This window comes from Streptomyces sp. NPDC015125, assembly GCF_043080045.1.
Lineage (GTDB): Bacteria > Actinomycetota > Actinomycetes > Streptomycetales > Streptomycetaceae > Streptomyces.
The window spans coordinates 278,409-336,079 of sequence record NZ_JBIBVF010000001.1; the positions used below are offsets into that span (position 1 = coordinate 278,409).

Annotated in this window: 45 protein-coding genes and 1 riboswitch (2 of these 46 cut by a window edge); of the genes, 22 read left to right on the forward strand and 23 right to left on the reverse strand. The window is 71.2% G+C overall.

Annotation, left to right across the window (positions count from 1 at the left end; all coding sequences use genetic code 11):
- The 8 genes from ACF088_RS01190 to ACF088_RS01225 all read right to left on the reverse strand — a co-directional run.
- Window positions 1-131 carry the 5' end (the start) of an ABC transporter ATP-binding protein gene (locus ACF088_RS01190; RefSeq protein ID WP_392373280.1) on the reverse strand. It extends 1,018 nt beyond the left edge of the window, so only the first 131 of its 1,149 coding nucleotides appear in the window; its start codon is at window positions 129-131; the stop codon falls past the left edge of the window.
- Window positions 128-1,234 (reverse strand): ABC transporter ATP-binding protein, encoded by a 1,107-nt coding sequence (locus tag ACF088_RS01195; RefSeq protein WP_392373282.1) that lies wholly within the window; start codon window positions 1,232-1,234, stop codon window positions 128-130. Before ACF088_RS01195 ends, ACF088_RS01190 begins: the two co-directional genes overlap by 4 nt.
- Complete coding sequence (locus ACF088_RS01200; protein WP_392373283.1) at window positions 1,231-2,241, reverse strand: ABC transporter permease; 1,011 nt, start codon at window positions 2,239-2,241, stop codon at window positions 1,231-1,233. The genes ACF088_RS01195 and ACF088_RS01200 overlap by 4 nt, the downstream gene beginning before the upstream one ends.
- 80 nt (window positions 2,242-2,321) lie before the next feature.
- A complete protein-coding gene (locus ACF088_RS01205; protein ID WP_392373284.1) occupies window positions 2,322-4,073 on the reverse strand; it encodes an ABC transporter substrate-binding protein in 1,752 nt (583 codons plus the stop codon).
- Between the two features lie 117 nt (window positions 4,074-4,190).
- A complete protein-coding gene (locus tag ACF088_RS01210) occupies window positions 4,191-5,189 on the reverse strand; it encodes an ABC transporter permease (protein WP_392373286.1) in 999 nt (332 codons plus the stop codon).
- A 409-nt stretch (window positions 5,190-5,598) separates the two neighbouring features.
- Entirely contained in the window at window positions 5,599-6,399 is an 801-nt protein-coding gene (locus tag ACF088_RS01215) for an enhanced serine sensitivity protein SseB C-terminal domain-containing protein (RefSeq protein ID WP_392373288.1), read from the reverse strand.
- Window positions 6,400-6,461: 62 nt separating this feature from the next.
- Complete coding sequence (locus tag ACF088_RS01220; protein ID WP_392373290.1) at window positions 6,462-7,259, reverse strand: enhanced serine sensitivity protein SseB; 798 nt, start codon at window positions 7,257-7,259, stop codon at window positions 6,462-6,464.
- A gap of 92 nt (window positions 7,260-7,351) precedes the next feature.
- Window positions 7,352-8,038: an AAA family ATPase gene (locus ACF088_RS01225; protein ID WP_392373961.1), complete on the reverse strand. Its 687-nt coding sequence runs from the start codon at window positions 8,036-8,038 to the stop codon at window positions 7,352-7,354.
- A gap of 274 nt (window positions 8,039-8,312) precedes the next feature.
- A riboswitch (glycine riboswitch) is annotated at window positions 8,313-8,408 on the forward strand.
- Between the two features lie 152 nt (window positions 8,409-8,560).
- Here ACF088_RS01225 and gcvT point away from each other — a divergent pair.
- The 4 genes from gcvT to ACF088_RS01245 all read left to right on the forward strand — a co-directional run bounded on the left by gcvT (window position 8,561) and on the right by ACF088_RS01245 (window position 13,410).
- The gene (gcvT, locus tag ACF088_RS01230) at window positions 8,561-9,688 is read left to right on the forward strand and encodes a glycine cleavage system aminomethyltransferase GcvT (protein ID WP_392373291.1); all 1,128 of its coding nucleotides are present in this window, start codon (window positions 8,561-8,563) and stop codon (window positions 9,686-9,688) included.
- A 129-nt stretch (window positions 9,689-9,817) separates the two neighbouring features.
- Complete coding sequence (gene gcvH, locus ACF088_RS01235; protein ID WP_392373292.1) at window positions 9,818-10,195, forward strand: glycine cleavage system protein GcvH; 378 nt, start codon at window positions 9,818-9,820, stop codon at window positions 10,193-10,195.
- A 94-nt stretch (window positions 10,196-10,289) separates the two neighbouring features.
- Window positions 10,290-11,549: a serine hydroxymethyltransferase gene (gene glyA / locus ACF088_RS01240; protein ID WP_392373294.1), complete on the forward strand. Its 1,260-nt coding sequence runs from the start codon at window positions 10,290-10,292 to the stop codon at window positions 11,547-11,549.
- A 475-nt stretch (window positions 11,550-12,024) separates the two neighbouring features.
- Window positions 12,025-13,410, forward strand: a complete 1,386-nt coding sequence (locus ACF088_RS01245; protein WP_392373296.1) for an L-serine ammonia-lyase — start codon at window positions 12,025-12,027, stop codon at window positions 13,408-13,410.
- A gap of 780 nt (window positions 13,411-14,190) precedes the next feature.
- Here ACF088_RS01245 and ACF088_RS01250 read toward each other — a convergent pair.
- The 4 genes from ACF088_RS01250 to ACF088_RS01265 form a co-directional block, all read right to left on the reverse strand.
- The gene (locus tag ACF088_RS01250) at window positions 14,191-14,499 is read right to left on the reverse strand and encodes a hypothetical protein (RefSeq protein WP_392373298.1); all 309 of its coding nucleotides are present in this window, start codon (window positions 14,497-14,499) and stop codon (window positions 14,191-14,193) included.
- A 164-nt stretch (window positions 14,500-14,663) separates the two neighbouring features.
- Window positions 14,664-15,473, reverse strand: coding sequence for a phosphatase PAP2 family protein (locus ACF088_RS01255; protein ID WP_392373299.1), 810 nt, complete (start codon window positions 15,471-15,473; stop codon window positions 14,664-14,666).
- Window positions 15,470-16,075 (reverse strand): phosphatase PAP2 family protein, encoded by a 606-nt coding sequence (locus tag ACF088_RS01260; protein ID WP_392373301.1) that lies wholly within the window; start codon window positions 16,073-16,075, stop codon window positions 15,470-15,472. Before ACF088_RS01260 ends, ACF088_RS01255 begins: the two co-directional genes overlap by 4 nt.
- A 124-nt stretch (window positions 16,076-16,199) precedes the next feature.
- Entirely contained in the window at window positions 16,200-16,895 is a 696-nt protein-coding gene (locus tag ACF088_RS01265) for a DedA family protein (RefSeq protein WP_392373303.1), read from the reverse strand.
- 114 nt (window positions 16,896-17,009) lie between these two features.
- Between ACF088_RS01265 and ACF088_RS01270 the strand changes: the two genes are divergently transcribed.
- Complete coding sequence (locus ACF088_RS01270) at window positions 17,010-17,441, forward strand: BlaI/MecI/CopY family transcriptional regulator (RefSeq protein WP_392373305.1); 432 nt, start codon at window positions 17,010-17,012, stop codon at window positions 17,439-17,441.
- Window positions 17,438-18,406: a M56 family metallopeptidase gene (locus tag ACF088_RS01275; protein WP_392373308.1), complete on the forward strand. Its 969-nt coding sequence runs from the start codon at window positions 17,438-17,440 to the stop codon at window positions 18,404-18,406. The genes ACF088_RS01270 and ACF088_RS01275 overlap by 4 nt, the downstream gene beginning before the upstream one ends.
- A 285-nt stretch (window positions 18,407-18,691) precedes the next feature.
- On the opposite strand, the gene ACF088_RS01280 is transcribed toward ACF088_RS01275, so the two are convergent.
- Complete coding sequence (locus tag ACF088_RS01280; RefSeq protein WP_392373309.1) at window positions 18,692-20,284, reverse strand: ATP-binding protein; 1,593 nt, start codon at window positions 20,282-20,284, stop codon at window positions 18,692-18,694.
- Between the two features lies 1 nt (window position 20,285).
- Window positions 20,286-21,053 (reverse strand): response regulator transcription factor, encoded by a 768-nt coding sequence (locus tag ACF088_RS01285; RefSeq protein ID WP_392373310.1) that lies wholly within the window; start codon window positions 21,051-21,053, stop codon window positions 20,286-20,288.
- 235 nt (window positions 21,054-21,288) lie between these two features.
- On the opposite strand from ACF088_RS01285, the gene ACF088_RS01290 reads away from it, so the two are divergent.
- The 5 genes from ACF088_RS01290 to dgt all read left to right on the forward strand — a co-directional run bounded on the left by ACF088_RS01290 (window position 21,289) and on the right by dgt (window position 26,395).
- The gene (locus ACF088_RS01290; RefSeq protein WP_392373311.1) at window positions 21,289-22,509 is read left to right on the forward strand and encodes a glycosyltransferase family 4 protein; all 1,221 of its coding nucleotides are present in this window, start codon (window positions 21,289-21,291) and stop codon (window positions 22,507-22,509) included.
- A 370-nt stretch (window positions 22,510-22,879) separates the two neighbouring features.
- Window positions 22,880-23,434: a GH25 family lysozyme gene (locus ACF088_RS01295; RefSeq protein WP_392373312.1), complete on the forward strand. Its 555-nt coding sequence runs from the start codon at window positions 22,880-22,882 to the stop codon at window positions 23,432-23,434.
- Between the two features lie 154 nt (window positions 23,435-23,588).
- Window positions 23,589-24,419, forward strand: coding sequence for an ammonia-dependent NAD(+) synthetase (gene nadE, locus ACF088_RS01300; protein ID WP_392373314.1), 831 nt, complete (start codon window positions 23,589-23,591; stop codon window positions 24,417-24,419).
- Between the two features lie 181 nt (window positions 24,420-24,600).
- Window positions 24,601-24,954: a hypothetical protein gene (locus tag ACF088_RS01305; protein WP_392373315.1), complete on the forward strand. Its 354-nt coding sequence runs from the start codon at window positions 24,601-24,603 to the stop codon at window positions 24,952-24,954.
- Between the two features lie 115 nt (window positions 24,955-25,069).
- Window positions 25,070-26,395, forward strand: coding sequence for a dGTP triphosphohydrolase (gene dgt, locus ACF088_RS01310; protein WP_392373316.1), 1,326 nt, complete (start codon window positions 25,070-25,072; stop codon window positions 26,393-26,395).
- Window positions 26,396-26,484: 89 nt separating this feature from the next.
- Here dgt and ACF088_RS01315 read toward each other — a convergent pair whose 3' ends face one another.
- From ACF088_RS01315 to ACF088_RS01345, 7 genes are all read right to left on the reverse strand, one after another.
- Window positions 26,485-27,366 carry a cytochrome c biogenesis CcdA family protein gene (locus ACF088_RS01315; protein WP_392373317.1) on the reverse strand — a complete coding sequence of 294 codons (882 nt, stop codon included), beginning with the start codon at window positions 27,364-27,366 and terminating at the stop codon, window positions 26,485-26,487.
- Window positions 27,363-28,166, reverse strand: coding sequence for a DsbA family protein (locus ACF088_RS01320; protein WP_392373318.1), 804 nt, complete (start codon window positions 28,164-28,166; stop codon window positions 27,363-27,365). The genes ACF088_RS01315 and ACF088_RS01320 overlap by 4 nt, the downstream gene beginning before the upstream one ends.
- A 58-nt stretch (window positions 28,167-28,224) precedes the next feature.
- Window positions 28,225-28,773, reverse strand: coding sequence for a hypothetical protein (locus tag ACF088_RS01325; protein WP_392373319.1), 549 nt, complete (start codon window positions 28,771-28,773; stop codon window positions 28,225-28,227).
- Between the two features lie 205 nt (window positions 28,774-28,978).
- Window positions 28,979-29,521, reverse strand: a complete 543-nt coding sequence (locus ACF088_RS01330; RefSeq protein WP_392373320.1) for an ATP-binding protein — start codon at window positions 29,519-29,521, stop codon at window positions 28,979-28,981.
- Window positions 29,522-29,797: 276 nt separating this feature from the next.
- Window positions 29,798-30,565: an enoyl-CoA hydratase/isomerase family protein gene (locus ACF088_RS01335; RefSeq protein ID WP_392373321.1), complete on the reverse strand. Its 768-nt coding sequence runs from the start codon at window positions 30,563-30,565 to the stop codon at window positions 29,798-29,800.
- 144 nt (window positions 30,566-30,709) lie between these two features.
- Window positions 30,710-31,948 (reverse strand): Ig-like domain-containing protein, encoded by a 1,239-nt coding sequence (locus tag ACF088_RS01340; RefSeq protein ID WP_392373322.1) that lies wholly within the window; start codon window positions 31,946-31,948, stop codon window positions 30,710-30,712.
- Window positions 31,949-32,199: 251 nt separating this feature from the next.
- Window positions 32,200-33,531 (reverse strand): Ig-like domain-containing protein, encoded by a 1,332-nt coding sequence (locus ACF088_RS01345; protein WP_392373323.1) that lies wholly within the window; start codon window positions 33,529-33,531, stop codon window positions 32,200-32,202.
- Window positions 33,532-33,778: 247 nt separating this feature from the next.
- Between ACF088_RS01345 and glgX the strand changes: the two genes are divergently transcribed.
- From glgX to ACF088_RS01365, 4 genes are all read left to right on the forward strand, one after another.
- Window positions 33,779-36,034, forward strand: a complete 2,256-nt coding sequence (gene glgX, locus ACF088_RS01350; RefSeq protein WP_392373324.1) for a glycogen debranching protein GlgX — start codon at window positions 33,779-33,781, stop codon at window positions 36,032-36,034.
- A gap of 124 nt (window positions 36,035-36,158) precedes the next feature.
- Entirely contained in the window at window positions 36,159-38,156 is a 1,998-nt protein-coding gene (locus ACF088_RS01355; RefSeq protein WP_392373325.1) for an ABC transporter ATP-binding protein, read from the forward strand.
- On the forward strand, window positions 38,153-40,072 hold the full coding sequence (locus ACF088_RS01360; RefSeq protein ID WP_392373326.1) for an ABC transporter ATP-binding protein: 1,920 nt from the start codon (window positions 38,153-38,155) through the stop codon (window positions 40,070-40,072). Before ACF088_RS01355 ends, ACF088_RS01360 begins: the two co-directional genes overlap by 4 nt.
- A gap of 542 nt (window positions 40,073-40,614) precedes the next feature.
- A complete protein-coding gene (locus ACF088_RS01365; RefSeq protein ID WP_392373327.1) occupies window positions 40,615-41,703 on the forward strand; it encodes a branched-chain amino acid aminotransferase in 1,089 nt (362 codons plus the stop codon).
- A 69-nt stretch (window positions 41,704-41,772) separates the two neighbouring features.
- Here ACF088_RS01365 and ACF088_RS01370 read toward each other — a convergent pair whose 3' ends face one another.
- Window positions 41,773-42,489, reverse strand: a complete 717-nt coding sequence (locus tag ACF088_RS01370) for an alpha/beta hydrolase (protein ID WP_392373328.1) — start codon at window positions 42,487-42,489, stop codon at window positions 41,773-41,775.
- 404 nt (window positions 42,490-42,893) lie between these two features.
- Here ACF088_RS01370 and ACF088_RS01375 point away from each other — a divergent pair, with 404 nt between their 5' ends.
- The 7 genes from ACF088_RS01375 (at window position 42,894) to glgB (ending at window position 57,253) form a co-directional block, all read left to right on the forward strand.
- Window positions 42,894-43,580: a DUF4328 domain-containing protein gene (locus ACF088_RS01375; RefSeq protein WP_392373329.1), complete on the forward strand. Its 687-nt coding sequence runs from the start codon at window positions 42,894-42,896 to the stop codon at window positions 43,578-43,580.
- 490 nt (window positions 43,581-44,070) lie between these two features.
- Complete coding sequence (locus ACF088_RS01380; protein WP_392373330.1) at window positions 44,071-46,350, forward strand: M4 family metallopeptidase; 2,280 nt, start codon at window positions 44,071-44,073, stop codon at window positions 46,348-46,350.
- 300 nt (window positions 46,351-46,650) lie between these two features.
- The gene (locus ACF088_RS01385; RefSeq protein WP_392373962.1) at window positions 46,651-48,270 is read left to right on the forward strand and encodes a M4 family metallopeptidase; all 1,620 of its coding nucleotides are present in this window, start codon (window positions 46,651-46,653) and stop codon (window positions 48,268-48,270) included.
- Window positions 48,271-49,051: 781 nt separating this feature from the next.
- A complete protein-coding gene (locus ACF088_RS01390) occupies window positions 49,052-51,055 on the forward strand; it encodes a maltotransferase domain-containing protein (RefSeq protein WP_392373331.1) in 2,004 nt (667 codons plus the stop codon).
- The gene (gene treS / locus ACF088_RS01395) at window positions 51,052-52,770 is read left to right on the forward strand and encodes a maltose alpha-D-glucosyltransferase (RefSeq protein ID WP_392373332.1); all 1,719 of its coding nucleotides are present in this window, start codon (window positions 51,052-51,054) and stop codon (window positions 52,768-52,770) included. Before ACF088_RS01390 ends, treS begins: the two co-directional genes overlap by 4 nt.
- Window positions 52,771-53,127: 357 nt before the next feature.
- Window positions 53,128-54,645, forward strand: a complete 1,518-nt coding sequence (locus ACF088_RS01400) for a maltokinase (RefSeq protein ID WP_392373333.1) — start codon at window positions 53,128-53,130, stop codon at window positions 54,643-54,645.
- A 139-nt stretch (window positions 54,646-54,784) separates the two neighbouring features.
- On the forward strand, window positions 54,785-57,253 hold the full coding sequence (glgB, locus tag ACF088_RS01405; RefSeq protein ID WP_392373334.1) for a 1,4-alpha-glucan branching enzyme: 2,469 nt from the start codon (window positions 54,785-54,787) through the stop codon (window positions 57,251-57,253).
- A gap of 190 nt (window positions 57,254-57,443) precedes the next feature.
- Here the strand turns inward: glgB and ACF088_RS01410 are convergent, their stop codons facing one another.
- A protein-coding gene (locus tag ACF088_RS01410; protein ID WP_392373335.1) for a cation:dicarboxylate symporter family transporter crosses the window boundary here: on the reverse strand, window positions 57,444-57,671 show its end. Its footprint extends 1,179 nt past the window's final position; the window shows 228 of its 1,407 coding nt (coding positions 1,180-1,407); its start codon lies off the right edge, out of view — the gene reads right to left on this strand; it ends in the stop codon at window positions 57,444-57,446.

The window sequence follows — 57,671 nt, forward strand, 5'->3', positions numbered from 1 at the left end:
TGCCGGACCAGACCGCGGACCCTGAGCAGCGGCTCGACGTCGGAGGAGGTCTCCGCGGCAGGTTCCGCGGGAGTCTCCGCCGTCTTCTGGAGCGGAATCTTCTTGTTCTGGTCGTCAGTCGTCTCGGTCACAGCTTCGGCGCAATCTCTTCGGTCCAGATACGCTCCCGCTCCTCCTGCGACATATGGCAGGCGGAGAAGTGCCCGCCGCCGGCCTCGCGCAGTTCGGGGCGGACCGTACGGGTGAGGTTGTCCTTGGGGACATCCGCGTACGGGCAACGGGGGTTGAAGGCGCAGCCGGACGGGACGTTGATCAGGCTGGGCGGGGAACCCTTCACCGGGATCAGCCGGTCCGTCTGGTCACGGTCGATGCGCGGCATGGAGCCGAGCAGCCCCCAGGTGTAGGGGTGCCGGGGCTCGTAGAAGACCTTCTCGGCCGGGCCGCGCTCGATGCACCGTCCGCCGTACATCACCAGCAGGTCGTCGGCGAGCTCGGCGACCACACCGAGGTCGTGGGTGATGATGATGACCGCCGAGCCGAACTCCTTCTGCAGATCGCGGATCAGGTCCAGGATCTGCGCCTGGACGGTGACGTCCAGGGCGGTGGTCGGCTCGTCCGCGATCAGCAGCTCCGGGTTGTTCACCAGCGCCATCGCGATCATGGCGCGCTGGCGCATACCGCCGGAGAACTGGTGCGGATGGTCGTCCACCCGCTTGTCGGGCTGCGGGATGCCGACCCGGTCGAGCATCTCGATCGCCCGCTTGCGCGCGGTCTTCTTGTCCACGTCGTTGTGGACGCGGTAGGCCTCCACGATCTGGGCGCCGACCGAGTAGAAGGGATGCAGCGCGGACAGCGGGTCCTGGAAGATCATCGCCATCTCGCGGCCGCGCAGCCGGCGCACCTCGTCCGGATCGGCGGAGACCAGTTCCTTGCCGTCCAGCCAGATCTCGCCGGACATGTTCAGCTTGCTGCGCTGCTGGCGCGAGGCGCGGTGCAGGCCCATCACGGCGAGGGAGGTGACGGACTTGCCGGAGCCGGACTCGCCGACGATGCCGAGCGTCTTGCCCTTCTCCAGGGTGAAGTTCAGGCCGTCGACCGACTTCACGATCCCGTCGTCGGTATTGAAGTGGACCTTCAGGTCCCGCACTTCGAGGAAGGCGGAGGGGGGCCGGGAGCCGGCCGCGGTGGGTTCGCCCACGGCGGCCTCGGTCTTGTCCTCGGAGGAGTCGGTCACGAGAGCCTCACCCGCGGGTCGACGGCGGCGTACAGAACGTCCACCACCAGGTTGCATATGACGATGAAGAACGCGGCGAGCAGGGTGACGCCGAGGATGTTCGGGAGGTCGTTGGCGTTGATCGCCTCGACGGCGAAGGCACCGACTCCCTTGAGCGAGAAGACCTGTTCGGTGATCAGCGCACCGCCGAGCAGCAGGCCCAGGTCCATGCCGAAGACCGTGATGATCGGGGTGAGCGCGGCCCGCAGGCCGTGCCGGACGACCACCTTGCGCTCGCGCAGACCCTTGGCGCGGGCCGTACGGATGTAGTCCTCGCTCAGCGTCTCCAGCATGCCCGCCCGGGTGAGCCGGGCGTAGAGCGCGGAGTAGAGGAAGGCCAGGGTGACCCAGGGCAGGACCAGGGTCCGGGCCCATCCGAAGGGATCGTCCGTCAGATAGATGTAGTCGCTGCGCTCGAAGATCGGCCACTGGTAGGTGAACAGCGCCAGTGCCAGGGCTCCCGTGAAGAACATCGGGAGGGAGACGCCGGCCAGCGCGACGCCCATGGCCATCCGGTCGAAGAGCGAGCCGGGACGCAGCGCGGAGAGCACGCCGGTGGCGACACCGGAGACGACCCACAGCACGGCCGCACCGGCGGCCAGCGAGAGCGTCACCGGAAGCCGGTTCTGGATCTCCGGCCAGACCTCGATATGGGTTTTGAAGGAGTAACCGAAGCACGGCACATGGCACTTGGCCGCTTCCGGACCGAATTTGTAGTCGACGCCGACGAAAATGCCCTTGAGGAAGTCCCAGTACTGCTCGTACACGGGCTTGTCCAGGCCGAGATTCTTCTTGACCGCGGCGATGTCCGCGGGCGTGGGGGCCTTTCCGATGTACTGCTGGGCAAGCTGGTCGGTGCTCTGCCCGGCCAGCTTCGGCAGCAGGAAGAAGATGCCGAAAGTGACCGCGCTGACGATCAGCAGCAGAACCACTGCGCTGATCAACCTGCGGATGATGTACGAGAACACGGGGATGCGGCGTCGGCGCCGCGAGCCGGTTTTACCGCCGGCCCGCGGACACCAATGCCTTCACCTGCCTTCCAGGGCTGCTACTTCTTGACGCCGATGTTGAGGTAGTCGTACTGACCGCTGAAGGCCGAGGTGGACACCAGGTTGGTGGCCTTGGGCGAGCGGTACATCAGAACCTTGAAGTAGGTGAGCGGGACCAGCGCCGCCTGCTCCATCGTCTTCTTGTCGATCTCGGCGTACGCCTTCTCGCGGGCCGCCTTGTCGGTGTTGGCGATGGCGGTGTCGAGCAGCTTGTTGATCTCCGGGTCGTCCAGCTCCGAAAGGTTGGCGTTACCGGACTGGCTGATCGCCTTGCCGTTCAGGATCTGCTGGAGGTAGCCGTAGCCGGTCGGGAAGTCCGAGCCCCACTGCATCATGATCATGCCGACGTTGTTCTTCTTGTTGAACTTCGGCACACCGGCGTAGTCCGAGAAGTACTTGCTGGTCGGGTACGACTGGATCTTGGCGGTGACGCCGATCTTCTTCAGCGAGTCGATCACCGAGGTGGCCGCGTCGACCTCGTCCTGGCGGTCGTTGCGGGCCAGGATCGTGGTCGTGGTCTTGCCGGCGCCGCACTTCGCCCAGTGCTTCTTGGCCTCGGTCAGGTCCAGCTTGTCGCCGTCGTACTTCTGCGGGTACAGGTCGTACTTCTGGTAGCCGTCGATGTCGGTCGGCAGGACCGTGGAGGCCAGGTCACCGCGGATCGGGCCGCCGAGCGAGGTCTGTACGGCCTTCTTGTCGATGGCGTACTCGACGGCCTTGCGGCACTCGATGTTGTCGAACGGCTTCACCTTGGTGTTCAGCGCCGTGTAGACCAGGCGCTGGCCGAGGGTGTTGTCGGTGTTGCCCTTCTCCTTGGAGTCCGTCAGGAGCTGGGCCTGGGTCTGCCCGTCGACACCACGGCCGGCCAGGTCCACCAGGGTGTTACCGGACTGGAGGTCCTTGTCGATGGTCGACTGGGCGACCTTCAGGTTCAGGACGATCTTCTCCGGCAGCTGCTTGCGCAGCGGGTCCGTCTTCGCGGACCACTGCGGGTTGCGGACCAGGGTGAGCTTCTTGCCCTCCTGGTAGCTCTCGAACTTGTACGAGCCGGTGGACAGCACGGACTTGGTGTAGTCCGCGCCCTTGTCCTTGGCCTGCGGGACCGGGGCGGTCTGCGGGGCGCTCACCAGGTAGTCGAACTCGGCGAACGGCTTCTTGAGGTGGAAGACGACGGTCTGGTCGTCCGGGGTCTCGATGGACTTCAGACCGGCCTTGCTCTTGTCCTTGTAGGGACCCTTGTAGCCGCCGTCGTTGTCCTTGAGGAACTGCTGGAAGTAGTTCGGGCCCAGCGAGAGGGTGTCGCGCGCGAAGTTGCTGCGCTCGACGGCGTACTTGACGTCCTGCGAGGTGACCGTGGAGCCGTCGTCGTACTTGACGCCCTTGCGGATCTTGTACGTCCAGGTCTTGCCGCCGTCACTGGGCTTGCCCATCGACTCGGCGAGGTCCGGGGTCAGCTCGTTGCCCTTGGCGCCGGGGCCCGGCTTGAAGGTGGTGAGCGGGCGCGCGTAGAGCCGGCTGAAGTTGTAGATGAAGGCGTAGTACGTGTTGCCCGGGTCGAACGACTCGGGGGCGTCGCTCATCGCGTAGGTGACCGTGCCGCCCTTCGCATCCGAGGCGTTGACGACGCCCTTGGTGGCGGCGTTCGCCTCGCCCGAGCCCTCCGAGGAGCCCTTGCCCCCGCTGCAGCCGGCCAGCAAAAGGCCCGCACTGGTGATGGCCGCGACAGCCGCGACCGGAACTGACCTTCGCATGATGGTCGGTGTCCCCTTCGTTCGTCGAGAAAGGTCAAACCTCAAAACGCAGTAACGCAGTAACGCGGAAACTCGGTAATGCAGTTGGGGGGTCGGAGCGGGTGCCCGATGCAGCCGTCAGCGGCTGCGCGGGTCCAGCGCGTCCCTCAGCCCGTCACCGAGCAGGTTGAACGCGAGCACGGTGACGAAGATCGCGAGGCCGGGGACGATCATGTACTGGGGATCGACCTCGTAGTACTTGACCGCCTGGTTGAGCATGCCGCCCCAGGACGCCTGGGGCGGCTGGATGCCGACGCCCAGGAAGCTCAGGGCCGCTTCGAAGAGGATGTTGGAGGGGATCAGCAGCGTCGAGTAGACGATGATCGGCCCCACCAGGTTGGGCAGCAGCTCCCGGAAGAGGATGAACGGCCCGCGTGCACCCATGCCGCGGGCGGCGTCCACGAATTCCCGCTCGCGCAGCGACAGCGTCTGCGCACGCACGATCCGCCCCATGTACGGCCAGTTGAAGAAGCCGATCACGAAGATCAGCACCGAGATGTGCAGCGGCAGGCCGTCCAGACCGAAGGCGCCGCCCTGCAGCGAGGCGGAGATCGCGATGGCGAACAGCAGCAGCGGGAAGGCCAGGAAGACATCCATCATCCGGCTGATGAAGGCGTCCACCCGCCCGCGGTAGAAGCCGGCGACCACACCGAGCACCGTGCCGATGGCGACCGACAGCAGCGTCGCGCCGAACGCCACGATCAGCGAAACCCAGGATCCCTCCAGGATCCGGGCGAGCAGATCACGGCCGAACTTCGGGTCCACGCCGAGGGGATGGTCCCCGCTCATGCCGCCGAGGTCGCCCTTGGGGAGCGTGGTGTTGGGGTCGATCAGCGACTGGTTGGGATTGTTCGGGTCCAGCCCCAGCAGGGCCTGGATCGGACGGGAGAGCGCGGCGACGGCGATGAGCAGGATGACAACGATGGCACCGGCCACCGCCACCTTGTCCCGCTTGAAGCGCAGCCATGCGATCTGACCGAGCGAACGCCCCTCGATCCGCTTTCCCTCGACGCCCTTCAGCACCGCTTCCGGCTGCGCCTCAGCAGCCGCCCCGGTGGTCTCGATCGGTGCGGTCACAGTGCCTTTGACCCCTCTCGGCCGACGGTGGCCGGCCCCTGCCCGCCGCGGATTGCGGCCTGGTTCACATCACTGGTGCAAGTTCGGTGCAGCAAGTCCTGCGGGCATCGCGGAAGTTCGCACTATGGAAGTCTCAGACTTGCGCGACGCCGTGGGATGACGCTCGTACAAAGGGCCGAGGCCCCTGTTGTTTCCGGAGTCTTCATCCCTTTCTCGATCAGTCACCAGCCCTGACGGGGAATGGATGCGCAACTGTGATGTGCTCCACGGCTTTCCGTTATACGGACGACAGTTCGGGCTGAGCGGAGCGATCACCCGCGGGAGAGATCCTCAACCGCGGGGCATACAGGGAGAATTCACCACGAGACCGGCGCCCGGGTGGTACTCCTGGGGCGCCGGAGACCGGCTGTCAGTAAGGGCGCGGGTAGCCGTAGCCGTACGACGGCGCGGGGGCCGGCTGACCCGGCGGCTGGGCGTAGCCGTCACGGTCGAAGAAGGGACGCGTGGAGGCCCGCATCCACATGCCGACCGGGTCGAACTCGTCGTTCATCGCAACGGTGGAGACGGGCAGACCGTCCGGAACCGCGCCGATCGACTGCTGGATCATCAACCGCACCGAATCCACCGCTTGCTGGCCGGTGTCGTACAGATCCAGACCGATCGCCAGATAAGGGGCACCGAGCGCCGGCTGCACCCAGGCCCGGCGCAGCGACCGCACGGCGGGCGTCCGGTGCGCGTTCTGGGCGAGCAGCGCATAGAACTGCGGGATGTCGATGACCGGTTCGGAGATCCGCAGCGGACCGGCCGGCAGCCGGTCCAGACCACCGGCGATACGGCGCAGATCCAGCCACGGGATGCCCACACCCCCGCCGGGGGCATGCGGATTCAGCCACAGGCCCCAGCGGTCGGGGAAGAGCGCGGCGGCGATCTCCGGGCCGGTGACGACCTCGTGGTCGCGGTTCCAGCCGGAGGCGGCGAGCTCGGGCGCCGAGGTCACACACGGCGCATAGCCGAGGCCCTCGACCTCCATGTTTCCGTACTGCGCATCGGGCGAACCGGCCCGGCCGTGCCACAGCAGCATCCAGACCTGGCCCGCGGCGAGCGCGTGCAGCAGCGCCTCATAGGCGTCGTAACGGCCGGGCGAGACCTGCTGGAGCAGCTGCTCCAGCGCTCCGGCCGCCGCCGGCCCCTGATGCGCACCCGCGCTCACGTGGTCCGTCCCTTCTGTCTGCAGGGCACGTCATGGGTGCGCCCGCCCGTCATCCATCCAGCTTACGAGTGGTCCCGAGAGTAGAAGGGCCGCACACGCTCCAGCATCCAGTCGGCGACCGGGTCGCCCTGGGCGAGGTCGAGCATGACGAGCTGTACGGGCCAGGGCACCGGCACTGCGCCGAGCGCACGTCCGAGGGCTGACAGTACCGCCTCGCGAGCGGTGCCGTCGTGCAGTGCCGCAGGGTCCGCACCGATCTGCACACCGACGAACAGCGCGGGCGTGTCGCCCTCGACACTTGCCAGGGCACGCCGGGCAGTCAGGACAATTCCGGCACCGGAGAACTCCAGTCCGGCGGCGGCCAGGAAGTCCACCGGTTCGTGCTGCCAGTCCGGCTCGAAGAGCCGCACCCGGCCGCCGCTGGGCAGACCGGCCGGCTCGTGACGCCCCTCCCGGCACAATTCGGCCACCGCGGGCGGCGGCAGCGGGACGCCGACCCTGCCGTCCGGGTTGACCGCGATGCCGATCTGCGGGGGCAGCCCGCGGGCGAACTCCCGGGCCGGGGCGACGGTGAAGGACATATGCGCGCCCACCAGCCGCAAGAACTCCTGCTCGGAGCTGTAGACCGGGACATAGGCCGCACCGTCGAGCTCGACGGTGGGCAGATCGAGGCCCCGGGTGCCGGGCCCCGCGCTCTCCGGTCCGCCGCCGTTGGGCAGCGGCACCCAGACCCTGCTGCGGCCCAGTACCTCGACGATCCGGCCACCGGCACCCGGGTGCCCGACCGAGGCGGCCAGCGCCTCTTCGAGCTCGTTCGCCGGCCACGCCAGCTGCGGTATCCCCTGCTCCGGAAATGTCATGTGTTCCCACCCGTTCCAAACCGCGCCATCTGGCCAAAGACCCTAGACGAGAAGGAGTGCGGAGGGACCCGCGGGGCACGGTGGCCGTCCGCTCAGTCGAAGGTGACCGTCTCCAGGGCGCTCGCCGTCCGCCGGTCGAGCAGTACGGCCGAGTCGAAGCCCTTCGGCAGCCGGGCCGACTCCGCCGCACCGACCAGCCGGCCCACGGCCCCGCGGTGCCGCGCGAAGGCGTACCCCGACACCCCGCGCCCCCGCGACTCCTGGCCGGACAGTGCCACCTCGGGCGGCACATCGAGCAGCACCAGATGCAGCCCGCGGCCGCCGCGCACCGCCGAGCGCGCGATCCAGCCACGCACCCACGCCAGGGTGCCGCAGTCGTGCACCACCACACTGTCCCCGGAGCGCAGCGCACGATGCAGCGTCAGATAGTGGGCGACCCGGACCAGCGGACGGTAGAGGGCGTACGGCAGCCGGCGCAGCCTGCCGTGCTCCCAGCGCTCGCGGACGTCCTGCGAATCGATGCGGTGCACCGCGGCACCGTGTGCGTCCAGCGGCGGTACGACACGATGCATCAGGGTGCTCTTGCCGCTGCCCGGCAGACCGGAGACCACCACCAGGTCACCGGCCGGGAACCGCAGCTCGGCGGCGCCGTTCGCCCGTCCACGGTCCCGGAGGTCCACGATTTCGGCTCCGCGCCCCGGCCGGACGACGGGCCGCGGCGTCCGGCCGGCCCGGGACCCGGCTGCGGGCGGCACCGCCGGCGCGACGGCCGGAGGCACGACGGCCGGAGGCACGACGTCTGAAGTGGCCCCGAATGCCGCTTCGCTGTGCACGCGATCGTCCTCCCCGTCCGGTTCTGCTCCGGTTCGAGTCCGTCCCCTACCCGCAGAGTGTCAAGAAAAGGTAATGCCCATCAAGGCTATTGTCCGATCTGCCCACGTCACGGGCGGGGTGACGGCCGGGGCTCCTCTATCGGGCGATCCCGTGCAATGATGTGGCCGCCACGTGCACATCAGGTCTCACCTGTGCACCGCCAACTCCATACCGGCCGTTTGAACCCGCGCGGGAGAGTCCCCGGCCGCCATGGCGGGGCGCCGAAGGAGCAAGTCCTCCCTTGAATCTCTCAGGCCCCTATACCGCGCAGGCGAGGCAGATCTGAAAAGCGAGCCGCAGCCCGGCGCACGGGGCGGCTCCACCCAAGGTGCAAACCGGGTCCGTTCGCGGGATCCCGGTGAACCTCTCAGGTTCCGATGACAGATGGGGAGAACGTCTTGTTCACCCCTGCCTGGGAGCCCAGAACCATGACTGATGCCCCCCGCCGTACCGCGCTGGATGCCACCCATCGCGCGCTCGGCGCCACCATGACCGACTTCGCCGGCTGGGACATGCCACTCCGCTACAGCAGCGAGCGTGACGAACATGTCGCCGTCCGTACCCGCGCCGGGCTGTTCGACCTCTCCCACATGGGCGAGATCACCGTCACCGGCCCGCAGGCCGCCGACCTCCTCGACTATGCGCTGGTCGGCAACATCGGGGGCGTCAAGACCGGCCGTGCCCGCTACACCATGATCTGCGAGGCCGAGGGCGGCATTCTCGACGACCTGATCGTCTACCGCCTGGCCGACCAGGAGTACATGGTCGTCGCCAACGCCTCCAACGCCCAGGTGGTGCTGGACGCGCTGAGCGCACGAGCGGGCGGCTTCGACGCCGCGATTCGCGACGACCGGGACGCCTACGCGCTGCTCGCGGTGCAGGGCCCGGAGTCGCCCGGGATCCTCAAGGCGCTGACGGACGCCGACCTGGACGGTCTCAAGTACTACGCGGGGCTGCCCGGCACGGTCGCCGGTGTAGAGGCGCTGATCGCCCGTACCGGGTACACCGGCGAGGACGGCTTCGAGCTGTTCGTCCGGCCGGCCGACGCGGTCGCCCTCTGGGAGGCGCTGACCGAGGCCGGCAAGGACGCCGGTCTGGTGCCCTGCGGCCTGTCCTGCCGGGACACCCTGCGCCTGGAGGCGGGCATGCCGCTGTACGGGCACGAGCTGACGACCTCGACCACGCCGTTCGACGCGGGCCTGGGCCGGGTCGTGAAGTTCGAGAAGACGACCAACAACGGCGACTTCGTCGGCCGTACCGCGCTGGCGGCGGCCGCCGAGCGCGCCGAGGCGAACCCGCCGCGCAAGCTGGTCGGTCTGATCGCCGCGGGCCGCCGGGTCCCGCGGGCCGGCTACCCGGTCGTCACGGCCGACGGCACGGTCATCGGCGAGGTCACCTCCGGGGCCCCCTCTCCCACCCTCGGCAAGCCGGTCGCCATCGCGTACGTCGACGCCGCCTACGCCACACCGGGCACCGAGGGTGTGTGCGTGGACATCCGTGGAAGCCATGAGCCGTACGAGGTCACCGCTCTGCCGTTCTACAAGCGGCAGAAGTAGGAGTTCACCCGGGGCGGACCCGGCAGCGGCGCGCACCCGTGCGTCTCACTGTGCAAGACCCTCCCCCCTTGGTGTCACCAGGGGCGACCCCCTTCACGACCACACCCTCGCGTACAGGAGAATCGAGCCATGAGCAACCCCCAGCAGCTGCGCTACAGCAAGGAGCACGAGTGGCTGTCGGGCGCCGAGGAAGGCGTCTCGACGGTCGGCATCACCGAGCACGCGGCCAACGCGCTCGGCGACGTCGTCTTCGTGCAACTCCCCGAGGTCGGTGCCACGGTCGCGGCGGGCGAGACCTGCGGCGAGCTGGAGTCGACCAAGTCGGTCAGCGATCTCTACTCGCCCGTCGACGGTGAGATCACCGAGATCAACGAGGATGTCGTCAACGACCCCTCGCTGGTGAACTCCGCCCCGTTCGAGGGCGGTTGGCTGTTCAAGGTGAAGATCAGCGGCGAGCCGGGCGAGCTGCTCTCGGCCGACGCGTACGCCGCCTTCATCCAGAGCTGAGCCGCCCGGCCCCCTCCGCCACCGCCCCCGCGGAAGCTCCCCCGGGCTCCGTCCGGGGGACCCCCTCGCGCCCCTGACTCCCCCAGGAAGACTCATGTCGCTTCTGAACAGCTCCCTCCACGAGCTCGACCCCGATGTCGCCGCCGCCGTCGACGCCGAACTCCACCGCCAGCAGTCCACCCTCGAAATGATCGCGTCGGAGAACTTCGCCCCCGTCGCCGTCATGGAGGCCCAGGGCTCCGTCCTCACCAACAAGTACGCCGAGGGCTACCCCGGCCGCCGCTACTACGGCGGCTGCGAGCACGTCGATGTCGTCGAGCAGATCGCCATCGACCGCATCAAGACCCTCTTCGGCGCCGAGGCCGCCAACGTGCAGCCGCACTCCGGCGCACAGGCCAACGCCGCCGCCATGTTCGCCCTCATCAAGCCGGGCGACACCATCCTGGGCCTGAACCTCGCCCACGGCGGGCACCTGACCCACGGCATGAAGATCAACTTCAGCGGCAAGCTCTACAACGTGGTGCCGTACCACGTCGACGAGAAGACCAACCTGGTCGACATGGAAGAGGTCGAGCGCCTCGCCAAGGAGCACCGCCCCAAGCTGATCGTGGCCGGCTGGTCCGCCTACCCCCGCCAGCTCGACTTCGCCGCGTTCCGCCGGATCGCCGACGAGGTCGGCGCCTACCTCATGGTCGACATGGCGCACTTCGCCGGCCTGGTCGCCGCCGGCCTGCACCCCAACCCGGTGCCGCACGCCCACGTGGTGACCACCACCACCCACAAGACCCTGGGCGGCCCGCGCGGCGGCGTCATCCTCTCCACCCAGGAGCTGGCCAAGAAGATCAACTCTGCGGTCTTCCCCGGCCAGCAGGGCGGGCCCCTGGAGCACGTCATCGCCGCCAAGGCCGTCTCCTTCAAGGTCGCCGCCTCCGACGACTTCAAGGAGCGCCAGCAGCGCACCCTCGACGGCGCCCGGATCCTGGCCGAGCGCCTGGTCCAGGACGACGTCAGGCAGCACGGCGTCTCCGTGCTGTCCGGCGGCACCGACGTCCACCTCGTCCTCGTCGACCTGCGCGACAGCGAGCTGGACGGCCAGCAGGCCGAGGACCGTCTCCACGAGGTCGGCATCACCGTCAACCGCAACGCGATCCCCAACGACCCGCGGCCGCCGATGGTGACCTCGGGCCTGCGCATCGGCACCCCGGCGCTGGCCACCCGCGGCTTCCAGGCCGAGGACTTCCGCGAGGTCGCCGACATCATCGCCGAGGCCCTCAAGCCCGCCTACGACGCCGAAGCCCTCAAGGCCCGCGTCACCGCACTCGCGGAGAAGTTCCCGCTGTACCCGTCCCTGTGACGCGACTCATGCACTGAGCCCGCTGCCCGCCGGTCACCGGCGGGCGCAGGGTGCACGACGGTGAGCCCGGGGTCGTCGGTCCCGGCTCACGGTCTGCCTGCCGCTGTCCTCCCCTCTTCGCGCGCACGGTCTTCACACACACGGTGCCCGCCGGTGCGGGCACGGCACGCATGACCGGTGCGGTGGCGGGCAGCCGCCCTGCACGGGGAGGCGGTTTCCGGCCGGACCCCGCACGCGGGTCAGGACCGGACACGCCTCCTCGGCAGGCCGGGCCGGTACACGGCCCGGAGTCCGCTGACCGCGTATCCACACCGACACCGACCGTTACCCCCGCCGCCGCGCACCCGACAGTTTCCGTCCGGCGGCGCCCGGCCCGGTCCGCGTTACCCTCGACCAACAGCGCAGAAACGTCCCCTCTGCCCCATTGCTCCACCGCTCCACCGTCCACCACGAGCAGACAAGGGAGTCCGCCCCCGTGGCCATCTCCGTCTTCGACCTCTTCTCCATCGGCATCGGCCCCTCCAGCTCCCACACCGTCGGCCCGATGCGCGCCGCCCGGATGTTCGTCGGACGCCTCAAGAAGGACGGTCTGCTCGCCCAGACGGTCACCGTGCGCGCCGAGCTGTTCGGCTCGCTGGGCGCCACCGGCCACGGCCACGGCACCCCCAAGGCCGTCCTCCTCGGCCTGGAAGGCCACTCCCCCCGCACCGTCGACGTCGAGTCCGCCGACGCCGAGGTCGAGCGCATCCGGCAGACCAAGCGTCTGCGTCTGATGGGCGCGGAAATAGGCGCCGCGCACGAGATCGACTTCGACGAGTCGGCCGAGCTGATCCTGCACCGGCGCCGGGCCCTGCCCTACCACGCCAACGGCATGACCCTCTTCGCCTACGACGCCTCCGGCGCACCCCTGCTGGAGAAGACCTACTACTCGGTCGGCGGCGGCTTCGTCGTCGACGAGGACGCGGTCGCCGGCGAAAACCCGATCGTGCCCGACGACACCGCCCTGACCCACCCCTTCCGCACCGGCGACGAACTGCTGCGGCTGTCCCAGCAGACCGGCCTGTCCATCTCCGCCCTCATGCTGGAGAACGAGAAGGCCTGGCGCACCGAGGAGGAGATCCGGGCCGGGCTGCTGGAGATCTGGCAGGTCATGCAGGCCTGCGTGACCCGCGGCATGTCCCGTGAGGGGATCCTGCCCGGTGGGCTGAAGGTGCGGCGCCGCGCCGCCAACGCCGCCCGCGCCCTGCGCTCCGAAGGCGACGCGGCCGCCCGTGCGATGGAGTGGACCACCCTCTACGCGATGGCCGTCAACGAGGAGAACGCGGCCGGCGGCCGGGTGGTGACCGCCCCCACCAACGGCGCCGCCGGCATCATCCCCGCGGTCCTGCACTACTACGTCAACTTCGTGCCCGGGGCCGACGAGGAAGGCGTGGTCCGCTTCCTCCTCGCCGCCAGTGCGATCGGCATGCTCTTCAAGGAGAACGCCTCCATCTCGGGCGCCGAGGTCGGCTGCCAGGGCGAGGTCGGCTCCGCCTGCTCGATGGCCGCCGGCGGCCTCGCCGAGGTCCTGGGCGGGTCCCCCGAGCAGGTCGAGAACGCCGCCGAGATCGGCATGGAGCACAACCTCGGCCTGACCTGCGACCCCGTCGGCGGCCTCGTCCAGATCCCGTGCATCGAGCGCAACGGCATGGCCGCCGTCAAGGCCGTCACCGCCGCCCGCATGGCCCTGCGCGGCGACGGCCGCCACCACGTCTCCCTCGACAAGGTCATCAAGACCATGAAGGACACCGGCGCCGACATGAGCGTCAAGTACAAGGAGACGGCGCGGGGCGGCCTGGCCGTCAACATCATCGAATGCTGAGTTGAGCCTGGAGGCCCTGACCAGCGCGTGGGTATCTTTCGGCGCTGTCGGGGCCTTCGGGGCCTTCGGGGCCTTCCCGGCTTGCACAGCGGAAAGCCTGGTCCCCGCGCCTGCGGGGTTGATCCCTCATTCCCCTCCTCCAGGATGAGAGTGAGCCGCTGGTCCCCGCACCTGCGGGGTTGGTCCCGCGTCGTAGTGGTCGGCGATGTCCTGGATTTCCTGGTCCCTGCGCCTGCGGGGTTGGTCCCATCTTCATGGTCGCCGTGCTGCAGAACTTGGCATGGTCCCCGCGCCTGCGGGGTTGGTCCCGACCTGGGTGCGGAACGAAGCCTCGTCGCCGTCTGGTCCCCGCGCCTGTGGGGTTGGTCCCATGCCGGCCAGGTCGCCGTGGATCAAGCGGCGCTGGTCCCCGCACCTGCGGGGTTGGTCCCAGGGGAATCGGTCTGGCGACTGCAAGAGCATTCTTGCCCCCGCGCCTGCGGGGTTGGTCCCAGCGTGCCGATCGCCATGGACCCCTGACGCAACTGGTCCCCGCACCTACGGGGTTGGTCCCGACGGAAAGGGCACGCGAACCTGGCAGCTGCATTGGTCCCCGCACCCGCGGGGAGGCCCCTGCCCCGCGCCCGCAGCTGCTCCTCCCGGGCAGCTCCCCGCGCATGCAGGGATGGTCCCGCCTGTCCCGTGGGCACGGCCGTGCTTGAGGGCGGGCCCTGGGGCAAACCGCCGGGCCGTGGATCTCTACGCCCGGCAGGCCGCCCGTATGCCGGGCCGTCTGTCCGTCTATCTGCCGATCTCCCAGGCGAAGGGCGGGAGTTCGCGGGCCCGGGAGTAGATGTCCAGGGCCTGGATCGTGGGGACGAAGGGGTGGACCCGGGCGCCTTCGAGGCCGGCCAGCAGGCGGGCGCAGTGGTGGACGCAGCCGGCGACCTCCCTGCCCTGGCGGTCGACGATGGTGGCGGCGTCCCGCGGGCCCTCGCACGGGGTGGGGTCCTTGGCGACGGCGGCCGGGCAGCGGCCGGGCGGGGCGCCGGACGGGGCGGTCCCGTCGGCTGACCGGCGCGGCGGGGAGGCGTCGAGTGGCTGGTTCATCGGTGGGTCCCCCTGGTGGTGCGGTGGTACGTGCCGTGAGCGGCGCCGTGGCGGAAATCGCTTCCGTCGTCCGGCACCCAGGACAGTGCTGCTCGGCGTGGGACGCGTCCATGCCGCCTTGGGGAAGATCTGGTCCGATCGTCAGCTATTCATGGGAATGCGCGCTATGAGGGGCTCGTACCGGCCGGGGCCGGGCAGTCCCGGCGGGGGCAGGCGAACGGCTCCAGGAGCAGCGCGAGGGCGAGCAGGGTGGCCGCCAGCAGCCAGCCGGCCAGGACATCGCCCGGCCAGTGGACGCTCAGGTAGACGCGGGTGAGGCCGACTCCGGCGGCCCACAGGGCGAGTACCACGCACCAGGTCCGGGTCACGGCGGGGCGGCCGCGCCGGGCGATGCCCCAGGCCAGGATTCCGGCCGCCAGCGCCGAGGTGGTGGCATGGCCGGAGGGGAACGCGTAGCCGGAGGCGTGCCCGGCCCAGTCGGCGGCCGGCGGGCGGGGGCGGGCGAGCAGCTCCATCAGGCCGTAACGGATCGCCTGGCCGACGGCGAGGACGGCGACGGCGCAGATCACCGCGCGCAGCCTGCCCGCCGCACCGCGGCCGGCCAGCAGGCCGGCGAGTACCGCCAGCAGATAGGGAACCGGTCCGCTGCCGGTGGCGGTCAGCGCGCGGGCCATGGAGCGCAGCGGCTCGCCGTGGTGAGCCGTGGACCAGCGGATGGCGGCTCGTTCGGGGGCGAGTGGGGCTCCGTGCCGTAGGGACACCGTGAGGGCCAGGGCGGCGAAGAGTGCGGCGCAGACCGTGGCGAAGGTCAGGAGCGGGGCGGTGGCGGGACGTCGCCAGGGGCCATGGGGTGGGGCTGGGTCAGGGTGCGGAGTCGGGTCCGGCTCCTGCGGCTCCGGTCCCGGTTCTGATTCCGGTCTCGGCTGGGGTTCCGGCTGCGGTTCCGGCTCCCGCTCCGGTTCCGACGCCGTCACCGCGCGGCCACCAAGGGGCGCAGCCGGGTGGCCCGGATCCGGTCGACGGCCGGGGTCGCGCGGCGGGCGAGCGGGGTGAGCAACCGGGCCACGAGGGCGCCGGCGATCAGGCCGGCGGCGACGTCGTGCGGGTAGTGCGCACCGACCCAGACGCGTGAGGCCGCCATCAGGAGGGCGGCCGGTACGGCGATCCGGCCCAGTTGCCGGTCGCACAGCAGCAGGGCGACCGCGGCTGCCGCGGCGATGGCGGAGTGGTTGCTGGGGAAGGACCAGTCGCCGGGGCCGGGACAGGCCTCGACGGTGGCGGTGTGGAGTGTCCGGCAGGGCCGCTGTTCATCGAAGAGGAGCTTGACGAGGTCGTTGAGGAGGAAGGCGGCGACCACGATGACGGGGGTGGCCAGCGCCAGCGCCATGGCACCGGAGGCGCTGCTCCTGGCGCGCCACCAGCCGATCAGCATCAGGGCGGCGAAGAGGACGAGGCCGTAGTCGGTCCAGTAGGAGAGGAGGGCGTTCAGGGCGGGCGGGGCGTGCTGGGCGAGCGCCGTGATCCGGGTGTACGGGCCGCCGTCGATCGAGGCTCCCCCGAAGGCGAGGTGGGTCACGGGGTCTCCTTGAGGCTCGGGTGGCTCGGGTGGCTCGGCGGGCTTGGTGCGGACGGCCCGGCGAGCTTGGTGCGGGGGGGGCTCGGCGGGCTTGGTGCGGGGGGGGCTGACCGTGAGGCGTGGTTCAGGCGTCGGGCGGCGGCGTGGGGCCGGGGGCCGGTGCCGGGCGTCTGCGGGAGCGGAGCAGTTCGACGGCGAGCGGGGCCAGCGACACCAGCACCACCAGGGCGACCAGCGGCAGCAGATAGCGGTCGACGTTCGGTACCGACGTGCCCAGGGCGTATCCGGCGAGGGTGAGGCCGAGCGTCCAGAGCAGGCCGCCGGCGATCTGCCAGAGGGCGAAGGTGCGGGCGGGCACGCCCAGGGCGCCGGCCAGCGGGTTCAGCACGGTGCGGACGACGGGTACGAAGCGGGCGAGGACGATGGCCTTGCCGTGGCCGTAGCGGGTGAGGAACTCCTCGGCGCGGGCGGCGCCCTCGTGCAGCCGGCGGGCGCGGCTGCGGGCCAGCAGGGCGCGGCCACCGCGCCGGCCGATCCAGTAGCCGGTCTGGGATCCGGCGAGCGCACCGACGGCGGCGGCCGTGAGTACCTGGGGCAGTGCGAGGTGGACGGCGCCGCCGGTGCCCGGGGCGCACAGCAGTCCGGCGGTGAACAGCAGGGAGTCGCCGGGCAGGAAGAAGCCGACCAGCAGCCCGGTCTCGGCGAACAGCACGACGGCGACGCCCAGCGCACCGAACGCGGCCAGCAGGGAGCCGGCATCGAGCACGTTCACGGCCTGGACGACCGCTGTCACCTGTGGAAATGCGGCGGCTACGGACATGTCAGCGGCCCCTCCCATAATGGGTTGCGGGCCCGGCTTCCGGCCGGCCCGACCGACTACAGTCACGTAGACGGTCTACGGAACTGTAGACGACAAAAAGGTGAAGGGCGTTCCATGTCGGAGACATCACCCGTGCAGCGGCGCCCGGCCGGGGAGCTGGAGGCGAGCGTGCTCGCGGCGCTCTGGGCGGCCGGAGTGCCGCTGAGCCCCGCCGAGGTGCAGAGCGCGCTGGGCGGCCGCCTCGCGCGGACCACCGTCACCACGATCCTCACCCGGCTGCACGACAAGGGGGCGGTCTCCCGCGCCCGGGCCGGCCGCGGGTTCGTGTACTCCCCCATACAGGACTCCGCGGGGCTGACCGCCCGGCGGATGCGCAGCGAACTCGACAAGCAGGACGACCGCGGCACCGCGCTGGCCCGCTTCGTCTCCCAGCTGACCAGCGAGGACGAGCAGTTGCTGCGGTCCCTTCTGGAGGGCGCGGACGGCGCCCCCGAGGGGCCGCAAGCCGGCTCGCAGCTCGGCCCCGGCCCCGGGGCCGCACCATGATCTTCGCCGTCTGGATTCCCCTGCTGATGCCGCTGCTCGCGGTGCCGGCCGCCCGCCGTCTGGCGGAGTCGCTGCCGCCGCGCGCCGCGGCCTGGCTGCTGACCGGCTGCGCGGTCGCGCTGGCCGGCTGTACGACCGCGGCGCTCGGCCTGCTGCTGACCGCCGGGGCGCTGCGACTGCCGCCGGTCGCCGCCCTGGGGCATCTCTCCCTGCCGCTGCTGGGCGGCGACCCGGTCGTGTCGGTCCCCGCGGCCGGCGCCGCCGCCGGCCTGCTGGGCGCCGGTGCCCTCGCCGTCGTCCACCGCGCCCGACGCCACCACGACGAACTGCGCACCGCCCGGCTCGCCACCGACGCCCACCCCACCTCCGGCGATCTGTGCGTCCTGCCGCACTCCGCGCCCGACGCCTACGCCCTGCCGGGACGGCCGGGCCGGCCGGGACGGGTGGTGGTCACGGCCGGGATGCTGCGGGCGCTGCCCCCGGACGAGCGGGAGGCGCTGTTCGCCCATGAGCGCGCCCATCTCGCGGGCCGGCACCACCTCTTCCTGCTCACGGCCGCGCTGGCCGCGGTCTGCCACCCGCTGCTCCGGTCCCTGCGCGCCCCGCTGGCCTACGCCCTGGAGCGCTGGGCCGATGAAACCGCCGCGGCCCGGGTGGGCGACCGCCGCGTCACGGCCCGCGCCATCGGTCGCGCCGCGCTGGCCGCCCGCCCCGCCGCCGCGGATGCGCACCGTCCCGGCACCGTCCTGGCCGCGACGACCGGCCCGGTGCCCCGCCGGGTCGCCGCCCTGCTGGCCCCCGAGCGGCAGCCGGACCACCCTCCGATACGCACCGGCCTCCACGGCCGCCGGCTGATCGCCGCGGCCCTGCTCGCCTGTGTCGCCTTCTCCGCGGCCTCCGCCCTGGACGCCGCGGCGGATCTGCACGAGACGGTGGAGGTGGCTCAAGGGGAGGCGGTGCGCTGACGGCCCGGAGAGGTGCAGGCCCGGACAGGCCCGGGCCGCAGAGACAGGCCCGCCGAGACGCAGGACCGGACGGGCACGGCCCCGGACAGGCACAGGCCCGCCCGGCGGACGGACAGGCACGGACCCGCCCGACGGCCGGGCTGGCCGACTGGCGGGCAGGGGCCGACGGGCGGGCAGGGCCCGACGGGCGGGCAGGCCTGGGGCTGCACCGGGCCTGTTGCCCATCGGGACCCGTGCCGTGCCGCCCGTGCCCCCTCCCCTCCACGGAAGGCCCGGTGGCGGAAACTATCCGCCCGGCCCGGACCCCGTCGGCGCTGCGGCTCCCTTGCCGCCGTCCCTTCCCCTCCCGACCGTGAAGCCCAGGGTGGCGCCGCCTCCGGGGCGGCGGGTGGCGAAGGCATGGCCGCCGTGGGCGGTGGCGATCTCGCGGACGATGGCGAGACCGAGTCCGGAACCCGGCAGACCGCGGGCGGCCGCGGCCCGGTAGAAGCGGTCGAAGACCCGGGTGAGGTCGGCGTCCGCGATTCCGGGGCCGCGGTCGAGCACCTCGATACGGGCTCCGGTGACGACGACCTCGATCGGCTCCGTCCCGCCCGCGTCGAATTTGGCGGCGTTCTCCAGCAGATTGGTGAGCGCACGGTGCAGCGCGGCGGACCGGCCCTCGACCACCGCCGGGCGGACGGTCCGTACGGTGATCTCCCGGCCGGTGCGGCGGCGGGCCGAGGCGGCCGCCTTCTCCGCGACCTCGGCCAGGTCCACCTCCGAGAGCGGGTCGTCGTCCCGCTGCCCGGCGGCCAGATCCACCAGCTCATTGACCAGATCGCTGAGTTCACGGGCCTCGCCCGCCAGATCGGCCAGCAGCTCGTCGCGGGCGTCCGGCGGCAGTTCCTCGAAGCGCTTCAGCAGCGAGATGTTCGTACGGAGCGAGGTCAGCGGGGTGCGCAGCTCATGGCCGGCGTCCTGGACGAGGCGCTGCTGGTCCTGGACGGCACTGGCCAGCCGGCCCAGCATGTCGTCGAAGGCCCGCCCCAGCCGGGCGACCTCGTCCCGTCCCGCCACCGGGACCGGGACGTCCAGCCGTCCGTGCTCCGCCACGTTCTCGGCGACCGAGGTCAGCCGCACCAGCCGGCCGGTGATCCGGCGCGCCAGCCACCAGCCGCCCGCGCCGGACAGCGCGATGACCGCGGCGGCCAGCAGGGCGGTGCGCTGCTGGAGCGCGGAGAGCAGATCCTCGGTCTCGCTGAACTTCTGCGCGACCTGCACGGCGCCGCGGCCGCCGCCGAGCGCCACGGTCGCGACGTGGTACTCCTCGTCGCCGATCTCCGCTTCCCGCTCCGCGAAGTGGCCGGCGCGCGCGTCAGCGGCGACCCGGCGTTCCCCGGCACCGGCCGGGAGGGCCGGACGCCCCGGCTCCACGATCCGGCCCCCGGCTCCCAGGATCTGCACATCGGTACGGGTGGGCCGGGTGAGCTCGTCGCGCGGCCCGTCGTGGTCGGGGTCGGCGGTCGTGTAGTCGGCGGGCACGAACGGCTTTTCCTGGACCTGGGTCCGCAGATCCCGTACGACCTGCGAGAACACCGACCTCTCGTCGACCCGGACCAGCCGGGCCGCCGCGTCGTAGCTGAGGAACCCGACCAGGACGGTCACCGCGGCCGCCCCCATGGCGAACGCCACCGCGAAGGCGGTGCGCAGACTGGCGGGCTTACGGGTGCGCAGCCAGGCCGCCGACCCGCCGTTACGGGTACGCAGCCAGGCCGCCGACCCGCCCCTGCGCCAGGAGCCCGCCCAGGCGCGCAGCCGGGCGCGCAGCCAGGCCCGCAGCCGACGGCCGGGCCGGATGCGGGGCCCGGTGCCGGACCGGTCGCGGGCCCGGTTCATCTCAGTCCTCCCGCAGTACGTAACCGACGCCACGCACCGTGTGGATCAGCGGGCGGCTGCCCGGGATATCGACCTTGCGCCGCAGATAGCCGACGTACACCGCGAGGTTCTTCGAGCCGGGACCGAAGTCGTAGCCCCAGATCCGGTCGTAGATCGTCGAATGGTCCAGGACGATTCCGGCGTTGCGGGCCAGCAGCTCCAGCAGCTCGAATTCGGTCCGGGTCAGCTCCAGCTCCCGCTCCCCGCGCCAGGCGCGGCGCGAGGGCCCGTCGATCCGCAGATCCGCCGCCTCGACGACACCGCTGTCCACCGCCCGCGCGTCATACGGCCCCTCGGCCCCCTCCGCCTCGTCCGTCACACCGGGACCGGCGCCCGCACCGCCCTCGTCCGGCGCCGCCCCCGCCGTCGTCCGCCGCAGCAGCGCCCGCAGCCGCGCGAAGACCTCCTCGACCTCGAACGGCTTGACCACGTAGTCGTCCGCACCGGCGTCCAGACCGGCGATCCGGTCGGCGGTCTCGACCCGGGCGGTGAGCATCAGGATCGGGGTGCGGTCCTGCTCGGCCCGCAGCACCTGGCAGACCTGCAGCCCGTCGATCCCCGGCATCATCACGTCCAGCAGGATCACATCGGGCCGCTCGCGGTGCGCGGCGGCGAGCGCCTGAATCCCGTCGGCGACCGCGGTGACCTGGTACCCCTCCAGGGTCAGGGCACGCTCCAGCGCGGTGCGGATGGGGCGGTCGTCCTCGGCGAGCAGTACGGAATGGGTCACGCGGCAAGTGTGCCAAGGGCCCGGAGGTGCGACGGCGGGCGGCCGGTCCTGCGCCGGCTTTCTTACCCGGATCTCACCCGTTGTTCTTACCGGGCTCTCACCCTCGCCACGCCATCGGCTTACCCCTTACCGCCACGGTGGCCCGGTGCCGGACGGGCCGGTCGCGGCAATCCGGCCGCGAGCGAACCGGCCGGTCGGACGACTCGGCACATCTCGGGGAAGAGCACGACACCGTATGAAGATCACCCTCCTGCTGCACAACGCCTACGCCATCGGCGGCACCGTCCGCACCACCTTCAACCTCGCGGCCGCGCTCGCCGACCGGCACGACGTCGAGATCGTCTCGATGCTGCGGCACCGCGAGGTCCCGCGCTTCACCGTGGACCCCCGGGTGCGGCTGGTGCCGCTGGTGGACACCCGCGTCGGCAGCGCGGACATGGCCGATCCGCTGTTCGGTGAGCCCGCACAGGACTTCCCGCTCGCCGAGAAGCGGCACCACCAGTACAGCCGGCTGGTCGACGTCCGTGCCGCGGAGTTCCTGCGCACCACGGACGCGGACGTGCTGATCGGCACCCGGCCCGGCATCAACGTCTACCTGGCGCGGTTCGGCCCCCGCCGGGCGCTGCGGATCGCCCAGGAGCATCTGAGACACGACGCCCACAGCAAGCGGCTCCGGGCCGAACTCGCCCGCCACTACCGGACGCTGGACGGCCTGGTCACCACCACCGAGGCGGATGCCGCCGTCTACCGCGCGCGGATGCCGCTGCCCGGCGTACGGGTCCTGGCGGTGCCCAACATCGTGCCCGCACCGGACGGGCCACCGTCCGAGGGCACCGCGAAGGTGATCGCGGCGGCCGGCCGGTTGGTCCGCGGCAAGCGCTTCGACCTGCTGATCGAGGCGTTCTCCGCGGTCGCCGCCAAGCACCCCGACTGGCAGCTGCGGATACACGGCGGCGGCGCCGAGCGCGCACAGCTCCAGGGGCTGATCGACGGGCTCGGGCTGAACGGGCAGGCGGAGCTGACCGGGCCGCGTTCCCCGATAGAGGCGGAGTTCGCCAAGGCGTCGATCGTCGCCTCGGCCTCGGACGCCGAGTCCTTCGGCATGACCCTCGTCGAGGCGATGCGCTGCGGCGTTCCCGTCGTCAGCACCGACTGCCCGCTGGGCCCGGCCGAGATCATTCACGACGGTACGGACGGGCTGCTGGTGCCGCGCGGCGACGGCCGGGCGATGGCCGGCGCGCTCCTCCAGCTCATCGAGGACCCGCAGCGCCGCCGCGATATGGCCGGGGCCGCGCTGATGAGCTCGCACCGCTACGACCCGGAGCCGATCGCCGAGCGCTACGAGCTCCTCTTCCAAGAGCTCCGGTCGACGCGCGCCGGCCGCGCCTGGCGGCGCACCCTCGCCCGGGCCCGGTCCGTCGCCCGGCGGCTGGTGCGGCGGGCCCTGCGGCGCTGAACCGGCGCCCCCGGACAGCGGGCCGGGCCGGTCCAGGCCGGTCCGATCCGGTCCAGGCCGGTCCGATCCGGTCCGGCCAGGTCCGATCCGGTCCGGTCGGCGAAACCGGACCCGCCGCAACTTGACCGTGCACAAGAACTCAACTTGACCGCGGCACAAGGAACTTCCCGACCACAATCTGGCGTCCCCGGTAGCAAACGTGCTGAACTGCTGGAACGAGACTGCTTCGCACGCAGGAACGCCGGCTCGCAGAAGCATCTGATCACCGGAGTGCAGCAACACGAGTAACGCCCGGCACCGCGGCAACGCAGTTGAGGATTCACGCAGTTGACGCTTCGAATCCGCAGGTCCGATCGGCAGGAGGCCGTTCATGCTGCATGGTGTCGATGTCAGCTCCTACAACACCTCGTACTCCGCCGAGGGGCTGGACTTCGTTTTCGTCAAGGCCACCGAAGGCCGCTCCTACATCAATCCGCACCAGTCCGCACAGGCGTCAAAGGCCCGTAAAGCAGGCTGCGTGGTGGGGTTCTACCACTTTCTGTGGCCGGGAAATATCGCCGCCCAGGCGAAATACTTCGTCGAGAAATGCGCATCGGTCCAGGGCGACCTCCTCGCCTGCGACTGGGAGCGCACCGGCGAGGGGAGCTACGCGAGCAATGCGCAGAAGGACCAGTTCCTGCACGAGGTCAGGAAGCTGCGCCCCACCCACCGGGTGCTGCTCTACTGCAACCGCGACTTCTGGCTGAACCACGACAGCACGTCCTACGCGGCCGACGGCCTGTGGATCGCCGACTACGTCTCCGCCGGGCATCCGCGGATCAAGGCGAAGTGGCGCATTCATCAGTACACCGACCAGCCGCTGGACAAGGACGTCGCGGACTTCTCGACCAAGGCCGCCCTCAAGAAGTGGGCGCACCCGGCATAAGGTTTGCTACCGGCACGCCTTTCCGCGCCGCCGGAAACCGCGCCTCCGCAGAGAAGAACGCTGCGTAGGCACCACGGGAACAGCGCGTCACCGCACCACACGATGCGGCCCGAGAACACGACGCAGACGCAGCACGAGAACAAGAGGAGCAGCCGTGACCGACCCGGCGTCCAAGACCCTGCAGCAGGAGATCGCCCGGGATCTCCAGGTGACCGCGTCCTTCGACGCCGGGCAGGAGATCGAGCGCCGGGTGGCCTTCCTCACGGAGCGGCTGACCTCTACGGGCCTGCGCTCGCTGGTCCTGGGGATCAGTGGCGGCGTCGACTCCACGACCACGGGCCGGCTCTGCCAGCTCGCCGTGGAGCGGGCCCGCGCCGCCGGGCACGAGGCGACGTTCTACGCGATGCGGCTGCCGTACGGCGTCCAGGCGGACGAGAAGGACGCCCGGCGGGCGCTGGAGTTCATCCGCGCGGACCGGGAGCTGACCGTCGACATCCGCCCGGCGAGCGATGCGGCGCTGCGGGCCGCGGTGGACGGCGGGCTCGTCTTCCGTGACGCCCACCACCAGGATTTCGTCCAGGGCAACATCAAGGCGCGCCAGCGCATGATCGCGCAGTACGCCGTCGCGGGCGCCCATGCCGGCCTGGTCGTGGGCACCGACCATGCGGCCGAGGCGGTCTCCGGCTTCTTCACGAAGTTCGGTGACGGCGCGGCCGACGTGGTGCCGCTCACCGGGCTGACCAAGCGCCGGGTGCGCGCGGTGTCGGCGGCGCTGGGCGCCCCCGGCGAGCTGGTGCACAAGGTGCCGACGGCCGACCTGGAGACCCTCGACCCGGGCAAACCGGACGAGGACGCGCTCGGTGTGAGCTACGACCAGATCGACGACTTCCTGGAGGGCCATCCGATCGACGCCGCGGCCGCCCGGGCCATCGTCCGCCGCTACCGCCTCACCGAGCACAAGCGGGCGCTGCCGATCGCGCCCTGAGTGCGCGGGGGCTCGCCTGGGGGTTCCTGCCGGGACTCCCCGTCCCGTCATGGACCGGCAAGGCGACCGTCACCGTCCCGGTGCTAAATCGTGGGCGTGAGCGGGCATGCATCCGGCCATGGGAAGCCGCGAAGTGCGATCGGAAGATCAACTGTCAGTGGGTCCGCCTACGCTCCGAGGTATGGGTTACGCAAACCTGCGCGAACTCCAGACCGCGCTGACCACCGCCTCCGACCTTGCCTCGTCCCTGCAGTCCGCGCCGACCCGGCGCGATGCAGAGCAGCTCGTCGACGTCCTCCGGCAAGCGCTGACCGCTGCCGGCTCGCTGGGCGTGGAGACGGGCCCGACCGGCTGCGCCATACATCCCCACGGCGCGGTCGACCCGTTGTACGGCGATCCGGAAGATCCGCTTCCGCCGGGCTACGGCAAGTGCCTGCTCTGCAACGACCGCCGGCGCCGGGCGGACGCCCACCCGGCGCACGCCCGCCCGCATCCCCATCCGCATCCACGCTGGCGGCGCCGGCTGAGCGCCTAGAGCTGTCCGCTGTCCGCTGTCCGCAGCCTGGGGGTGTTGGCCGGGCAGGTCGGTGACGCAGGTCCCCGGCCCACCGGCCGGCCCCCGTCCGACGGGACAGGGCTACCATCCGCGCATGCGACCTGCCACATACAGCGATGAGGACCTCGAGCAGCACTCCCTCCGGCGACGGGTGCCCGACGACGGGCAGCGGTCCGGCTTCGAGCACGACGTCGACCGGATCCTGTATTCGACCCAGTGGCGGGCGCTGGCCGGCAAGAGCCAGGTGGTGGCGAGCGCCGAGCTGGGCGCGTACCACACCCGGCTGACCCACTCCATGAAGGTGGCGCAGCTCGGCCGGCGGATGGCGGAGCGGCTGGAGCGCCGGTACGGCGGGCCGAATCCGGCGCTCGTCGAGGCGGCGTGCATGGCTCACGACATCGGCCACCCGCCCTTCGGACACGCGGGTGAGCTGGCGCTGCGCGCCACGATGGACGAGCTGCACTTCGCGGACGGTGTACTGGACAGCTTCGAGGGCAATGCACAGACCCTGCGGGTGCTGACCTTTCTCGCCGCCCACAAATACCCGGGCCATCGCGGACTGCACCTGACCCGCGCCTGCCTGGACGCCGCCACCAAATACCCGTGGGAGCGGGCGCCCGTCGACCAGGATCCGGCGCGGCATGTGAAGTGGGGGGTGTACGTCGCCGACCGGGAGGCGTTCTCCTGGGTGCGGGCCGGCCGCGCGGGCACCGCCGTACCGGTCGAGGAGCAGGTCATGGACTGGGCGGACGATGTCACCTACGCCTGCCACGACGTGGAGGACTTCTACCGTACGGGCCTGATTCCGCTGGCCGCGCTGTTCCCGCCGGACGGGGCCGCGGGCGCCGACACCGAGCGGGAGATCCGCCGCTTCCTGGACTACGTGCAGGCCAAACGGGCGCGCGAGGGCGAGCCCTTCGACCGGGACGCGGCGCTGGTCATGATGGCGGACATCGGCAAGCGGCTGGCGGTGCCCGCTCCCTACAGCGGCAGCCATGAGGACGCGGTCGCGGTCAATCGCCGCACCTCCGATCTGATCTCGTACTTCACCCGTGGGATCGAGCTGGAGGTGGGCGGCGAGGCGGCGATCCGTTACGGCGCGCAGCTGGTGATCCCGCCGGAGCGGCGGGCCGCCTGCGATCTGCTCAAGGAGCTGGTGTGGTGCTACGTCATCGACCGCCCCGCGCTGGCCACCCAGCAGCACGGCAAGCGGCGGGTGGTGAGCGAGCTGCTGCGCTGGACCCATGACGCACCCGAGCTGCTGCCGCCGGACCGCGCCGAGGAGCTGGCGCTGCACGGCGACCGGCTGCGTGCCTCCGCGGACCATGTGGCCTCGCTGACCGAGGACCAGGCGCTGGCCCTGCACCGGCGGCTGTCCGGGACCGGCCTGGGGTCGGTCAACGACAACGTGTGGCTGTGAGCAGGTGAGCCCCGGGGGGGGCCGGAGTCCGGTGCCGTTCCTCAACGGCCCGGCCCCAACCCCCCTGCTGTTCGGGCCACGCCCGGCGGCTATTCGGCCCCTTCCCGCGGCCGTTCCGCCCCGTCCGCCGACGGGGCGGCTCCGTCCCGCGGCTTCTTCTCCGGGCGTAGTGCGATACGGCCGAGCACCGCGGCGACGATCAGCGCGGCCACCGCGATCAGTGCATAGTCCGGTACGGCGTTCCCGATCCGCGACGCCCATTCCTCGGCCCGGAATTCATCGTCCGCGTCGAGGATTCCGGGCAGCGCACTGGTCCCGTTGAAGCGCAGGAACAGCACGCCGATACCGATGAAGAACACCCCGGACAGCACCGAGGTGGTGTGCAGCCGCAGCCTTCCCAGGGTGAATTCACGGCCCCGCAGCCAGCCTCGGGTGCCGAGTTTGCAGCGGTCCCACAACAGCGCCAGCACGAACAGCGGCAGCGCCATGCCCAGCGCGTAGACGGCGAGCATCGAGGCGCCGTACACAGGTGAGCCGCTGACCGCCGTCACCGTCAGCACCGCGCCGAGAATCGGGCCCGCGCAGAAGCCGGCGAGCCCGTAGACGCAGCCGAGCAGAAAGGTGGAGACGGCCGACCGCGGGGTGATCCTCGCCGCGGCCGCCTGGGCGCGCCGGGAGGCGAAGCCCAGGCCGAGGATCTGGGCCAGCCCCATCGCGATGACGACCCAGCCGCCGACGGCGATCAGCAGATCGCGGTGGCCGTTGAACAGCCGGCTGGCCGCCGTACTGGCCGCGCCGAGCGGCACCAGCGTCGTGGCCAGCCCCAGATAGAACACCCCGGTACGGGCCACCAGCCGGCCGGGCGTCGAGAGCGAGTACGCGAAGAACGCGGGCAGCAGCAGCGCGCTGCACGGGCTGAGCAGCGCCAGTGCGCCGCCCAGGAACGCGGCGAGGTAGCCGATGTCGTTCATTCCCCGGCCCCCTTGGCCGCCGGCCCGTTCTTGCCCGTCGGCCCGTTCTTGCCCGCCCGGGCCGCGGCATCCTTGATGCCCTGGGCGAAGACCTCGGCGGGCTGGGCCCCGGCGACCGGCCGGCCGTTGATGAGGAAGGACGGTGTGGACTGCACCCCCAGCTGGTACCCCTCGGTCTGATCCTTCTTCAGCGCCCGCTCGGCGTCCGCGCTCTTCATGTCCGCACGGAACTTCTCGATATCGGCCACACCGCTGGTACGGGCCAGCTCGACGAGCTTGTCCTCGGCGAGCGCCTTGCCCTTACGGGTCTTGGCGTAGAGCGCGTCGTGGAGCTGCCAGAACTTGCCCTGCTGTCCGGCGGCCCAGGAGGCACGGGCGGCCCGCTCGGAGTCGGCGCCGAAGACGGTGAAGTTGCGGAATTCGATGCGCAGGGTGCCCTCGTCGACGAACTTCTTGATCAGTTCGGGCTGGGTCTCACGGGTGAAGCGGCCGCAGAACGAGCACTGGTAGTCGGCGTATTCGACCAGGACCACCGGGGCGTCCTTCTTGCCGACGGCCAGCGGATCGCCGTCCTGGCGCCGGCTGGTCCGCTGTTCGAGGTCGTCGTACATCTTCTGCTGTGCGGGGTCCTCCTCGGGCGCGTCGGAGGCGGCGGCCTCGGGGGCATTGCTGCGGCCGGTGCCGCGGTCGCCCTCGACGGACTTGCCGACGGCGACCCCGATGGCGATGACGGCCACGACAAGGGCGATGACCGCGCCGATGGCGGCCAGCTTGCGGGTGGGAGAGGCGGAAACGGGCATGCGGAAGCTCCAGACGTACGGAGGGGGAAGGTCAGGCCGTGTGCGTCGGGGCAGCGGCCTATATCCGCAGTACGGGCAGGAGCGGGGTGCGGTCGCGGGCGGGCGCGCTGTCGGTCGGTGGCCGGGCGAGCGCGCACTGCGCGGGCAGATCCGCGGCGAGCGGTCCCGGGCCGGTGGTGGCGGGGGCGAGAGGCTCACCGCGGTGCGGTGTGGGCAGCGGGGCGGACTCCGCGGGCCCCGGGGCATGCCGGTCCGAGCACCTCTTGGGCGCATGGGCCACGGCGATCGGGGCGTCGGGGTCGAGCCGCGGGCCGCTGCCGACGGCAGCCGGCCGCACCGGTGCCTCCCCGTCCGCCGGTGCCTCCCCGTCCGCCGGTGCCTCCCCGTCCGCCGGTGTGTCCCCGTCCGCGAGTGCGTTCCCGTCCGCGGGGCTCGCGGCCGCCGGGGAAGCCGCCGTCGCACCGCCGGCCCGCCATTCCGCCGTGGCCGATGCCGCCCGGCCTGCCAGCCAGGCCTGGTCGCCGCCGATGCGGCACAGCAGCGGCCCGAACGTGACGGCGAGGAGGAGCAGCAGCGTCAGCGTGGCCGACCGGCGCACGTGCTGCATGTCCCTCCTCCTCTCCGGACCTGGTGCGCGAGCATGAATACCTCATCCTACGGATCGTCATCGCGCGAGCGGAGCACCGACCGGGCCTCAGGGCCGTCGGGGCACAGGGGCCGGGGCACAAAGGGCCGGGGCGAGGCGGGCCGGGCCGGGCCGGGCCGGGCCGGGCCGACGAGGCGGGCCGGGCCGGCCCGGGGGAATCAGGCCGTCAGCGGTCGGCGATCCGCATCTCGAACCAGGTGGTCTTGCCGCGGGGCAGCAGATCCACGCCCCAGCGGTCGGAGAGCTTGTCGACGAGGAAGAGGCCACGGCCGCTGGTGTCCATCTCCTGGACCGGCATCAGGCAGGGCAGGCCGCGGGACGGGTCGCGCACCTCGATCCGGATCCAGCCACGGCGGCGGAGCATCCGCAGCCCGAAGGTGCGGGCGCCGGTGTGCCGCACGGCGTTGCCGACGAGCTCGGACACCAGCAGCACGGCGTGCTCGGCGAGCTGGGGCGTCAGGGACCACTGTCCGAGGAGTACGGCGGCGGTCAGCCGGCGGGCGATGCCGGCGGACTGGGGGCGCGAGGGCAGCCGCACCTCACCGAGAGTCGGGTCGCCGACCGGACCGAGTGCCGCAAAGACCGGTGCGCGAGGGGCCGGTGCGCGAGGGGCCGGTGCGGTGTCCGGATCCGGACCGGGGATGCCCCATCGTGCGGCGGCCGGATCGCTCCGCGGCCGCGGCTGCTCCATTCCTTCGAGGCCCGCCATGCCTCCCATCATGGCCGTTGCGCGGCGTCCACGGGAGCCGAACCGACGGAATCGATTGTCCGGAATCGTCGGTTCCAGCCCTCCGGAGAGACATATGCCAACGGCAGTTAAGGTTCCGGCGCACCCCGGCTGACCTGCCAGGACGCCGGGCCTACGAGGAAGCGGCCGGGCCCCTCAACAAGGCTGCCTTAAGGCGCAATTAAGCCTTCCTTCGTTCGCCCACACGAGGCATTGCACCCGCCCCAAACCTCAGAAGCACCGCCAACAACAGGAGTCTCAGCGGAACTTGGCCTTGCCCGGCCCTTCCTCGACGAAGCTGCGCATGCCGGTCTCGCGGTCCTCGGTCGCGAACAGCCCCGCGAACCAGTTGCGTTCGACCGTCAGGCCGGTGTCGATATCGGTCTCCAGGCCCCCGTCGACGGATTCCTTGGCGGCCCGCAGCGCCAGCGCGGGACCGGCCGCCAGCCGTGCCGCCCAGGCGTGCGCCTGCTCGTAGACCTCCGCGGCCGGCACCACCCGGTCGACCAGGCCGAGCGCGAGCGCCTCGTCGGCCTTCACATGACGGCCGGTGAAGATCAGGTCCTTGGCCTTGGACGGGCCCACCAGGCGCGCCAGCCGCTGGGTGCCGCCGGCCCCGGGGATGAGGCCCAGCAGGATCTCCGGCTGACCGAGCTTGGCGTTGTCGCCCGCGATCCGGAAGTCGGCGCAGAGCGCCAACTCGCAGCCCCCGCCCAGCGCATAGCCGGTGATCGCGGCGACCACCGGCTTGGGGATCCGGGCCACGGCGGTGAAGGAGTCCTGCAGTGCCTTGGAGCGCACCACCATGGCCGGGTGGTCCATGGCCTGCATTTCCTTGATGTCCGCACCGGCCGCGAACACCTTCTCGCCGCCCCAGACGACGACGGCACGCACATCGTCGCGGCGGGTGACCTCCTCGGCCAGCTCGCGCAGCCGGTCCTGGGTGGCGATGTCCAGTGCGTTCATCGGCGGACGGTCCAGGCGGATGGTGCCGACGCCGTCGGCGACCTCGAGATTCACAGTCATGCGGGAAGGTTAGTACGCGTTAACGGCATCGGGCCCGGTGCACTGCGTCACAGTGCACCGGGCCCGGTCGCCTTCCGGCCGTCCTGCTGACGGTCCTACCGGACGGGTCTCCTGGCGGGCCTCCCGGCAGTCGTCCTGGCGGGCCTACCGGCGGGCCTTCCACCTCTCCCAGGAGAGGTTCCAGTCGCTGAAGCCGTTGTCCGGCTGGATCGTTTCGTCGTGGGAATTCTTGACGATGACCACATCGCCGACGACGGAGTTGCGGAAGAACCACGCCGCCGGAGTGGAGCTGTCGCCGCCGCCGCGCTGGTCGAAGAGGCCCACACAGCCATGGCTGGCGTTGCGGGTGCCGAAGGTCGCGCTGCCCGACCAGTAGTTGCCGTGGATGAACGTGCCGGAGGTGCTCAGCCGCATCGCATGCGGTACGTCCTTGATGTCGTACTCCCCGCCGAAGCCGACGGTGTCGCCGTTCATCCGCGTCACCAGATGCTTCTCGCTGATCACCATCTTGCCGTTGTACGTCTCGGTGCCCGGCCCGCCCGAGGTGATCGGGATGGTCTTGATCTTCTTGCCGTCACGGACCACGGTCATCTTCTTCGACTCGGCGTCGACCGTGCTGACCTGGCTGCGGCCGACGGTGAAGGAGACCTCCTTGGCCTGGGTGCCGTAGACCCCGGGCCGGCCCTCGACGCCGTTGAGGTCGAGCTTGAGGGTGACCTTGGTGCCGGCCGCCCAGTACTTCTCCGGGCGGAAGTCGAGCCGGTCGTTGCCGAACCAGTGGCCCTCGATGGGGACCGACGGCTTTGCGCTGACCTTGATGGCATCCTCGACGGCCTTGGGGTCGGTGATACCGCGGGTGAAGTGGATCGAGACCGGCATCCCGACACCGACCTGCCGGCCGTTCTCGGGGCTGTACTGGCCGATGAAGGTGTTCTTCGGAACGAGGGTGGTGAAGCTGGAGTGCTCGGCGGCCTCCCGGCCCCGGCCGTCCACCGCTATGGCGTCGACGGTGTACTCCGTCGAGGCGCCCAGGTGGCCGCTCGGCTGCCACAGGGCGCCGCTGCCCGCTATCTTCCCGTCGACCTCGTTGCCCTTGCCGTCCTTGACCTTGACGGACTTGAGCCTGCCCTTCTGGGCGGTCACCTTCAGCGCGCCGCTGGTGGCGACGTCGTGCGCGCCGTCCTTGGGCGCTATCGTCACGGCCGCCTGCGAGGCATCCTTCTCCCCGCCCGCCTTGCCGGCCGGTTTGTCGTCATCGACATCACCGCCGCATGCGGTCACCAGCAGCAGCATCGCACCGACCAGCAGGGCCGGCGCACCCCCGCCCTTGACCGGCCACCGACGCCGGCGAGCCGGCACCCCCGAATTCGGCTGGACGTTCACGACTGGCCCCTTTTCCCCTCGCACGGCCCGCGGTCCCCGCGCGCGCGGACGCGGACAGCCGCGCGCTCGCCGTTAGATAACCACACCGCGGTGACAGTGAACTCCCCGTGAACGTCACCGTTTAGTCCCAAGTGCGGGGGTGGTGCGGAGGCAGAGGTGGTGTCGAGGCAGGGGCGGTGCCGAGGTAGAGGTGGTGCCGAGATAGAGGTGGTGCCGAGGCAGGGGCGGACGGTCGCCGCGACGGCCGCCGGTCAGCCCAGCGCGGACCCGGCCCGCCACAGCCCCCAGGGCATGTTCCAGCCGCCGAGGCCGTTGTCCGGCGCGACCGTGCGCTCCGGTGAGTGCTCCACCACGACGGTGTCGCCGACGATCGAGTGGCCGAAGAACCAGCCGGCCGGGGTGTGGGGGCCGCCGCCCTTGATGTCCTTCAGCCCGACGCAGCCGTGGCTGGTGTTGAGGCCGCCGAAGACCTCGGGCGGCGCCCAGTAGTTGCCGTGCAGGAAGGTCCCCGACCTGGTGAGACGCATGGCGTGCGGCACGTCCGGGATGTCGTACTCGGCGCCGAAGCCCACGGTGTCGCCGTCCATCCGCGTCATCGACTGCCGCTCCAGGATCACCATCTTCCCGTTGTAGGTGGGGTTCGCGTCGTCGCCCGCGGTGACCGGCAGCACCGCCACCACCCGGCCGCCCTGGCGCACCGTCATGGTGTGCCGGGCGGCATCGATGACGCTGACCTGGTCCCGGCCCACCCGGTAGTGGACGGTCCGGCGCTGCGTCCCGTAGGCGCCCGGTCCGGCCTTCACCCCGCGCAGCCGCAGCTCCACGGTGATGCCGGTGCCCGGCCGCCAGCGCTCCCGGGGCCGGAAGTCCAGCCGGCGGTGACCGAACCAGTGGGCGGCGATCCCGACGGCGGGCCGGGCGGTGACCTTGACGGCGCGTTCGACGGCCGCGCGGTCGGCGACCGGCCGGTTGAAGACCAGCGAGAAGATCAGGCCGGTGCCGACCGTGGCATCGCCCTGCGGCGAGAAGTGGCCGGTGAAGTGGCGGACGGGCACGGAGGTGGTGAAGGTGGTGTGGCGGGCCGAGCGATGGCCCGCACCGTCCAGCGCCACCGCGTCGACGGTGTACTTCGCGCCGGGTTGGAGGCGCCCGGTCGCCGGGCGCCAGGTCATACCGTCCGGGGTGATCCGCCCGGCGACGGGTTGCCGGCCGGCGCCACCGGTCCGGCTGACCTGGACCCGCTCCAGCCGCCCCTCGGGCACCCGGACCTCGAACCGCCCGTCGGCCCGTACACCGTGCGCCCCGTCGTGCGGGACGACCCTGATCGCCGCCCCCGGGGAGCGCGGTTTGCCGCCGACGAACACCTCCGCGTCCCCGCAGCCGGCCAGCGCCACCGCCCCGGCGAGCCCGGCCGCGGCGGCGAGGACGACGCGGACACAGCGGGCCGCCCGCACCGCCGCCCGCCTGCCCTCCCGGCCCCGCACCCGGCCCGGCAGCACCCGGCCCGGCCCCCGGCCCCGCACCCGGACGTCCGCACGGCTCTTCGCTCGGTCCCCTGCTCGGATCTGCTGATGGGCGGTCATATACCGAATTGTGACGGATGATGCCCAGGTTGGGAGGTATGCCGCGTAACGGGATGTCACGGTCGGTGCGGGGCAGAACAATGAGCCCCCGCCGCGGGAAGCGTGCGGCAACGCCCGGTTGCGGGAAGAACAACGGGGAGGGCGGGGGGGACACCTGCACGGCCGGACTCCCCCGGTTGACGCTGGGAGGTACCCCGAGCCGGGGACCCGCCGCCCGACCGAGCCATGAGCCGCAGGAGGCCGGCACGTGTCGAGCGCACCCGAGCAGGAGGCGGTGGCGGATGAACCACTCGCCCCACCCGCGGACATCCGCCCCGGCAGCCCCACACCACTGGGCGCCCGCTATCGCACCGGCCCCGATGGCATCGCCGGCACCAACTTCGCCCTGTGGGCGGGCGGCGCCGAGGCCGTGGAACTGTGTCTCTTCGACGACGCGGAGCGCGAGACGCGCCATGCGCTGACCGAGCTCACCCATGAGATCTGGCACGGCTTTCTCCCCGGTGTCCACCCCGGCCAGCGCTACGGCTACCGGGTGCACGGCCGCTGGGACCCCTGGAGCGGCGCCCGCTGGAATCCGGCGAAGCTGCTGCTGGACCCGTATGCCAGGGCCGTGGACGGCGATTTCGGCACCCGTACGGAACCCTCCGGCGCGGGGTCCGCGCTGCCGGCCCAGCTCTACGGCCATGTCCGTGACTGGCCGCAGCAGCAGGTCGCCGACACCGTGCGCGACGACCGGGACTCGGCGCCGTACGTCCCCAAGGGCGTCGTGGTCGGCGAGGACACCGGGGACGAGGGCGGCGTCGACGAATGGCAGGACGACCGCCGGCCCAAGACTCCCTGGCCGGATTCCGTGCTCTACGAACTGCATGTGCGCGGCTTCACGATGCGCCATCCCGGTATCCCGGAGCGGCTGCGCGGCACCTATGCGGGGCTCGCGCACCCCGCGGCGCTGGAGCACCTCGTCCGGCTCGGCGTCACCGCCGTCGAGCTCCTGCCCGTCCACCAGTTCGCACACGAGGACCACCTGGTGCGCCGGGGTCTGCGCAACTACTGGGGCTACAACTCCATCGGCTACTTCGCGCCCCATGCCGGATATGCCGCCACGGGTACCCGGGGGCAGCAGGTCGGCGAGTTCAAGAGGATGGTGCGGGCGCTGCACGACGCGGGTATCGAGGTGATCCTCGACGTCGTCTACAACCACACCGCGGAGGCCGGCGAGCTGGGCCCGACGCTCTCCCTGCGGGGCATCGACAACCGCGGCTACTACCGGCTGGCCGACGAGGCCCGCCGGTACACCGACTACACCGGCTGCGGCAACACCCTGCACGTCGTCCAGCCCCAGGTCCTGCGTCTGATCACCGATTCGCTGCGCTACTGGGTCACCGAGATGGGCGTGGACGGCTTCCGCTTCGATCTGGCGGCCGCGCTGGCCCGCTCCCTGCACGACGTCGACATGCTCTCGCCGTTTCTCGCGGTGATCGCCCAGGACCCGGTGCTGCGCCGGGTCAAGCTGATCGCCGAGCCCTGGGACGTGGGCTCCGGCGGCTATCAGGTCGGTGCCTTCCCGCCGTTGTGGACGGAGTGGAACGACCGCTACCGCGATACCGTCCGCGACTTCTGGCGCGGCGCCCAGCACGACGTCCGCGATCTGGGCTACCGGCTCTCCGGATCGAGCGACCTCTACGCCTGGGGCGGCCGCCGCCCCTACGCCTCGGTCAACTTCATCACCGCGCACGACGGCTTCACCCTCCGTGACCTGGTCACCTACGAGCACAAGCGCAATGCGGACAACGGCGAGGGCAACCGCGACGGCACCAGCGACAACCGGTCCTGGAACTGCGGCGCCGAGGGCGAGAGCGACGACCAGGAGGTGCGCGCACTGCGCCGCCGCCAGTTGCGCAACCTGCTGACCACCCTCCTGCTGTCGACGGGTGTGCCGATGCTGGTCGCCGGCGACGAGATGGGCCGCACCCAGCACGGCAACAACAACGCCTACTGCCAGGACAACGCGACCGGTTGGCTGGACTGGTCGCTGCTGGACGACCCGGAATGGCGGCCGCTGGCCGATCTCGCCGCCCGTCTCATCGCCCTGCGCCGCGCGCACCCCGTGCTCCGCCGCCGGGCGTTCTTCTCCGGGCGGCCGCATCAGCAGGGCGGTCTGCGCGATCTCGCGTGGTTCACCGCGGACGGCAGGGAGATGACCGAACAGGACTGGTACACCCCGGGAGCCACGCTGGGCATGTACCTCTCCGGGAACGACATCTCCCAACGCGACGCCCGGGGCATCCGCATCGTCGACGACAGCTTCCTGGCCGTGCTCCACGCCGCCGACCGGCCCTGCCCGTTCACCCTCCCCGGACCGCCCTGGGCCCGCGCCTACGAACTCCTCGTCGACACGGCGCGGGAGGACCAGCCGGGAGCGGCACAGCCGCCGTATCCGGCGGGCGGCCCGCTCACGATGGCCGGGCGGTCGGTGGTGCTGTTCCGGGCCGTGCCGGGGTGAGACACGGGCCCGGCGGCCGGTGCGCGGGCGGGCGGCCGCCGGCGGCTCGAAACAGCGGGCCGCTGCGGTGCGCGGCAGAAATCCACGTGAACGTTGTCAGTGGGGCGCCTTACGCTCGCGAGTGATGGCCGACACCGCGCAGACGACGAACCCGACCGACCGGACCGACTTACCCCAACGCTCCGCAGTGCGCTCGCTGTTGCGCCTGTGGCCGTTCATCCGCCCGGTGCGGGCGCGCCTGGGCACGGCCGCGTGCGTGGCGATACTCGCCTCGTGCATCAGCCTGGTCATCCCGCTGGTGCTCAAGTGGCTGGTGGACGGGCCGGTGGCCGAGCGCGATCCGGGCGGGGTATGGCTCGGCGGCGCCTTCCTGCTGCTCCTCGGACTGGCGGAGGCGCTGCTGTTCGGACTGCGGCGCTGGCTGGTGGCGCGCCCGCTGGCCGGGGTCGAGGCGGCGATGCGCGAGGCGCTGTACCGCCATCTGCAGCGGCTGCCGGTCGCCTTCCACGACCGCTGGCCCTCGGGCCAGTTGCTGTCGCGGGGGACCACCGACCTCCAGCTGTTGCGGATGTTCTTCACCTTCCCGCTGACATTCCTGCTCGTCAACGGGGTGACCATTCTGGTGGGCGCGGTGATCCTCATGGTCCAGCGCTGGTCGCTGGGCCTGGTGATGCTGGCACCGGTGCCACCGCTGATGGTGCTGTGCTCGGTCTTCGAGGCGAAGTACGGGCGGGCGGCCCGCCGGGCCCAGGACCAGGTCGGCGATCTGACGACGGTGGTCGAGGAGTCGGTGCTCGGCATCCGGATCATCAAGGGCTTCGGGCGCCATCGCAGCCAGGCCCGTGCCTTCCGCGAGCTGACCCGTGCGCTGCGGGCCACCGAGCTCGTCAAGGCGCGGCTGCTGGCCTGGATCTGGAGCTGCATCACTGTCTTTCCGGAGCTGGCGATCGGCGGCGCCCTGGTGTGCGGCGCGGTGCAGGTGGCGGACGGCGAGCTGTCCGCAGGCACCCTCGTCGCGTTCCTGTCGACGGCGCTGGCGCTGCGCTGGCCGGTGGAGTCGACCGGCTTCCTGCTGGCCATGGGCAACGAGGCGGCAACGGCCACCGACCGGTACTTCGAGGTCATGGACGAGCCTGCGGTGGCGGAATCGGCGAAGGGCAGGGAGACCGGGGACGTACGGGGCGGGGACGTACGGGGCGGGGACGTACCGGGTGGGGGCACACGGGGCGGGGGTGTACCGGCCGGGAGCACACCGCCCGCGGACCCACCGGCCCCAACCGCCCGACCCGCGGACCCACCGGCCACGGACCCACCCACGGCAACCGCACGGCCCGCGGACACACCGGCCGCCCGGCACCTCCCCGCGTCGCCCGGCAGCGGCGGACTGGTCTTCTCCGGCGTCGAGTTCCGCTACCCCGATGCGCCGCCGGACGCCCCGCCCCTCCTCAAGGACCTCACCCTGCACATCCGGCCCGGCGAGACGATGGCGCTGGTCGGGGCGACGGGCAGCGGGAAGACCACGCTCACGGCACTGGTGCCGCGGCTCTACGACCCGACCGCGGGCCGGATCACCCTCGACGGGCACGATCTGGCGACGCTCAGCCGGGACGAGGCCCGTGCGCTGGTCGCGGTGGCCTTCGAGGAACCCACACTCTTCTCGGCGACCGCCGCGGAGAACGTGCTGATGGGCGGAGAGGGTGCCCAAGACAGCGATCTCCGGCGGGCGTTGGCGGTGGCGCAGGCGGAGGGATTCGTCGACGCCCTCCCCGAGGGCAGCGCCACCCAGGTCGGTGAGCAGGGGCTGAGCCTGTCCGGCGGCCAGCGGCAACGGCTCGCCCTGGCCCGTGCGGTGGTCGGCCGGCCGCGCTTCCTGATTCTCGACGATCCGCTCTCCGCCCTCGATGTGCACACCGAGGCACTGGTGGAGGCGGCGCTGCGCCGGGCCCTGGCGGCCACCACCGCCCTGGTCGTCGCCCACCGGCCGTCCACGGTCCAGCTCGCCGACCGGGTGGCACTGCTGTCCGGCGGCCGGATCGCCGCCGTGGGCACCCACCACCAACTGCTCCGGGACAACCCCGAGTACGCCACCTTGATGTCCGGCGAGGGAGAGGGCGCCCGATGACCACCACCGCAACCGGCCTCCCGCCCGACGACCCCGAGGGACCCGCCGGCCCGCAGCAACAGTCTCCGGCCGCGCCGCATCTCCCGGCGGCCGAGGGCGCCCCGGAGGCCGAGGGCGCCCCCGCCACCGACGCCTTCGCCCACGATGTGCTCCCCACCCCCAAGGGGGTCTCGCGCACCCTCCTGGCTTCCCTGCTGGCGCCGCACCGGCGCCGGGTCCGGTGGGTGGCCGTTGCGCTGCTGCTCCAGCAGGCCGCCGTGCAGGCCGGTCCGCTGCTGGTCGCCTACGCGCTCGACAGCGCGGTGCCGGCGCTGCGAGCGGGCGATCACGGGCCGCTGATCGCCGTGGCGGTGGCGGCGGTGCTGTGCGCGGTGGCGTCCGGCGGGCTGCAGTTCGCCTTCATCCAGCTCTCCGCCCGGGTCAGCCAGGATGTGCTGCTCGACCTCCGCGGCCGGATCTTCCGGCATGCGCAGGCGCTGAGCCTGGACTTCCACGAGCGCTACACGTCCGGCCGGCTGGTCTCCCGCGCCACCACGGACGTGGAGTCGCTGCGTGAACTCCTGGAGGAGGGGCTGCAGGAGCTGATCACGATCGTTCTCTCGACGGTCTACATCACCGCCACCCTGGTCTGGCTGGACTGGGGATTCGGCACGGCCGCCCTCGTCTCCGCCGGACCGCTCGCCCTCCTCGTACGCTCCTTCCGGAGCCGCTCGCACCGGGTCTACAGCGCGAAGTCCACGGCGATGGCGGGCCTCATCGTGAAGTTCACCGAGACCCTCAACGGCATCCGCCCGGTGCAGGCGTTCCGCCGCGAGCGGCCTAACGACGCCGCCTTCGCCCGGCTGAACCACGACCACGCCCGGATCAACGGCAACACCTCCCTGGAGATGGCGCGCTACGTCGTCTCCTCCCGGCTGGTGGCCAACACCGCGGTCGCCGCGCTCGTCCTGTGGGGCGCCTACCGTGTGGCCACGGGAGGGCTGGCGCTCGGTGTGCTGGCAGCCGGGGTGCTCTACCTCCGGCGGCTGTACGACCCCATCGACCGGCTCGGGATGTTCCTCAACTCCTACGAATCCGCGGCCGCTTCCCTCCAGAAGGTCGCCGGCCTGCTGGCCCTTCGCCCCGGCGTGCCGGAGCCCGGGGCACCTGCCGCGCTGCCGGCCGTCGCGGCGGGCCGGCCGGGCCGTGAGATCGCCTTCCGCGGCGTCCGGTTCGCCTACCGCTCCGGCGGCGAGGTGCTGCCCCGCTTCGATCTGACCCTGGCGGCCGGCGCCACCGTCGCCGTGGTGGGTGCCACCGGCGCCGGCAAGTCCACCCTCGCCAAGCTGCTCGCCCGCTTCTACGACCCCACCGAGGGCCAGGTGCTGCTCGACGGCGTCGATCTGCGGGCGCTGTCGACCACCACCCTGCGCCGCGGTGTCGTCATGGTCACCCAGGAGGCCTTCCTGTTCTCCGGCACGGTCGCCGACAACATCGCCCTCGGCCGCCCGGACGCCACCCGCGCGGAGATCGAACGCGCCGCGAAGGCCATCGGCGCCCATGACTTCATCACCGCTCTGCCGGACGGCTACGACACCGACGTCCGCAAGCGCGGCGGCCGGATATCCGCCGGCCAGCGCCAACTGGTCGGCTTTGCCCGCGCCCTGCTCGCCGACCCCGCCGTCCTCATCCTCGACGAGGCCACCAGTTCGCTGGACATCCCCGGCGAACGCGCGGTGCAGCGCGCCATGGCCACGGTGCTGCAGGACCGTACGGCCCTGGTGATCGCGCATCGCCTCTCGACCGTCGAGATCGCCGACCGGGTCCTGGTGATGGCCGACGGCCGGATCGTCGAGGACGGCCCCCCGAAGGACCTCATTGCCGGACGGGGCCGATTCGCCGCACTGCATCAGGCGTGGCGGGAGAGCGTGGGGTAGCCGACCGGTCTCCAGGATCCGCGAGTCGATGCGCAAGGTCGGCCGAGGATGCGCAGTGAATGCGCAAATCCGGGGGCGGTGCGCATGCGCGTCCCACGCCGGTGCCGCGGATCCACCAGCCGGCCGCTGCGGCATTCCCCGCAGTACGCGGTGCCGACGCGAGGGCAACCTGACCGGACAGGGCACCCGGCAGTCGTCACACCACCCCTGACGTGCAACTTTGCAGTGTCACCGGGACTTTGAAACAGCCCTGCCCCCGGTGGGGACTCATGGAAGGGCAATAGGGAAGGGCAATAACTGTGACCGCAGTGATAATGAAGTCCTGCTAACCGCCCACCGCCCGGTCAATTGTTCCTGCTGTCCGATCCGGCGGCGCGTACCACCGGCCGGGTGCTGCACGCCGATGGCGGGGTGCACGCCACGGTCGGCGGAATCGGAGAGGCCCCGCGTCGCCCCTAATTGACCGACACTAATATGGCAGGGTGACGTCAGTGGGAGGCGTTTGTCGCAGAGGAATCCCGTCGGTGTTGAAGGAGTTGGCCATGGGTCGCGATTTCCCCTTGTTCCGCACAGAGAATCCTGTGCCGGATGCGGAACGGGCGGCGATCCTGTCTGAACCAGGCTTCGGGCGGCACTTCACCGATCACATGGCCTCGGCGGTGTGGACCCCGGCAGACGGGTGGCACGAGCACAAGATCGCGCCGCTGGAGCCCTTCTCCCTGCACCCCAGCTCAGCAGTACTGCACTACGGGCAGGAGATCTTCGAGGGGCTGAAGGCCTACCGTCACGCCGACGGGAGCGTCTGGCTGTTCCGTCCCGAGGAGAACGCACGGCGATTCATCCGCTCGGCCGAACGGCTTGCGCTTCCCGAGCTGCCGGAGGAGGACTTCCTCACCAGCGTGGAGGAGCTGATCCGCGCCGACGAACAGTGGGTTCCGGCCGCCGGGGGTGAAGAGAGCCTCTACGTACGGCCGTTCATGTTCGCCGCAGAGGCATTCCTCGGTGTCCGGCCGGCGGAGCAGGTGATCTACTCGGTGATCGCGAGCCCCGCCGGGCCCTACTTCGCCTCCGGCGTCAGCGGCGTCACGCTGTGGGTGAGCAGCCAGTACACGCGCGCAGCGAAGGGCGGGACCGGCACAGCCAAATGCGGCGGCAACTACGCCGCGAGCCTCGCCGCGCAGATCGAGGCGCGCAAGCACGGTTGTGACCAGGTCATGTACCTGGACGAGGCCGGCGGCGAGGGCAATCTTGAAGAGTCCGGCACAATGAACCTGTGCCTGATCACATCGAGCGGTGAACTGGTGACCCCACCCCTTGGCACGATCCTCGAAGGCGTGACCCGGGCCACCATCCTCGCTCTCGCCGACGACTTCGGCCTGACCCCGATCGAGCGGTCCATTACGCTCGACGAACTGCGTGCCGGCGCCGCAGACGGTTCGATCACCGAGGCGTTCGCCGCTGGAACGGCGGCCGTGGTCACGCCGATCGTGGGCTTCAAGGGTGACGGCTACGACTTCACCATCGGAAGCGGGGCACCCGGCAAGCAGACGGTCGCACTCCGCAATCACGTATTGGACATCCAGTATGGCCGTGCCGAAGACGAGCACGGCTGGATGAGGCGCGTGCTCTGATCCACGCGGTCGTGGCCCATTCCGTGGTCACGACGGGACCGGCCGGGTCGTCCGTGCGCTCCCGTGCCGTCAGGGCGGTGAACCTGCCTGCCGATCAGTGCACCCCCGCGACGGCAGCGGAGTCCGCAGGTCGCCGGAGGCGGTGGGCGACGGCCCCGCGCCGAGGACGGCGAGCACGAAAGCAGTGGTGACGGCGCGGACGTCATCGGCCCGTTTGATCAGGTAGTGACGGCCGCCGGGCACCTCATACCGGACCAGGTCCGGCACCACCCGGCGGGCCCGCCGGGCGTACTCCAGCGAACGGGCGGCGCTCGCCGCACTGCGGTCCCGGTCACCATGGATGATCAGCACCCGTCGGCCCGCCAGGTGCTCCCCCTGGTCACCGGCCGGCAACCAGGGGGCGATACCGACCACGCCCGCCACGGTGGGGTGGCCGGCGGTCCAGAAGGCCGCACGGCCCCCCAGCGAGTTGCCGATCAGCACGACGGGGACGTCGCCGTACCGACGGGTGATCTCGTCCAGCGCCCAGCGGGTGTCGACGGCCGTGTCGGCGGCCTCACCGTTCCAGCCCCGGTAGCGGTAGTGGAGCAGGTGCACGGCAATACCGTCGGAGCGTCCGCGCTCCGTGAGTTCGGCCATCAGGTCCTGCAGTCCCAGCTCGGCGATCTTCAGCGGCCTCCGCCGGCTGCGGACGAACCCACCGGGCAGCAGCAGAGCCACCGCCCTCACCGCGTCCACCCCCTGCCACTCCGTCAGCTCTGCACTGCGTTCGCGCGATGTGAACATGCCTATCCTCCCCGCCGTTCGGTATCGGTTCCCGGTGTCTCGCGGCAGATCGCGCACGGCCGGGCAAGAGCCGTGTCCGCGCACCACGTGACCAGCGAGGGGAACCCGGAACGGTCCCTGGTTGTTACCCGCGTGCGCCGGCGACTTCCCGCCTCCCAGGACGTGGCGTCCCCGACTGCCCCCGTGCACGAGGAACAGCGTCGGTCCGCTGCCGTTGCCGAGAGCGGTGAGGTGCGTGCCCTCCATGGAGGTGGTGACGCGTTCAGCCATGCGCACCATGCATGCTGCGCCGCCCGGCCTACAGTGCACCGACGTCCCACCGACAGCGAGCCCACGCCACCACGTGCACTGCGTGCGGTGGTCCCGTCTGGCCTACGCGGCCCCTCATGGGAAAGGATGATCGAGTGAACGACCTTCCCTCGCCGCGCTCCCTGCGCCCGGTCCGCGGAGCTGCCCGCTGCGCCGTCGCCGCCCTCGTCCTCGCCGGTGCCGCCTGGGCGGCCGTTGCCCTGTGGCAGCTCCGGCTCGCCCTGTCCGGGATGCCTGCTTCCGGGCTCCCGGACCAGGGCGGCGGCCGGCATCGCACACTGACCGCCCTGGAGAACGCCTTCCACCTCGTCAGCGCCCTGGCGGGCGCGACCACGGTGCTCTGCGCGCTCGCCTTTCTGGCCTGGTTGTGGCGCGTCCGGGACAACGCCCGCGCCCTCTCCGGAGAGCCGCCGCGCTACGCCGGGCCGTGGGTCTACGCGGGCTGGATCGTGCCCGTGGCGAACCTGTGGGTGCCCCGCGGCATCATCGTCGACATCCACCGTGCGAGCGCGCCGGGAGAACGGCTGCCGCGCGCCGTGAACTGGTGGTGGGGCCTGTGGCTGGCCGGGATGCTGAGCGGTACGGGCCTGATGTACACGGGTTCCACGGACGACGTCATCGCCCGGGCCTACCAGGGCGTACCGCCGCTCCTGGCCGCGGACACGGCTGTCATCGGCGCGGCGGTGGCCGGCATCTTCGTCGTCCGCGCCCTCACCGCGGCGCAGCAGCAACGCATCGGCAGCTCCCCGCGGTTCGGGACCGCCGGCCCCGCGGCGGGCTGACCGGCACCGCGCCGCGCGGGCGCCCGGAGCCGTCAAAGGCCCCCTGCCGGCGGGATCTTCACGGGACGGGATCCGGACGGCTATGAGCTGCGCTTCCCACTCTTTTCGGAGGTTTGAAAGGGCGGGAACGGATCGCGCGGCCGATCACGGGCCGTCCGGCTTCCGAACACCGATTTCGCGCAACGGACGGTTTCCGGCCAATTCGTTGAACGGTGCCTGACAACAAGCCACCGGTGGTGGGACTCTTCCCCGCAACCGCCGCACGGATCCCCACAGCACCACATCCCGCGGTGGCCGCAGGTTCCACCCGCTCCACCCGTACTACCCGTACCGCCCGTACCGCCCGCACGACCCGTACCGCCCAGCACCTCCCGTACGTCTCCCCCCACACGCTCCAAGAGTTCTGCCTCGCTCTGCCCGGACGGCCGCTTCGCCGCCCGGTCCCCCTCGGCCGCCTCGCCACTCGGCGGCCACCGCAGAAGGAGTCAGTGTGAGACGCACCCCCCATGGACGCGCCGTTGCGACCGGCGCGCTTGTCGCCGTCACGGCAATGCTGGCAGTCGGCGTCCAGGCCGGTACCGGCACGGCGGCCGCCCCGCGGCCGGGCACCACGCATGCCACCCCCGATCCCGGCGCCCTGCCGGCCAAGCTGTCCCCGTCCCAGCGTGCGGAGCTGATACGGGCAGCCAGTGCCACCACCGCCGAGACCGCGCGGCAGCTCAAGCTCGGCGCGAAGGAGAAGTTGGTCGTCAAGGACGTCTCGAAGGACGTCGACGGCACCGTCCACACCCGCTACGAGCGCACCTACGACGGGCTGCCCGTCCTCGGCGGCGACCTCGTGGTGCACGAGAGCAAGGGCGGCACGCTCAAGGGCGTCACCAAGGCCGTGCGCTCCCAGCTCAAGGTCGCGAGCACCACCGCGAAGGTGAAGCCGGCCGCGGCCGAGGCGAAGGCCGTCACCTCGGCGCAGGCACTCGGGTCGAAGAAGACCGAGGCCGCGAAGGCACCGCGCAAGGTGGTCTGGGTCGCCGACGGCAAGCCGCTGCTCGCGTACGAGACGGTGGTCGGCGGGCTGCAGGACGACGGCACCCCCAGCCAGTTGCACGTCATCACGGATGCCACGACCGGCGCCAAGATCTTCGAGTACCAGGGGATCGAGAAGGGCATCGGCAACAGCGAGTACAGCGGCAAGGTCACCCTCGGAACCTCGGGCTCGGCGCCGAACTTCTCGATGACCGACGCCACTCGCGGGGGCCACAAGACGTACGACCTCAAGCACGGGTCGTCCGGGACCGGCACGCTGTTCACCGACGCGGACGACACCTGGGGCGACGGCACGCCGCAGAACGCCCAGACGGCAGGTGTCGACGCGGCCTACGGCGCGCAGGAGACCTGGGACTACTACAAGAACGTGCACGGCCGCAGCGGTATCCGCGGTGACGGCGTGGGCGCCTACTCCCGTGTGCACTACGGCAACAGCTACGTCAACGCCTTCTGGGACGACGGCTGCTTCTGCATGACGTACGGCGACGGCAGCGGCAACAACTCCCCGCTGACCGCCATCGACGTGGCCGGCCACGAGATGTCGCACGGCGTCACCGCGGCCACCGCCAACCTCACCTACAGCGGCGAGTCCGGCGGCCTCAACGAGGCGACCTCGGACATCTTCGGCACCGCGGTGGAGTTCTACGCCAACAACGCCTCCGACCCCGGTGACTACCTCATCGGCGAGAAGATCGACATCAACGGCGACGGCACTCCGCTGCGTTACATGGACAAGCCGTCCAAGGACGGCGCCTCGGCCGACTACTGGTCGAGCAACGTCGGCAACAAGGACGTGCACTACTCGTCCGGTGTCGCCAACCACTTCTTCTACCTGCTGTCCGAGGGCAGCGGCCCGAAGGACATCGGCGGCGTCCACTACGACAGCCCGACCTCCGACGGTCTGCCGGTCCCGGGCATCGGCCGGGCCAACGCCGAGAAGGTCTGGTTCAAGGCACTCAGCCAGTACATGAGCGCCAACACCAACTACGCGGGCGCCCGTACCGCCACCCTGCAGGCCGCGGCGGACCTGTTCGGCCAGGGCAGCGCGTCGTACAACACGGTCGCCAACACCTGGGCGGCGGTCAACGTCGGCGCCCGCGTCCCGGACGGCGGCGGGGTCACCGTCACCAACCCGGGCAACCAGACCAGCACCGTGGGCCAGGCGGCGAGCCTGCAGGTCAAGGCGAGCAGCGGCACCGCGGGCGCCCTGTCGTACGCGGCGACCGGCCTGCCCGCCGGGCTGTCGCTCAACGCGACCACCGGTCTGATCTCCGGTACGCCGACCACGGCCGCCACCAGCAATGTGACGGTCACGGTCACCGACGCCGCGAAGAAGACCGGTACCGCCGCCTTCACCTGGACGGTCAACGCGGCCGGCGGCGGCAGTGTCTTCGAGAACGCCGACGACGTGGCGATTCCGGACGCGGGCGCGGCGGTCACCTCACCGATCAATGTCGGCCGCACCGGCAATGCGCCGAGCACCCTGAAGGTCGCGGTGGACATCGTGCACAGCTACCGCGGTGACCTGGTCGTGGACCTGATCGCCCCGGACGGCACGGCCTACCGGCTGAAGAACTCCAGCGCCTTCGACTCGGCGGCCGACGTGAAGACGACCTACACCGTCAACGCCTCCTCGGAGAAGGCGAGCGGTACCTGGAAGCTGCGGGTTCAGGACGTCTACTCGCAGGACACCGGCTACATCAACGGCTGGAAGCTGACGTTCTGATCGCCTCTCGGCACCCAGCCGTCACCTTCGTGTGACACAAGCGGGTCGGCGGATCATCGCAGCTCACAACTGACCTGCTGGGCAAGCCTGTTGGGCGTCACTCCCGGATCTTCGGGGGTGGCGCCCAGCTCCGTTATACGAACAGCGATCACCTCTCTACGGACAATTTTCAGCCAATTCCCGAACACCCTCCTGACATGCACGCGTTCGAATGGCAGTCTTCCCGAACGCACGTCACACCCGCATCGCTTTGCACCCCCACCTCTTGGCAAAGTTGAAGGAGCACGCGTGACCCCCCACATGTCCCGTAAGACCCGTATCGCCGGTATCTCCCTCGCGGCGGCAGGCCTCCTGGCCGCCGGCATCACCGCAGGCACCGCCGGCGCCTCCCCCGTCCAGGCCCCCACCGCGGACGGTTCGCCGCTCAAGCTGAGCGCCTCGCACCGCGCGGAACTGCTGCGTGACGCGAGCGCCACCAAGGCGCAGACCGCCAAGGAACTCGGCCTGGGCGCGCAGGAGAAGCTGGTCGTCAAGGACGTCATCAAGGACGCCGACGGCACCACGCACACCCGCTACGAGCGCACCTACGCCGGCCTTCCGGTCCTCGGCGGCGACATGGTCGTGCACACCGCCAAGGGCGGCGCGATCAAGAGCACCACCAAGTCGACGGAGAAGTCGGTCAAGGTGGCCTCCACCACGGCGAAGATAGCCCCGACCGCCGCCGCGCAGTCGGCGCAGGGCACCGCGGTGAAGTCGCTCAGCGGCAAGAAGGCCGACGCGCAGGCGCCCAAGAAGGTCGTCTGGGCCGCCACCGGCAGCCCCGTCCTCGCCTACGACACCGTCGTCAAGGGCGTCAAGAAGGACGGCACGCCCAGCCGGATGCACATCATCACCGACGCCAACAGCGGCAAGAAGCTGTTCCAGTACGACGACATCCGCACCGGCAAGGGCGAGAGCGAGTTCAGCGGCTCCGTCGACCTGGGCACCTCCAAGGAGGGCAGCGGCTTCACGCTGACCGACGCCGACCGCGGTGGTCACAAGACCCTCAACCTCGGCAACAGCGAGTCCGGCGAGGGCAAGGCCTTCACGGACGAGGACGACAAGTGGGGCACCGGCAAGCCGGACGACCCGCAGACCGCGGCCGTCGACGCCCACTACGGTGCCGCCGAGACCTGGGACTACTACAAGAAGGTCCAGGGCCGCAACGGCATCAAGGGCGACGGCAAGGGTGCCACCTCGCGCGTCCACTACGGCAAGAACTACGTGAACGCCTTCTGGGACGACGACTGCTTCTGCATGTCGTACGGCGACGGTGAGGGCGACAAGGCCCCGCTGACCGCCCTCGACGTCGCGGCGCACGAGATGTCGCACGGTGTCACCGCCGCCACCGCCAACCTCACCTACAGCGGTGAGTCCGGCGGCCTGAACGAGGGCACCTCGGACATCTTCGGCACGTCGGTCGAGTTCTACGCCAAGAACGACAAGGACCCGGGCGACTACCTCATCGGCGAGAAGATCAACATCAACGGTGACGGCAAGCCGCTGCGCTACATGGACAAGCCGTCCAAGGACGGTCAGTCGAAGGACTTCTGGGACTCCAGCACCGGTGGTCTCGACCCGCACTACTCCTCGGGCGTGGCCAACCACTTCTTCTACCTGCTGTCCGAGGGCAGCGGCGCGAAGGAGATCGGTGGCGTCAAGTACGACAGCCCGACGGCGGACGACAAGAAGGTCGAGGGCATCGGCCGGGACAAGGCCGAGAAGATCTGGTTCAAGGCCCTGACCGAGTACATGACCTCGAACACCGACTACAAGGCCGCGCGCGAGGCGACCATCAAGGCCGCCACCGACCTGTACAAGGCCGGCAGCCCCGAGGTCAAGGGCGTCGAGGCCGCATGGGCCGGCGTCGCCGTCAAGTAACACCCTGCGCGCACCCGCGCTGATCGTTCCGGGGTGAGACCACCCTGCGAAGAGCGGTGTCCGGAGAGAACTTCTCCGGGCACCGCTTTCGTGCGTCAGGGGCCGGCCGGGCGGGGCAGGGCGGGCCCGAGGCGGGCCGATGCCCCGACGGTCCGTCAGCGGCACACGGCACCGTGCCCCGCCCGAGGACGAGCCCGGTACACGGTTTCGCTGCCCGCGGCCCCCCTACGGGACAGCCCTTACCCCCGCGTCCCGCGATATGGCTGGTTTCACCCCCTCATGCCCTCTTGTACGGACCACCTCCTAGGGGAAGGCTGCGGTGTGGGCGCCGAGGGAAACCGGCGCGGCACCGGACATCCGCACACCGCAACTCCGCTGTGATCACACCGAGTTGAGGAGGCGAACGCCGACCGTGTCAGCGCAGTGCCGCAGTCTCTCGCGAGGGGGCGGCGGCGTGTCCGCCGGGGCACGGCGGGCCCGTGGCCACGTACCAGCGGTTCCCCTTCCGCCGGACCGCCCGGCAGTCGCCCGGGCGCCACCCGGCCGCCGCCCGCGGGAAGTCCCACCGGGTACGCCCTTGCTCACCCGCATCGCCCACCTGCACAGCATCCACCGGGGGAACCACCGACCGGAGGCCGGAGGAGCGCCGACCCGCCCCGCCGTGTCATCCGCCAGCCGAGTGAAAGCGGACAGGAGCGCCCATGCGCGCACCCGGCACCCCCGCCGTGGAGCGGATACAAAGGACAAAACCCCGCAAAGCATCACAAGCCCAGGTGAGCCCATGATCGGTCGCATTCCTGTTCTGGACATCCGCCCGCAGATCGATTGCGGCCGCCGCCCGGCGAAGGCGGTGGTGGGCGAGACCTTCGAGGTCTCGGCCACCGTCTTCCGCGAAGGGCATGATGCCGTCGCGGCAAATGTGGTGCTGCGCAATCCGGCCGGCCGCTGCGCCCCCTGGACCCCGATGCGGGAACAGGCACCCGGCAGCGACCGGTGGAGCGCCGAGGTCACCCCCGGCATCGAGGGCCGCTGGTCGTTCACCGTCGAGGCCTGGTCCGATCCGGTCGCCACCTGGCGCCGGCACGCCGCCGTGAAGATCCCGGCGGGCATCGACACCGAGCTGGTACTCGCCGAGGGCGCCGACCTCCACGAGCGGGCCGCCTCGGAGGTCCCCAAGAGCGACGGCCGGGAGTCGGTGCTCAGCGCCGTGGACACGCTGCGCAACCCCGAGCTGCCCGCCGCGACCCGGCTCGCCGCGGCGCTCTCCCCTCAGGTCACCGCGGCGCTGGACCGCCACCCGCTGCGCGAGCTGCTCACCGTCTCCCGCCCGATGCCACTGGTCGTGGAGCGCCGGCGGGCCCTGTACGGCTCGTGGTACGAGCTCTTCCCGCGCTCCGAGGGCGCCACCGTGACCCCGGACGGCACCGCCGTCAGCGGGACCCTGCGCACCGCCGCCGACCGGCTGCCGGCCGTCGCCGCCATGGGCTTCGACGTGGTCTACCTGCCGCCGGTCCACCCCATCGGCACCTCCTTCCGCAAGGGCCCCAACAATGCGCTGTCGGCCGGCCCGGACGATGTCGGCTCCCCCTGGGCCATCGGCTCGCCGGCCGGCGGCCATGACGCCCTCCATCCGGACCTGGGCACCTTCGAGGACTTCGACCACTTCGTCCGCACCGCCCGCGAGCTGCGGATGGAGGTGGCCCTGGACTTCGCGCTGCAGTGCTCGCCCGACCACCCCTGGGTCACCCTGCACCCCCAGTGGTTCCACCGCCGCGCGGACGGCTCGGTCGCCTACGCCGAGAACCCGCCGAAGAAGTACCAGGACATCTACCCGATCGCCTTCGACGCCGACTTCCGTGGACTGGTCCGCGAGACCGAACGCCTGCTGCGCTTCTGGATGGCCAAGGGCGTACGGATCTTCCGGGTGGACAACCCCCACACCAAACCGGTGGCCTTCTGGGAGAAGGTGATCGGCGAGATCAACCGCACCGACCCGGATGTGCTCTTCCTCGCCGAGGCCTTCACCCGCCCCGCCATGGTGCACACCCTCGCCCGGATCGGCTTCCACCAGTCGTACACGTACTTCACCTGGCGCAACACCAAGCAGGAGCTGACGGAGTACCTCACCGAGCTGTCCGGGGAGAGCGCCTCCTACCTGCGGCCCAACTTCTTTGTGAACACCCCGGACATCCTGCACGCCTACCTCCAGGAGGGCGGCCGTCCCGCCTTCGAGGTACGCGCCGTCCTGGCCGCCACCCTCTCCCCCACCTGGGGCGTCTATGCCGGATACGAGCTCTGCGAGTCGACGCCGCTGCGCCGCGGCAGCGAGGAGTACCTCGACTCGGAGAAGTACCAACTGAGGCCGCGTGAGTGGAATGCGGCGGCCAGAGCGGGGCGCACCATCGCCCCCCTGATCACCACGCTCAACCGCATCCGCCGCCGGCACCCTGCCCTGCAGCAGCTGCGCAATCTGCACTTCCACCATGTCGACAACGACGCCGTCCTCGCCTTCTCCAAGCACGAGGGGCACGGCGACCGGGCCGACACGGTGCTCACGGTGGTCAACCTCGACCCGCACCACACCCACGAGGCGACGGTGTCGTTGGACATGCCGGAACTCGGCCTCGGCCGGCACGAGTCCTTTCCGGTGCGCGACGAGCTCACCGGCGATACCTACCACTGGGGCAGGGACAACTATGTGCGCCTGGAGCCGGGCCGCTCTCTCGCGCCCGCCCATGTGCTGTCGCTGCGACCGTCCTCACCGATCGGAGGGTCACCCAATTGATCGTCAATGAGCCTGTCCCCGACACATTCGAGGACACCCCGGCAAAGGACCGCGATCCCGACTGGTTCAAACGGGCCGTCTTCTACGAAGTCCTGGTGCGCTCCTTCCAGGACAGTAATGGCGATGGCATCGGCGACCTCAAGGGCATCACCGCGAAGCTCGACTATCTGCAATGGCTGGGGGTGGACTGCCTCTGGCTGCCGCCGTTCTTCAAATCCCCGTTGCGGGACGGCGGTTACGATGTCGCCGATTACACCGCGGTGCTTCCCGAATTCGGTGACCTGGCCGACTTCGTGGAATTCGTGGACGCCGCACACCACCGCGGTATGCGCGTGATCATCGACATGGTGATGAACCACACCAGCGACCAGCACCCGTGGTTCCAGGAGTCGCGCACCGACCCCGAAGGCCCGTACGGCGACTACTACGTCTGGGCCGACGACGACAAGCAGTACGCGGACGCCCGGATCATCTTCGTCGACACCGAGGCCTCCAACTGGACCTTCGACCCGGTGCGCAAGCAGTACTTCTGGCACCGCTTCTTCTCCCACCAGCCGGATCTCAACTACGAGAACCCGGCGGTCCAGGAGGAGATGATCTCCGCCCTGCGCTTCTGGCTCGACCTGGGGATCGACGGCTTCCGGCTGGACGCGGTGCCCTACCTCTACGCCGAAGAGGGCACCAACTGCGAGAATCTGCCGGCCTCGCACGCCTTCCTCAAGCGGGTCCGCGCGGAGATCGACGCGCATTATCCGGACACCGTGCTGCTGGCCGAGGCCAATCAATGGCCGGAGGACGTCGTCGACTACTTCGGCGATTACGGCGTCGGCGGCGACGAATGCCATATGGCCTTCCACTTCCCGGTCATGCCCCGCATCTTCATGGCGGTGCGCCGCGAATCGCGCTATCCGGTCTCGGAAATCCTGGCCAAGACCCCGGCGATTCCGTCCGGCTGCCAGTGGGGCATCTTCCTGCGCAACCACGACGAGCTGACCCTCGAAATGGTCACGGACGAAGAGCGCGACTACATGTACGCGGAGTACGCCAAGGACCCGCGGATGCGCGCCAATATCGGTATCCGTCGGCGCCTGGCCCCGCTGCTCGACAACGACCGCAATCAGATCGAACTCTTCACGGCCCTGCTGCTGTCCCTGCCGGGTTCGCCGATTCTCTATTACGGCGACGAGATCGGCATGGGCGACAACATCTGGCTCGGCGACCGCGATGCGGTACGCACGCCGATGCAGTGGACGCCGGACCGCAACGCCGGGTTCTCCTCCTGCGACCCGGGCCGGCTCTCCCTGCCGACGATCATGGATCCGGTCTACGGATACCAGGTCACCAATGTCGAGGCCGCGATGAGTTCGCCGTCCTCGCTGCTGCACTGGACCCGCCGGATGATCGAGATCCGGAAGCAGAACCCCGCGTTCGGGCTCGGCAGCTATACCGAGCTGTCCTCCACCAACCCGGCGGTGCTGGCCTTCCTGCGGGAGGCGCCGGGCGCCGGTGGCGCGGACGACGACCTGGTGCTGTGCGTGCACAACTTCTCGCGCTTCGCCCAGCCCACGGAGCTGGACCTGCGGTCGTTCAGCGGCCGCCATCCGGTGGAACTCATCGGCGGTGTCCGCTTCCCGGCCATCGGGGAGCTGCCGTATCTGCTGACCCTCGCGGGCCACGGGTTCTACTGGTTCCGGCTGCGCAGAAACTCCGGCTAGCGCCCGGAGCCCTGACCGGGCACGGGTGCCGGAAACACGCCCGTACGCGGCCGCCTGGCGCGTACGGGCGTTTTTTGACCTTTCGCTCGGGCACCCTCCCTATTACCGCACGGGCCGGGTGAGCCATCGTCGGTCCCCCCGGCTCGGGAGGGAACCCGCCGCGCAGCGGAGCAGGGCACGCCGGAATCGCCGCTGCCTGCGGACGAGCTCGCCCGGTGCCCGCCCCCGGAGTCCGTCCGGGTGCACCACCAGCAGCCTCCGTCTGGGGGTACCCCCACCGCGCCATCGCACAGTCAAGGCCGTATTCCGGGACACTTTGCCCTATATGTCGTGTGCCCGGGGAAAGGACGCGACGCCATGTCGGACACCGCCTCGACCCGTGCCAGCCGCAACACCCCTGATCACCGCCCGCTCGCCGCCGCCCCCGATCTGCTCTCCTCGCTGGCACCCCTGCTCGCCGAATGGGTACCGTGCCAGCGCTGGTTCGCCGGTAAGGGGCGGCTGATCACCGGCTTCACGCTGCTCTCGGCGACCGAACTGCTGCCGTGCACCGACGGCAGCGCACCCGGCCTGCTGCTCCTGCTCGTCCGCGCCCAGCAGAGCGCGCCACCGAGCCGTACGCCCCTCGGCGGCGACTGCTACCAACTTCTGCTGGGGGTCCATCCGGCGCTGCCGCCGCAGCTGGCGCCGGCGGTGATCGGCCGCCCCGGCGGCGGTCCGCTGCGCGGTCGCACCGTCTATGACGCACTGCTCGACAACCGGCTGTGCGGGCTGCTGCTGGAGCGGCTGCGGGTGCCGGGCCGGCTCGGGGCGCTGCGCTTTCGCCGGGAGCCCGATGCCGAGATCCCCTCCGGACTGCCGGGCCGGCCGATCGCCGTCGAACAGTCCAACTCCTCGATCGTCTACGGGGATTCCTTCATCCTGAAGGTCTTCCGGCGGATCGAGCCGGGGATCAATCCGGATCTGGAGCTGCCGCGGGCGCTGGCGGACGCCAAGTGTGCGCGGGTGCCCGCGCCCGCCGCCTGGTACGAGTCGGCGGCCGCCGAGGAGGGGGGCGAGGCGACGACGCTGGGCGTGCTGCAGCCGTTTCTGCCGGGCTCGGCGGACGGCTGGCAACTGGCGCTGAATGCGCTCGCCGTCCGCGCCGACTTCACCGGCTCGGCGCGGGCGCTCGGCCATGCCACCGCCGAGGTGCACACCGCGCTCGCCCAGACGCTGCCGACCACCGAGCTGCGCCGCCCGCAGCTCGATGTGATCGCCGCCCAGATGCACGAGCGGCTGGACGCCACCACCCGCGCCGTGCCCGTACTGCAGCCTTACCGCGCCCGGCTGCGCACCGCCTTCGACGCACTGGCCGCGATCGGTCACGACGGGCGCAGCTGGGCCGCCCAGCGCATCCACGGCGATCTGCACCTGGGCCAGACCCTGCGCTCCGCCGACGAGGGCCGCTGGTCGCTGATCGACTTCGAGGGCGAACCGGCCCGCCCGCTGGCCGAGCGGCGCCGCCTCCAGCCGGCGGTGCGGGATATCGCGGCGATGCTGCGGTCCTTCGACTATGCCGCGCGCAGCGGCCCGGCCGGCGGGGACCCCTGGTCGCTGGAGTGGGCCCGGCGCACCCGTGACGCCTACTGCCGGGGCTATGCGGAGGCCGGCGGGCTCGATCCGCGCTCGGCACCCGAACTGATGCGCGCTTACGAGACCGACAAGGCCGTTTACGAGGTGCTCTACGAGGCCCGGCACCGGCCCGACTGGCTGTCCGTCCCGATGGCCGCCATCCGGCGGCTGGCGGCCGGCGGGGAGCCGGCCGTGGGGGCGGACGGGGCCGGGCCGTCCCGGTCCGCCGGGTCCACCGGGTCCGACCACGGCCGGGGGTGAGGGGCCGCAGACGAACCGCCGATCCGCCGCCCGTACGCCCGTATGCCGTACGCCCGTATGCCGTATGCCCCGAGACCCGACCGACGCACCGCCCCTGCATCACCCAGCCCCGCCCCGCCCCGCCCCGAGGAGGCCTCTCGTGACCGCCCGCCCGCCGTCCCGTCCCACCACCCCCGACACCGCGCCCGCTCCGGGCGCGGCCGACGACAGCGCGGCGGGGCGGTCCGGCCACCCGGCGACGCCCCGGCCGCCGGCCGTCGCACCCGCGGTGGCCGCGCGGGGCACCTTCGCCGGTCCGGCGGCCGGTGCCCCGCCCACCCGGCCGTCCGTTCCCCGGGGGGTGGCGGCGCCCGGCCGGGCGGCCGCGCCCGCGGGCCCGTCCCGTGCGACGCCGTCGGGAGCCGGCAGCCATGGGGTCCGGCCCGCCGCGCCGCTGTCCGACGAGGACCGCGGCCGGCTCCTGGACGGTGCCCATCACGATCCGCACGGGCTGCTCGGTGCCCACCCGGTGCGCGGCGGACTGCTCATCCGGGTCCTTCGGCCCTGCGCCCGGGGCGTCACGGTCCTGGCGAAGGGACTGCGCGCCGACCTGCCCGCCGAGGGCGACGGGCTGTTCGCCGGGGTGCTGCCGCTGCGCACGATCCCGGACTACGAGCTGCTGGTCGACTACGGCGACAACGCCCTGACGGTGCAGGACCCCTACCGCTTCCTGCCCGCGCTCGGCGAGCTGGATCTGCATCTGCTCGCCGAGGGCCGGCACGAGCAGCTGTGGCAGGCGCTCGGCGCGCGGATCACGGAGCACCAGGGGGTGACCGGTACCTGCTTCACGGTCTGGGCGCCCAATGCCCAGGGCGTGCGGGTCGTCGGCAACTTCAACTACTGGGACGGCACCGGTCACCCGATGCGCTCGCTGGGCTCCTCGGGCGTCTGGGAGCTCTTCCTGCCGGGCGTCGGCGAGGGCGAGCTCTACAAGTTCGAGATCACCCGGCCGGACGGCTCGCGGACCCTGCGCGCCGACCCGATGGCCCGGCGGACCGAATGCCCGCCCGCCAACGCCTCGGTCGTGGAGGCCTCGCACTACCGCTGGACGGATGCCGACTGGATGGCCCGGCGCGGTGAACGGCCCGTGCACGAGGCGCCGTTCTCCGTCTACGAGGTGCATCTGGCCTCCTGGCGCCCCGGCCTCACCTACCGCCAGCTCGCGGTGCAGCTCCCCGCCTATGTGAAGGACCTGGGCTTCACCCACGTCGAGTTCATGCCGGTCTCCGAGCACCCCTTCGGCGGCTCGTGGGGCTATCAGGTGACCGGGTTCTATGCGCCCACCGCCAGGATGGGCACCCCGGACGACTTCCGGTTCCTGATCGACGCACTGCACCGGGCCGGCATCGGCGTGCTGATGGACTGGGTGCCGGCGCACTTCCCGCGCGACGACTGGGCGCTGGCGGAGTTCGACGGCCGCCCGCTCTACGAGCCCCAGGATCCGGCACGGGCCGCGCACCCGGACTGGGGCACCCTGGAGTTCGACTACGGCCGCACCGAGGTCCGTAATTTCCTGGTCGCCAACGCCGTGTACTGGTGCGAGGAGTTCCATATCGACGGCCTACGGGTGGACGCCGTCGCCTCGATGCTCTACCTCGACTACTCGCGCGAGGACGGCGACTGGACCCCGAACGTCCACGGCGGCCGGGAGAACCTCGATGCGGTCGCCTTCCTCCAGGAGATGAACGCGACGGTCTACCGCCGCTGCCCCGGCGTCGTGACCATCGCCGAGGAGTCCACGGCCTGGGACGGCGTCACCCGCGCCACCCACCATGCGGGCCCCGGCGGCTTCGGCGGTCTGGGCTTCGGGCTGAAGTGGAACATGGGCTGGATGCACGACTCCCTCGGCTATGTCTCCAAGGAGCCGGTGCATCGCAAGTACCACCACGGCGAGATGACCTTCTCCATGATCTACGCCTACTCCGAGAACTATGTGCTGCCGATCTCCCACGACGAGGTGGTGCACGGCAAGCGCGCACTGGTGTCGAAGATGCCCGGTGACTGGTGGCAGCAGCGGGCCGACCACCGGGCCTACCTCGGGTTCATGTGGGCCCACCCCGGCAAGCAACTCCTCTTCATGGGGCAGGAGTTCGCCCAGGGCGCGGAGTGGGCGGAGAGCCACGGCCCGGACTGGTGGCTGCTCGATCCGTCGTACGAGGCGGAGCCCGACCACCGGGGCGTACGCGATCTCGTCCGTGAGCTGAACCGCCGCTACGCCGCCCTCCCCGCACTGTGGGAGCGCGACACCGACCCGGCCGGCTTCTCCTGGATCGACGGCGACGCGCGCGAGGACAATGTCTTCTCCTTCCTGCGCTTCGCCGCCGACGGCTCTCCGCTGATCTCGGTCACCAACTTCTCCCCCGTCGTCCGCCATGCCTACCGGCTCGGCGTCCCCGACCACATCCCCGCCTGGCGGGAGGTGCTCAACACCGACGATCCGCGCTACGGCGGCAGCGGCATCACCAACCCGGACCCCCTCAAGACCGAACCGACCCCCTGGAACGGCCGCACCGCTTCCGTCTCCCCCGTCCTCCCCCCGCTGGCCACCCTCTGGCTACGACCGTCCTGACCACCTCACGGCGGCGGGCTGCCGGCCCCTTCTCGAAGAATCCTCGAAGAAGAAGACAGCAGCAGTTCAGCGGGGCAACGAGCGGGGCGTGCCGCGCCGGGGGGGGCAGCGGTGTGCCGCCCGGTCGCGCCGAAGGGGCGGGTGCCGCATCGTCCGGCGCCCGCCCCTTCGGTCTCCCCGCGGTCCGGGCTCAGACCTTGGCGGACGTCTTCGCCGCCTCGCCGTCCCGTGGCGCGATGATCTCCGCGGCAGCCGGCTCGGCGGAGGCGTCGTCGGCCATCGTCTTCTCGTCGAACGGCACCCGCCCGGCCAGCACCTCCGCCACCCGGGCCTTGTCGATCTCCTTGGTCCAGGTGCCGATCAGGACGGTGGCCACCGCGTTGCCCGCGAAGTTGGTCAGGGCGCGCGCCTCGCTCAT

Coding starts and splice junctions, on each gene's coding strand:
- ACF088_RS01205 (WP_392373284.1), bottom strand. CDS start 4,073: ATGCGAAGGTCAGTTCCGGTCGCGGCTGTCGCGGCCATCACCAGTGCG.
- ACF088_RS01220 (WP_392373290.1), bottom strand. CDS start 7,259: ATGACATTTCCGGAGCAGGGGATACCGCAGCTGGCGTGGCCGGCGAAC.
- gcvT (WP_392373291.1), top strand. CDS start 8,561: ATGACTGATGCCCCCCGCCGTACCGCGCTGGATGCCACCCATCGCGCG.
- gcvH (WP_392373292.1), top strand. CDS start 9,818: ATGAGCAACCCCCAGCAGCTGCGCTACAGCAAGGAGCACGAGTGGCTG.
- glyA (WP_392373294.1), top strand. CDS start 10,290: ATGTCGCTTCTGAACAGCTCCCTCCACGAGCTCGACCCCGATGTCGCC.
- ACF088_RS01250 (WP_392373298.1), bottom strand. CDS start 14,499: ATGAACCAGCCACTCGACGCCTCCCCGCCGCGCCGGTCAGCCGACGGG.
- ACF088_RS01265 (WP_392373303.1), bottom strand. CDS start 16,895: ATGTCCGTAGCCGCCGCATTTCCACAGGTGACAGCGGTCGTCCAGGCC.
- ACF088_RS01270 (WP_392373305.1), top strand. CDS start 17,010: ATGTCGGAGACATCACCCGTGCAGCGGCGCCCGGCCGGGGAGCTGGAG.
- ACF088_RS01275 (WP_392373308.1), top strand. CDS start 17,438: ATGATCTTCGCCGTCTGGATTCCCCTGCTGATGCCGCTGCTCGCGGTG.
- ACF088_RS01280 (WP_392373309.1), bottom strand. CDS start 20,284: ATGAACCGGGCCCGCGACCGGTCCGGCACCGGGCCCCGCATCCGGCCC.
- ACF088_RS01290 (WP_392373311.1), top strand. CDS start 21,289: ATGAAGATCACCCTCCTGCTGCACAACGCCTACGCCATCGGCGGCACC.
- ACF088_RS01295 (WP_392373312.1), top strand. CDS start 22,880: ATGCTGCATGGTGTCGATGTCAGCTCCTACAACACCTCGTACTCCGCC.
- ACF088_RS01305 (WP_392373315.1), top strand. CDS start 24,601: ATGGGTTACGCAAACCTGCGCGAACTCCAGACCGCGCTGACCACCGCC.
- dgt (WP_392373316.1), top strand. CDS start 25,070: ATGCGACCTGCCACATACAGCGATGAGGACCTCGAGCAGCACTCCCTC.
- ACF088_RS01315 (WP_392373317.1), bottom strand. CDS start 27,366: ATGAACGACATCGGCTACCTCGCCGCGTTCCTGGGCGGCGCACTGGCG.
- ACF088_RS01320 (WP_392373318.1), bottom strand. CDS start 28,166: ATGCCCGTTTCCGCCTCTCCCACCCGCAAGCTGGCCGCCATCGGCGCG.
- ACF088_RS01325 (WP_392373319.1), bottom strand. CDS start 28,773: ATGCAGCACGTGCGCCGGTCGGCCACGCTGACGCTGCTGCTCCTCCTC.
- ACF088_RS01330 (WP_392373320.1), bottom strand. CDS start 29,521: ATGGCGGGCCTCGAAGGAATGGAGCAGCCGCGGCCGCGGAGCGATCCG.
- ACF088_RS01335 (WP_392373321.1), bottom strand. CDS start 30,565: ATGACTGTGAATCTCGAGGTCGCCGACGGCGTCGGCACCATCCGCCTG.
- ACF088_RS01345 (WP_392373323.1), bottom strand. CDS start 33,531: ATGACCGCCCATCAGCAGATCCGAGCAGGGGACCGAGCGAAGAGCCGT.
- ACF088_RS01355 (WP_392373325.1), top strand. CDS start 36,159: ATGGCCGACACCGCGCAGACGACGAACCCGACCGACCGGACCGACTTA.
- ACF088_RS01360 (WP_392373326.1), top strand. CDS start 38,153: ATGACCACCACCGCAACCGGCCTCCCGCCCGACGACCCCGAGGGACCC.
- ACF088_RS01365 (WP_392373327.1), top strand. CDS start 40,615: ATGGGTCGCGATTTCCCCTTGTTCCGCACAGAGAATCCTGTGCCGGAT.
- ACF088_RS01370 (WP_392373328.1), bottom strand. CDS start 42,489: ATGTTCACATCGCGCGAACGCAGTGCAGAGCTGACGGAGTGGCAGGGG.
- ACF088_RS01385 (WP_392373962.1), top strand. CDS start 46,651: ATGTCCCGTAAGACCCGTATCGCCGGTATCTCCCTCGCGGCGGCAGGC.
- ACF088_RS01390 (WP_392373331.1), top strand. CDS start 49,052: ATGATCGGTCGCATTCCTGTTCTGGACATCCGCCCGCAGATCGATTGC.
- ACF088_RS01400 (WP_392373333.1), top strand. CDS start 53,128: ATGTCGGACACCGCCTCGACCCGTGCCAGCCGCAACACCCCTGATCAC.